Raw genomic sequence first — 57,671 nt, 5'->3', positions numbered from 1 at the left:
TTTTCGGGCATAAAAGCAATGCGGCTATGTTGCAGTTCGACGACCATGCCGTTATCCGCCACGCCCCCAAAATCGATCTGAACCGATAAGCGGCCGGCTCATGCATTTTCGCCGATATCAAAAATATGCCCTGCGCCTCAGCAATGGCCTGCTATGGCTGTATCTATTCGCCGTGGCCGCCGTCGCCGGTATTACCGCTGCCGTTACCGCTTTGCTCACATCGCTGTATTTTGAGATTCATGACGGTGTCGGCATTGCTATGCACCCAACCGTTTTTAAGGTTGTTTTTATCACCGTTTTGGTGATGGTAGCCGTTGCTGCATGGATACGCCTGCGCCAACTGTCACACGGCGGCCATGTCGTGGCAACGGCATTAGGCGGCAAGCAGGTTTCACGCAAACAAGCCCGTTTATCGGAACGCAGGCTGTTAAATGTGGTCGAAGAAATAGCGATTGCTTCCGGTATGCATATTCCCCGCGTCTATATCTTGCCCGATATGTCGCTCAATGCGTTTGCTGCCGGCATGGATCAGCGCGATGCCGTTATCGGGATTACGCGCGGCGCAGTCGACGCTTTCAACCGCAGCGAGTTGCAAGGCGTTATCGCCCATGAATTCAGCCATATCCTCAATGGCGATATGCGCCGCAATATGCAGCTTTGCGGAGGGTTATACGGCCTACAGATGCTGAGCAGTTTGGGGCGTTTCTTTATCAACGTCGATTCCCTGATATTCCGCCGCAACCTGCTTACCATGATACTGGGCGGCGTTTTACTTATCCTCGGCTTTACCGGCTCGCTGGTTGCCGGTTGGATACAGGCCGCCATCAGCCGTCAGCGTGAATTTCTGGCCGATGCGTCGGCGGTTCAATTCACCCGCCACAGCGAAGGATTGGCTTCCGCATTGTGTAAAGTGGCTGTTGCGCCCATCCATAGATTGAATTCGCCGCATGCGTCGGAATACGCTCATTTTATGTTTGCCGGATTGGATAAAGCCGATATTTTCGACCGCCTCGCCGCCACCCATCCCGATATTTACGAACGCATACAACGGCTCAGCCCTTCTCATGCACGCCGTTGGCGCCATAAAATACGCAAAGCCAAAGAAAAACGGGCAGATTTTGTGTATCTTCCCTATTCCACGTCTTCTCTTTCAAACCAACACGGATATTCCGACATGGCCGAACAAACCCACCCCAACGAACACCAAGGCAGGTTATTAGCAGAAAATATCCGTCGGTTTGATGCCCATGCGGAAACCGATAAGGCACAACTGCTACAGTTCAACCCCAAACACTGGCTGCGTGCCGAGGGCGACAGCGAGCGGCTAACCATTGCCCTATCCGCACTACTCACCCCCACCGCATTGGCCGAAACCGAACATATTTGGTCGACAAGGTTTCCATTGCGCACCGCTTTTTATCAGCGCCTCAAACGGCACCCGCTGCCGCAACCGCTATACCGCCCGCTGCTGATGCACCTATTACCCTCCGTCGCCGCCCTGCCGCCGGAAGAACAACAAAGCTTGCAAAATGAATTAAGCCACTTTGCCCGCCTAAACGGCCTAGACGCCCCCGCCGCCTTATTGTGGCTGGAAACCGCCGCATGGCTGAAATGGTTTGCCGAGCCGGAATCCAACCCGCAAGCAACCGATGAACATTACAGCCAAACCGTTCTCGCCGCACTGGCACAATGGACAGGCGAAGCAGGCCGTCTGAATACATTAGGCATCCAAGGCTTGCCGCGAATACTGCACACACTCCAAACCCTCCCGGCACACAAGCGCACCGAGCTTCTCACCAAATGCCGCCTGATACTGGCTGCCGGCGGCAATCCCGACTGGGCAGAAGCTGCTGAAAACGTTGTTGCCTTATATGGCAGAACATAACGGTTTATCGTCGAAACCAACCCGTTAGAAATATGCGTTACCACTAAAAACTTTTAGGCCGTCTGAAAAAACAAAAGGGATAAATAATTATTTACCCCTTTTAAACAAAACAACTTGAGTAAACCATTTCTATTTCCTACCCTATCCGGCATAATTTAATAGTAGTATCATCATCTTGTTTGTTCGATAAATCCAGCTTGAAAAGATTATTCACCTGATAAAAGGAACAACATCATGAAATACCTAAAACCTGCTTTGATTCTAATGGTTGCCGCCACTTTGTCGGCTTGTGCGCGAACACCTCATTGGAGAGGACACCACATGAACGGCCCTCAATCCATGCCTAATCCCCAATATATGCAAGCGATGCGATTCACTCATACAGTAAACAGCAAATACAATTTTGACGATACGGTTTCACGCCTTGAAAATGCCATCCAATCCAAAGGGATGACTGTTTTTGCCGTGATTGATCATCATGCAGCCGCCCGTGCCAACGGTTTAAACATGCAACCTGCCAAAGTGATTATTTTTGGCACTCCCAAAGCAGGTACACCGCTGATGGTGAAAGACCCCGAGTTCGCCATCCGCCTGCCTTTGCGCGTTTTGGTGACTGAAAACAACGGCGCGGTTCAAGTGGTTTTCCATGATACACGCGCCCTAATCCAAGGCACGCGTATTCAGTTTAGTGACGTTGAAAACACGCTGGCTAACGCAGAAAAACTGATTGTTCAAACCGTAACCCAATAAATACGATACACATTGAAAAAGCCATCCCTTTATAATCAGGCCGTCTGAAACAAAGGGATGGCTGATTGATACTATTCATCTTTCTTTAATAGTTTGAAAACTTTTTAAACAAACAGCCGGTCAGCTTAAAATATTCATTTGAATTTATCCGTATCTGTTTCTATACAATGGCCACCGTTGATAATATTGAAAACGCCTTTCAAGCACTGTTCTACCTGAAACGGCATAATATTGTATAATTTCACCATTTTGACGCCGCCGATGTTGTTTAAGTCACTCCATCCAATTACTCTGTAAAAACTTATACCCTATCGGCCAACCCGCTTGTTACCGTCTTATTTTCAGACGGCCTCTTATATGATTGTTTATGGCTACCAAATCTCCGAAAAAAACCACCAAACCTACTGCAAAAACCCAATCCGGCGTAAAAAACAAGCCGTCTGAAACCAAACCGGTACGCAAGCCGAAAGGTGTGGTTCCGAATGCAGTGAAACGCAAACGCCCGCAACACGTTATCAATCTGATCAACGATACCTTGTGGTTGTTCGGCCTGCTGGTAACCGTTTATGCCGCCTTGTGTTTGGCCAGCTTCACAATGGACGACCCCGCATGGTCGCGCAGTGTGCCGCTTTCCGATGAAGTACACAATCTCGGCGGCCTGTTTGGCGCGTATTTCTCCGATGTCGGCTATTATTTATTCGGCCTGTCGTTTTGGTGGTGGATTGTCGCCGCCTGCATTCTGCTTTACCGCAATTTCCGCCCGCTGCAAACGCCTGAAAGCAAACCGTATAACTATAAAATCGCTGCTGCCGCTTTGGCCGTCTTATTATTGTGCAGCCCGGTTTTGGAAGTCTTTTCTTTTCAAACCGAATTGGCAGACGCCCTACCTGTCGGCGCAGGCGGTTTAGTCGGATCATTTACCGCTTCCGGGCTGACTTGGCTATTGGGCACATCCGGCAGCCTGCTGATTATGCTGGTGATTCTCTTACTGGCTTTATCCCTGTTGGCACAAGTCTCATGGCTGGATATTTTAGAAAAAACCGGTGCCAAAATGGAATGGTTGTGGCTCAAGCTTATGCGTAAAGAAGATAAATACGTTCGAGACCTGCCCGACCCCAAAACCACCCGCCGTATGGTGCGTGAAGCGAAAAATATTACTGCCGAGCCTGTCGAACAACTGGCGGGCAGTTCCAGCAACCGCAAAGCCGTAGCCGTATCGGTTGCTCCGCCTTCTCCTGTTCAACCGGCCTTATTCGATGAAAAAGGTGATGCGGCCGAACCAACCCACACCGGTGAATATATCAAGCCTTCGCTTCATCTACTGCGCCTGCCGCAGGGTGAGCCGCCGGTTGTCAATCCGGAAAAACTCCAACAAACCGCCGAGCGTATCGAAGCCAAGTTGGCAGAATTCGGTATCGGGGTGCAAGTGGTTTCCGCCACTTCAGGGCCGGTAATTACCCGCTTTGAAATCGAACCGGCACAAGGTGTTAAAGGCAGCCAAATTGTCAATCTTTCTAAAGACCTTGCCCGCTCGATGTCGTTACAGGCCGTGCGCATTGTCGAAACCATTGCCGGTAAAAACACCATGGGTATCGAGTTGCCCAACGAGCGCCGCCAAGATGTCATGCTGAGTGAAATTCTGTCGTCCTCGGTGTTTACCGATGCAAAATCCAAGCTTACCGTTGCGTTGGGTAAAGATATTGCCGGCATTCCCGTGGTCGGTGATTTGGCGAAAATGCCGCATTTGTTAGTAGGCGGTATGACCGGTTCGGGTAAATCGGTTGGGGTCAACGCGATGATTTTATCGATTCTGTTTAAAGCGACCCCTGAAGAAGTCCGCTTTATTATGATCGATCCCAAAATGCTGGAATTAAGTGTTTACGACGGTATTCCGCACCTACTCTGCCCCGTGGTGACCGATATGCGTGAAGCCGGTCAGGCCTTGAACTGGTGTGTAGCCGAAATGGAAAAACGTTACCGTTTATTGTCTCACGCCGGTGTACGCAATATTGAAGGCTTTAATAAAAAAGTCGTTGCCGCCAAAGAATCGGGCAAACCGCTGCTCAACCCGTTCAGCCTGAATCCGGACGACCCCGAACCGTTGGAAACGCTGCCGATGATTGTGGTGGTGATTGATGAATTGGCCGACCTGATGATGACGGAGCGCAAATCGGTCGAACAACAAATCGCCCGTTTGGCACAAAAAGCACGGGCGGCAGGCATCCACATGATTGTGGCGACCCAACGCCCGAGTGTTGACGTGATTACCGGCCTGATTAAAGCCAATATCCCCACACGCATGGCCTTTACCGTGCAAAGCAAAATCGACAGCCGCACCATTCTCGACCAAATGGGCGCGGATGAATTGCTGAAATACGGCGATTCGCTATTTTTACAGCCGGGTAATGCCGAACCGACCCGTTTACAGGGTGCGTTTGTGTCTGACGACGAAGTCCATCATGTTGTCTCCCATGTGAAACGGCAGGCTCCGGCTCATTATATTGAAGGGCTGCTCAGTGGCGAAGCGGCATTGGAAACCACCAATATCGTAAACCCCAATGCCAATAGCGACGAACTTTTCGATCAGGCCGTTTCTTTTGTCTTGGAAACCCGCAAAACCTCTATCTCTTCATTGCAACGCCAATTACGCATAGGCTATAACCGTGCCGCCAATCTGATGCAGGCATTGGAAGACGCCGGCGTGGTTTCCCCTGCCGATGTTGGCGGCAGCCGCAAGATACTGGCACAAAAAGATAATTTATAAATCAGCCACTATATAAAACAAGCCGTCTGAAAATATTCAGACGGCTTGTTTTATATATGGATAGATATCAACGCTTTATTCGGTATATTTTTCCTCAACCACTTCTTTAAGCGGTTCCGCTTCCGCGATTTTTTCTTTGGCTTCCTCTTTTTCCTCTTTGTCCGCTTCTTCTTTTTCCTGAACGATTTCGGCAGCCGGCATAAATTGGAATTTACCGTAAACCGGGAAATGGTCGGAGCCAATTGTAGGCAAAACCTTAATTTCACTCATCATAAAATCGCTACTATGGAAAATATGATCAAGCGGCCAACGTAAAAACGGATATTTGGCATGAAAAGTACTATATAAGCCCCTACCTTTACGCGGATCGAGCAAGCCGCTGATTTGTTGGAATAAGCGCGAGGTCCGCGACCAAGCCACATCGTTCATATCACCGAACACCAGCACGGAATGGTTGTTTTTTGCGATTTCCCTACCTACCAGCAACAGTTCGGCATCGCGGCCGGTAGAAGTATCGGCTTCGGTAGGACTCGGCGGCATAGGGTGCAGACAATAAATCCGTATCCATTCGCCCGATTTCAATTGCAACTCTGCCGCGATAGACGGAATGTCTTCTTCCACCCAATACCGAACTTCGACATTCCGTAATTGCAGACGGCTATATAAATGCATGCCGTAAAGATTATCTAAGGGGATTTTCACGGTATATTCATATGCCAGCTCGTGTTCCAACGGTGCAAGCTGCTCTTCCCACCATTTATCGCTTTCCAAAGTCAGCACGATATCAGGCTGATATTTTTTTACCGTTGCCAATAATAAATCGGCACGGCGGTTGGGGGTTAACACGTTGGAGGTAATCAGGGAAAGGGTACGTTCGTTATCTTCGCCGGAATATTGCAATACTTCGGGTTTATTCAAACGCGTATAAGCAGAAATTTCCTTCACCTGATAAACGAAACAGGCAAAATTGATGATCTCAAAAAAGGTGAACAAGGGATGCTCATTCTGTTGCCAGAGATAATTTAACACCACACACAACAAACTAACCGCCGCAATCTGCAAGCGCGGAAAATCGAAAACCCGGAAAACCCAATGATCATGGTTAATCAAAGGTAACAAAGTTGCCAATATCGGCAACCACAACAAAATCATCAATAGCCAATCGGTTGGTGAAAGTCCAAACATAATGAATACCTGATATTTTTTGACAATGGATATTAGCGAATGCCCTATCCTACTGCAACCGTATTTACAACGAATAAAGCCGTCTGAAACATATCTTTTCAGACGGCCTCATATCACTTACAAGCCCAACGACTGCCACATTGCATCAACTTTTGCTGCGGTAGCCGCATCGTGCTTAATCACTCTACCCCATTCGCGCTGGGTTTCACCGGGCCATTTATTGGTGGCATCCAAGCCCATTTTACCGCCTAAACCGCTCACCGGGCTGGCAAAGTCGAGATAGTCAATCGGCGTATTTTCTACCATCACCGCATCGCGTACCGGATCCATACGGGTGGTAATCGCCCAAATCACCTCTTTCCAATCGCGGCAGTCCACATCATCATCGACCACCACAATAAACTTGGTGTACATAAACTGGCGCAGGAACGACCAACATCCCATCATCACCCTTTTCGCATGGCCGGGATATTGTTTTTTAATACTCACCACCGCCATACGGTAAGAACAACCCTCCGGCGGCAAATAAAAATCGACAATCTCGGGAAACTGCTTTTGCAATAATGGCACGAACACTTCGTTTAATGCCACGCCCAAAACCGCAGGCTCATCGGGCGGTTTGCCGGTATAAGTGCTGTGATACACCGGATTTTCGCGCATCGTTATCCTCTCGACGGTAAACACGGGAAAATAATCCTGCTCGTTGTAATAGCCTGTATGGTCGCCATATGGGCCTTCCAAGGCGGTTTCATCAGGATGTATCACCCCTTCCAATACGATTTCCGCCCGCGCGGGCACCTGTAAATCATTGCCGATACATTTCACCAATTCCGTCCTCGAGCCGCGCAATAATCCGGCAAACTGATATTCACTCAGCGTATCCGGCACAGGTGTCACCGCACCGAGAATCGTTGCCGGATCACAACCTAAAACCACCGCCACCGGATACGGTGTATCGGGATAAAGCTTTTTATGTGCCTGAAAATCCAAAGCCCCGCCCCGATGCGCCAGCCAACGCATAATCAGTTTGTTTTTACCGATAAGCTGCTGGCGGTAAATACCGAGATTCTGGCGTTTTTTATGCGGCCCGCGGGTAACGGTCAACCCCCATGTTACCAACGGTGCAATATCTTCCGGCCAGCAATGTTGGATAGGCAGGCGGTTTAAATCCACTTCATCGCCCTCCCAAACAATTTCCTGACACGGCGCTTTTTTCACCACATGCGGCGCCATGCTCCAAATATCTTTCAGCAACGGCAGTTTGGAAAAGGCGTCTTTAATGCCTTTTGGCGGTTCCGGCTCTTTCAAATACGCCAAAGTGCGGCCGATTTCACGCAACTTTTCCACACTGTCCGCCCCCATGCCCATCGCCACCCGCTCAGGCGTGCCAAACAAATTGGCCAACACGGGAAACGCATAGCGCGAACCATCTTGCCGAACCGGATTTTCAAACCACAATGCCGGCCCTTCGTTACGCAAAACACGGTCGGCAATTTCCGTCATTTCCAAATAAGGGGAAACAGGCAGGCTGATACGTTTCAGCTTGTTTTCCTGTTCCAGCTTGTGAACAAAATCCCTCAAATCATTGTATTTCATAGGGTTGCTTTCAAGGCCGTCTGAAAACTTGTTCAGACGAAAATCATAAAGGCTGAATTATAACAAACCCTACCCTCGGCGTACCGTTTGCTTATCTGTTTATAACCACTTGCCCAAGTAATAAATTATGCTACAATAGCAACCTTTCTCGACCCGGGTCTGTAGCTCAGGGGTTAGAGCAGGGGACTCATAATCCCTTGGTCGTGGGTTCGATCCCCACCGGACCCACCAAAAAATTCAGAAAAGCAGGCATAGCAGTGAGCTACGCCTGCTTTTTTTATTCGCCATTATCGAGTTTTCAATAAAAAAGCCCTCGAATCATCACAATTCGAGGGCTTTTTTTACCACGATGAAATCACATCAGAAGCATAAACCGATGCTATGACTTCACCATTAATTACAATGAATAATACATTTCAAATTCCAACGGATGCGGCGCCATACGGATACGTTTCACATCTTCTTCTTTAAAGGCAATGTAACTGTTCACCCAATCTTGGCTGAATACGCCGCCACGAGTTAAGAAGTCGTGATCGGCTTTCAATGCGGCCAATGCTTCTTCTAAAGAGGCGCAAACGGTCGGCACCAAAGCATCTTCTTCCGGCGGCAGGTCATACAGGTTTTTATCGGCAGGATCGCCCGGATGGATTTTGTTTTGAATACCGTCCAAACCGGCCATCAACAAAGCGGCAAAACACAAGTAAGGGTTAGCCATCGGATCAGGGAAGCGTGCTTCGATACGGCGTGCTTTGCTGCTGTTCACAAACGGAATCCGAATAGAAGCCGAACGGTTTTTGGCAGAATAAGCCAATTTGGTCGGTGCTTCGAAATGCGGAACCAAACGTTTGTATGAGTTGGTTGAAGGATTGGTAATGGCATTCAATGCACGGGCGTGTTTGATAATACCGCCGATGTAATAAAGCGCCATATCAGACAATCCGGCATAACCGTCACCGGCAAACAGGTTTTGGCCGTCTTTCCAAATAGATTGGTGAACGTGCATACCGCTACCATTGTCACCCATCAGCGGTTTGGGCATAAAGGTGGCTGTTTTACCAAAGTTATGGGCAACATTTAAAACTACATATTTCAAATCTTGTGTCCAGTCGGCACGTTTCAGCAAAGTATTGAAACGGGTACCGATTTCCATTTGTGAACCGGTAGCAACCTCGCCATGATGTACTTCAACCGGAATACCGATTTCTTCCAATACGCTCGACATAGCGGAACGCAAATCCTGACCGGCATCAACGGGGGCAACCGGTGAATAACCGCCTTTAACCGTAGCACGGTGGCCGGTATTTTGACCGTCCAAATGTTTACCGCTGCTCCATGCGCCGCTTTCGGAAGTAATGGCAAAACGTGCTTTGTGCATATGGGTTTCAAATTCGATGCCGTCAAATACGAAAAACTCAGGTTCGGGGCCGAAAAATGCGGTGTCGCCGATACCTGAAGATTTCAGATAAGCTTCGGCACGACGAGCGATAGAACGCGGGTCTCTGTCGTATCCTTGGCCGTTAGAGGGATCGATCACATCGCAGGTCATCACAACCGTAGCGTCATCATAAAACGGATCGATATAGGCAGTAGATGCATCAGGGCGCAATTGCATATCGGAAGCTTGAATGCCTTTCCAGCCGCCGATAGAAGAGCCGTCAAAAGCCTGGCCGTTTTCAAACCATTCTTCAGGGTCGTCCAACACAACGCGTGCCGGAATGGTGAAGTGATGCTGTTTACCTTTGGTATCGGTAAAGCGCAAATCAACAAAACGGATTTCGTTGTCTTCGATCAGTTTAATTACATTTTTTACAGACATTTTTTTCTCCTATATTCAGAAATGTCAATTGAGAAATCAATAAGATTGGACGAGCCGGAATCATGATAAACCGTTGTAAGTTTTCAGACGGCCTCAGCTAATTACCATGCTATACATCTAGAAAATCCATCATACTTTCTGCCGCTTCCCGCCCTTCGGCGATAGCGGTCACCACCAAATCCGAACCGCGTGTAACGTCACCGCCGGCAAAAACTTTCGGATTGGCTGTTTGTTGTTTTAAGCTACCTTGTGCCGCGATACGGCCTTTACCATCAATATTAACACCAATATCGGCCAACCACGGCATCGCATGAGGGGCAAAACCGAATGCCACGATAACGGCATCACAAGGAATCACCTCTTCACTACCTTCGATAATTTCGGCACGACGGCGGCCATTGGCATCGGCTTCGCCCATACGGGTTTTCACAATTTTAATACCGCAAACCCTGCCCGATTCATTAGTATGCACGGCCAACGGTTCCGCTTCTATTTCAACAGGTTGTGCATTGAATTGGAACTCAACGCCCTCTTCTTTAGAATTAGTGTATTCTTTTTTACTGCCCGGCATATTGGCCGCATCACGACGGTATACGCAAGTGACCTCCGCCGCGCCTTGGCGTACGGACGTGCGTACACAGTCCATCGCCGTATCACCACCGCCCAATACAACCACACGCTTGCCTTCCATGCTGACATAATCGGGCGAATCAAAATGAAGCAGTTTTTGGGTATTGCCGATTAAAAACGGCAATGCAGAATATACACCCTCGGCATTTTCACCATCAATACCGGCCTTCATACCCTGATAAGTGCCGACACCTAAAAATACCGCATCGTACTCATCAACCAAATCATTTAGTTGTACATCTTTGCCGATATCGACACCTAGCTTAAACTCAACACCCATATCGCTAAACATCTCGCGACGGCGGCTCATCACGCTTTTTTCCAACTTAAACGACGGGATACCGAAAGTGAGCAATCCGCCGATTTCCGGTTGGCGTTCAAAAACGGTAACATCCACACCGTTTCTAATCAGCACATCGGCACAACCCAAACCTGCCGGTCCGGAACCGACCACCGCCACTTTTTTACCGGTTTTGGGTACATCGCGAACCTGCGGTTTCCAACCCATTTCAAAGGCTTTTTCGGTAATGTATTTTTCCACATTACCAATGGTTACCGCGCCAAACTCTGCATTCAGCGTGCAATCGCCTTCACATAATCTGTCTTGCGGGCACACACGGCCGCAAACTTCCGGCAGACTGTTGGTCGAGTGCGCCAATTCGGCAGCTTCAATAATCCGGCCTTCATTGGCAAGGCGCAGCCAGTTGGGAATATTGTTATGCAACGGACATTTACTTTGGCAATAGGGATTACCGCACTCTAAGCAGCGATCTGCTTGAGATTGCGCTTGTGTTTCGGTAAATGACTGATAAATTTCTACAAATGTTGTTTTGCGTGTATCAAGGGGAATTTTAGGCGGATCAACGCGCGGCAGATCGATAAATTGATATACATTCTCGCGGGACATGGTTGGTTCCTTTTTATTTTATTGTTTATTTCTGTTTTCAGACGGCCTCTCTCATAGCCGACAGGCCGTCTGAAAAACTTATGCGGTCACTTCTCGAAGCTCCATAACAGTGCGCCGTTTGTGGCCTAAAAGGGCATTTACATCGTTGGCTTTGGGTTTCACCAACACAAATTTGCCGACATGATTTTCCCAATCACCGAGAATGCGTTCACCCAAACGGCTATGGGTCAATTCAACATGACGTTCAATCAAACCGCGCAAATGCTCCTGATGGGTAGGCAAATCAACAATACTCAAGCCTTCCACCAACTCGCCGTTAATACGGCCTTGGAAACGACCATCCACATCCAACACATAAGCGAAGCCGCCGGTCATACCCGCACCGAAATTAATACCGGTTTTACCCAACACGGTTACCACACCGCCGGTCATATATTCGCAACCATTGTCACCAATACCTTCCACAACCGCCAATGCGCCCGAATTTCTCACGGCAAAACGTTCGCCGGCACGGCCCGAAGCAAAGAGTTCGCCGCCGGTTGCACCATAAAGACAGGTATTGCCTGCAATAGCCGCATCTTCGGCTTTAAAGGCCACACCGTTATGCGGTTTGATAACAATACAGCCGCCTGCCATGCCTTTACCGACATAATCGTTGGCATCACCGGTCAGATTCAGGGTTACCCCACCGGCAAGCCATACACCGAGGCTTTGTCCGGCAGTACCATTCAAGTTGATATTGAACTCCTGCCCCGCTTTGCCACGATTGCCATGCTGCTTGGCAATCCATCCAGATAAGGTCGCACCAACCGAACGGTCAAGATTTGAAATATCGAAACTCAAATCGGCACTGCTGCCATTTTCGAGTGCGGTTTCCGCAGCTTCAATAATTTCTTTATTCAGACGGCCTTTATCAAACGGCGCATTATTTTGCATGCAATAACGTGCACTACCATCCGGTACTTTAGGCGAATACAGTAGCTTGCTTAAATCCAAACCACGTTGTTTGCTTGTTTTCCCTTCAATGATTTCCAGAAGTTCGGTTCGGCCAATTAGGTCGGTAAGTTTTTCCACACCGAGTTCGGCCATAATTTCACGCACATCTTGAGCAATAAATTTAAAATAATTCATTGCCTTATCGACATTACCGTGATAATGCTGACTACGCAAAGTATCATCTTGGGTTGCGATACCGGTCGCACAGTTATTCAAATGACAAATACGCAGATAACGGCAACCCAATGCCACCATCGGACCGGTACCGAAACCGAAGCTTTCCGCACCGAGAATCGCAGCTTTAACAATATCCAAGCCGGTTTTCAAACCACCGTCCACTTGCAAACGGACTTTATGGCGTAAATTGTTTTCCACCAATGCCTGTTGCGCTTCGGCCAAACCCAATTCCCACGGCGAACCGCAGTATTTTACGCTAGATAAAGGCGAAGCTCCTGTACCGCCGTCATAGCCGGCAATGGTAATCAGATCGGCATAAGCTTTAGCCACACCGGTAGCAATGGTGCCGACACCGGGCAATGAAACCAATTTAACCGAAATCAAGGCCTTAGGATTGATTTGTTTCAAATCGAAAATCAGCTGCGCCAAATCTTCAATAGAATAAATATCATGATGCGGCGGCGGTGAAATCAAGGTAGAGCCCGGCACCGCATAGCGCAATTGCGCAATATACGGGGTTACTTTATCACCAGGCAGCTGACCGCCCTCACCCGGTTTTGCACCTTGTGCCACTTTAATCTGAATCACATCGGCACTCATCAGATAAGCCGGTGTCACACCAAAACGGCCGGACGCAACCTGTTTAATGCGCGATACTTTATCGGTGCCGTAACGTTTCGGATCTTCCCCGCCCTCGCCAGAGTTGGAATAACCGCCCAAACGGTTCATCGCCATCGCCAAAGACTCATGCGCTTCGGGGCTTAATGCACCAATAGACATGGCAGCACTATCAAAACGTTTATACAGATTTTCAGACGGCTCAACCTGGTCAATCGAAATCGGCGTAGCCGTTTCGGTTTTTAACCGCAACATATCGCGAATAGTTGTTACCGGGCGGTTATTCACAGCATCACGGTAAAGGCGGTATTTACCGTAATCCCCGCTATTCACCGCTGCCTGTAAGGTGTTCACCACATCAGGGTTGTAAGCATGATACTCACCCTGCGGTTTGAATTTAAGCAAACCACCCGCATCAATATCCTGACTACGGCGCCATGCACGTTTGCGGGTAGCAGAGATTTGCTCATGCAAATCGTTAAATGAAGCACCTTCCACACGGCTGGTAATACCCGGGAAACACATATCCACAATTTCGCTGTTCATGCCGACTACTTCAAACAGGCGGGCACACCGATAAGACGATACGCAGGAAATACCCATTTTCGACATGATTTTATACAGGCCTTTATTGATGCCGTTACGGAAATTAGCCATCACCACACGCAAAGGCTTGGTAATCACACCGGTATTGACCATGTGCGCCAAACTCTCATAAGCCAAATAAGGATAAACTGCCGTAGCCCCCAATCCGATTAATACGGCAAAGTGATGAGGGTTTCGTGTCTCAGCAGTTTCCACAATAATATTGGCATCGCAGCGCAAATTAGCATTAACCAACCGGTTCTGTATCGCACCTACTGCAAGCGCAGATGGTATCGGCTGGCGGTCTTTGGCGATATTTCTATCGGAAACCACCAACAATACTGTACCCTCGCGCGCAGCCTGTTCGGCCTGATCACATAATGCCTCTATAGCATCTTTCAAATTGGCTTCAGGCGCATAGGTAGCATCTAATACGGTATGTTTGTAATGCTCTTGCGGCAGTGACATCATTTGCTGCATATCCGAATAAAGCAATATCGGGGATTTGAAATTCACACGGTGTGACATGCCTTCCGCTTCGAAAAATACACTCATTTCCCTACCGATACTGGTCGCAAGACTCATCACATGAGCTTCCCGCAAAGGATCAATCGGGGGGTTGGTAACTTGTGCAAAATACTGGCGGAAATAATCGAAAGTTAGTCTAGAACGCTCGGACAATACAGCAAAAGATGCATCATCCCCCATTGAGCCGACAGCCTCTTGCCCATCTTCACCCAATACACGGACGATATTTTCCAACTCTTCGCGATCATAAAGAAACTGCTTATGGTATACATTTAACGTATCCGCACTCATAGATGCTTCACCGGCTTCGTTATCCGGCAACTGCTCAAAAGGAATCAAACGTTTAACATTTTTTTCCAACCATGCACGATACGGGTGGCGGGCGCGTAATTCATTATTAATCTCGTCGGAATGCAATAACTTTCCGTTTTTGGTATCAATCACCAATAACTGACCGGGCCCGACACGACCTTTTTCCACCACTTCATCCGGCGCGTAATCCCAGATACCGACTTCAGAAGCAATCGTAATCAAACGGTCTTGCGTAATGACATAACGCGCAGGACGTAAACCATTGCGGTCTAAGTTACAGGCGGCATAACGGCCATCTGAAAGTACGATACCGGCCGGACCATCCCAAGGTTCCATATGCATAGAATTAAAATCATAGAATGCGCGTAAATCGTCATCCATATCCGGATTTTGCTGCCATGCAGGCGGAACCAACAGGCGCATAGCCCGGAACAAGTCCATACCGCCGCTTACAAATACCTCCAACATATTATCCAGCGAGCTGGAATCTGAGCCGCTTTCATTCACAAAAGGTGCGGCCGTCTGTAAATCCGGAATCAACGGAGTATGATATTTGTAACCACGGGCACGCGCCCAAGCACGGTTACCGGAAATCGTATTGATTTCACCATTATGCGCCAGATACCGGAAAGGCTGAGCCAGCTTCCAGCGCGGCTGGGTGTTTGTAGAAAAGCGTTGGTGGAAAAGACAAATCGCCGATTGCATACGCAAGTCACCCAAGTCCAGATAAAACTTAGGCAAATCTTTCGGCATGCACAAACCTTTATAAACAATAGTTTGATTAGATAAACTACAAATATAAAAATCCGGATGATCAATACGTTTTTCAATGCGGCGACGTGTTACAAACAAACGGCGTTGTAAATCCTGAGTACGCCAACCGCTCGGCGCATTCACCAATACTTGTTTAATCTGTGGCATATCCGCCAACGCAATCGAACCCAATACCGCAGGATTGGTTGGCACATCACGCCATGCGGCAATACCTAAGGTTTCACGAGTCAGCTCTTCATTGATAATATCAATATACTCTTGTGCTTTTTCATCATCCTGCGGCAAGAAAATCTGCCCTACGGCAAATTTCTGCGCCAATGAAATCCCCGTCTCTTGCGCCACTGTACGAAAAAATGATTCCGGCATTTGCAAAGAAACACCGCAACCGTCACCGGTTTTACCATCGGAAAGAATCGCGCCACGGTGCTGCATGCGCGACAAACCCAAAATAGCATTACGGACAACTTTATGGCTCTGAATACCATCAATATTGGCAATCAGACCGAAGCCACAATTTTCTTTTTCTAATGAACGGTCATAGAGCATATTCATATTTGTGTTCCTGCTGAATGTAATTGTAATAATTAAAGATAGGTAAATAACGGTATGGAATGTGGCAAATAAATAGTTTTGACAAATCGCTTTAAAAATATCATCTCTGCGATTCGTTTAATGGACTCAATCAATAGCCGCACAATAACTTTCATCTGCATTTTAAACAAAATTGTCAACAATCCGCAATAGAATTGTTGACAATTTTGTTTAAATATCACATCTTTTAATACGTTAAAATATTTTTATTTTAAAAAAATATTTATCTACCCCAATGATTTTAATATTTAATTATTTTGAAAAGCAATTCTAGGATAGTATTATTTTCCGCCTATAAAAAATAATAACTGATTATTTTTCAATACGAATCTATCCAACGCATTCATAATATAACCTGTTATTAGACCTAAATGCAAAACTTTAAGATCAAAAGAAGCTACTTTACTTAATCATGAGCACTCTAAATAATATTTATTAATAATCATTATTATTAACACTACTTCATCTTACAAAATACATAAAAATATAGACTATTCCATATTACATATACAGAATATTAGCATCATTGTTTACGAATTAAAGACTCTCCGTAGATACATTCATATATCTCACTTAAATTTATTTTTGCATATAAAACAACCAAAACCATACTATTTTGGTTTTGGTTGTTTAGTGTATATGTGATAAATTCAGTAAAAAACTTAAGATAAAAGATGAGCAACGCCGGCTTTTTCTTCTTCTAACTCTTTCAAAGTCAGATTGATACGTTCTTGGCTAAAGTCATCAATTTCCAAACCTTCTACTAATTTATATTCGCCATTTTCACACGTTACAGGGAAACCAAACATAGTACCTTCAGGGATGCCGTATGAACCATCAGAAGGAATACCCATAGTCACCCATTTACCATTTGTACCCAATACCCAGTCATGGATATGGTCAATAGCTGCATTAGCAGCAGATGCAGCTGAAGATAAACCACGCGCTTCAATAATAGCAGCGCCACGTTTACCAACAGTCGGCAGGAATACTTCCGCATTCCATTTTTGATCATTAATCATATCTTGGACACGTTCGCCGTTAATGGTAGCAAAACGGTAATCGGCATACATGGTTGGCGAGTGATTACCCCATACACATAATTTCTCAATGTCGGCAACAGCCTTACCGGTTTTTTCTGCAATCTGGCTTAATGCACGGTTGTGATCCAGTCGCAACATGGCCGTAAAGTTTTTAGCAGGTAAATCCGGTGCTGATTTCATAGCAATATAGGCATTTGTATTGGCCGGGTTACCCACTACCAATACTTTCACATTGCGATCGGCAACTTTATTAAGTGCGGCACCTTGTTTGGTGAAAATCTCAGCATTGGCAAGCAACAAATCAGCACGTTCCATACCTTTGCTGCGCGGCCGCGAACCAACCAAAATAGCAATTTGTGCATCTTTAAATGCTACTTCAGGATCATCGGTCGTAAACATATCAGCGAGAAGCGGAAATGCACAATCTTGCAGTTCCATCATCACGCCTTTGACGGCATTTTGCGCTTGAGGCAAATCAAGTAATTGCAAAATAACCGGTTGGTCTTTACCTAACATTTCTCCACTGGCAATACGGAATAATAATGCATAACCAATTTGACCGGCAGCACCGGTTACAGCCACACGAATGGGGGATTTCATACCAAAACTCTCCTGAAGAATTATTAATAAGCTGTCAAAACAATTAATACCAATAAAATTTATAAATTAAGTTAAAAACACAATAACTTATAAATAAATTTTATTTAAAACAAATAAAAATATATTTACTCTGACAGCTATTATCATACCAAATTTAAAAGGGCAGGCAATAGGATTTTGTAGACATTTTCATCATAATTTTATTTTATTTTTTAAATAAAATTTGAATATATAAAATACTCAATACGATAGTACCCTTAAATATTTTAGAGTTAAGATTCAAAAATAAGGGCTCTTTAGATTGCTACAAATACTCCCCTATTTCACCTAATGGGCCACACTGTCTGAGTAGTAGCAAACCCTTTCCAACTGGGGATTTATCTTCAAACTATCGGGTCACTTGTTAAATTTCATTAAAAAGCTATAACAAAAGACTGGTCAATCAGTTATAAAACATGTAAATTACGCTCTGATGCGTTTTCATGTAATCGACTGTAGTCAGAAGCGTGAAATTATCTTGTTTTGAGTTTTGAGTTATTTTTTAGTTATTTTTTTAAGAAAAGTATTTGTGTAAAGAGGATATTCAAATGCAGACGAAACAGCGCCCTGTATTCCTTGAAATCCCTAATATCAGACTACCGATACCTGGGATTGTTTCCATTCTCCACCGCATCAGCGGCGTCCTTTTATTTGTGACACTACCACTGTTGCTGTATTTCCTTTCAGGCACTTTGAGTCAAGAAGCTGATTTTGAGACATATCGTACAATCATCTCTAACCCCTTAGTCAAGCTACTTTTAATCGGTTTGCTTTGGGCTTATATGCACCACTTCTGTGCAGGCATACGCTTTCTTTTTTTAGATGCCCATAAAGGATTAGAGTTAAAAACTGCTCGTAAAAGTGCCCAAATTGTATTTGTTACAGCTTTGGTACTAACAGTCGTAATAGGAGTATGGTTATGGTAGATCGCAAATTGGCAGGCGCCCATTATGGCCTGCGGGACTGGGCAATGCAACGAGCAACAGCTGTTATTATGCTTATCTATACCGTTGCTTTTATTATATTTCTACTCTCTTTGCCTGGTGATTATGAATCTTGGCAGGTATTTTTTTCACAAACATGGGTAAAAACCCTTACCCAACTTACTTTTATTGCCCTATTCCTCCATGCTTGGGTAGGCATCCGTGATTTGTGGATGGATTATATCAAGCCCTTCGGTTTAAGGTTATTTCTTCAGGTAGCCACCATTGTTTGGTTAGTAGGCTGCCTAGTGTATTCAGTTAAAGTAATTTGGGGTATTGTATGAGTTTTCCTATTCGTAAATTTGATGCCGTTATTGTAGGCGGCGGTGGCGCAGGTTTGCGCGCAGCGTTACAACTGTCTAAATCCGGTTTGCACACTGCAGTTTTATCTAAAGTTTTCCCAACCCGTTCCCATACTGTTGCAGCACAGGGCGGCATCTCTGCTTCACTGGGTAATGTCCAAGAAGATCGTTGGGACTGGCATATGTATGACACGGTAAAAGGTTCAGACTGGCTTGGCGACCAAGATGCTATTGAGTTTATGTGCCGTCGTGCCCCAGAAGCAGTAATTGAACTAGAACATATGGGCATGCCGTTTGACCGCGTAGAAAGCGGTAAAATTTACCAACGTCCTTTCGGCGGACACACTGCAGAACATGGTAAACGTGCAGTAGAACGTGCTTGTGCCGTTGCCGACCGTACCGGTCATGCCATGTTGCACACCCTATACCAACAAAATGTACGTGCGAACACACAATTCTTTGTGGAATGGACCGCCCTTGACTTGATTCGCGATGATAATGGCGATGTAATCGGCGTAACCGCAATGGAAATGGAAACCGGTGACATTTATATTTTCCATGCAAAAGCCGTATTATTTGCAACAGGCGGCGCCGGTCGTATTTATGCATCATCTACCAATGCATTTATGAACACAGGTGACGGTTTAGGTATTTGCGCCCGTGCAGGTATTCCTTTGGAAGATATGGAATTCTGGCAATTCCACCCAACAGGTGTTGCAGGTGCCGGTGTATTGATTACTGAAGGCGTTCGTGGTGAAGGTGGTATCCTGCTAAATCGCGACGGTGAGCGCTTTATGGAACGTTATGCACCTACCGTAAAAGATTTGGCTTCTCGTGATGTGGTATCACGTGCAATGGCAATGGAAATCTACGAAGGTAGAGGATGCGGTAAAAACAAAGACCATGTACTGCTCAAAATCGATCATATCGGTGCTGAAAAGATTATGGAAAAATTACCGGGCATCCGTGAAATTTCTATTCAATTTGCCGGTATCGACCCGATTAAAGATCCTATCCCAGTCGTGCCGACAACCCACTATATGATGGGTGGTATTCCGACAAATTACCACGGCGAAGTCGTTGTACCCAAAGATGGCAACCCTGAGGCAGTTGTTAACGGCTTATATGCAGCGGGCGAATGTGCTTGTGCATCCGTACACGGTGCGAACCGACTCGGCACAAACTCTCTATTAGACTTGGTCGTATTCGGCAAATCAGCCGGCGACAGCATGATTGAATATATCAAACAGCAAAATGGCTGGAAAGAACTACCTGACAACGCTGGAGAACTTACCAAACAACGTTTGGATCGTTTAAATAATCAAACAAACGGTGAAAACGTAGACGATCTCCGCCGCGAACTACAAAAAACTGTTCAATCACATGCAGGTGTATTCCGTACTGATGCTATCTTAAAAGAAGGTGTTGATAAAGTTCTGAAGCTTGCAGAGCGTATTAAAAATACTGAAATTGCAGATAAAAGCCAAGTCTGGAATACCGCACGCATTGAAGCATTAGAGTTGGATAATTTGATTGAAGTTGCCAAAGCAACCTTGATAGCAGCAGAAGCACGAAAAGAGTCTCGTGGCGCACATGCTTCTGATGATCACCCAGATCGTGATGATGTAAACTGGATGAAACACTCCTTATTCTATACTGCAAACAACAGTTTAGATTACAAACCTGTACATACAAAACCATTGACTGTCGATTACATCGAACCAGCCAAACGCGTTTACTAAAAAATATAAGGAACACAACACATGGAAAAAATACGTTTTCAAGTGTACCGCTACAATCCTGACGTAGATGCGAAGCCGTACATGAAAGATTATGAATTAGAAATCGAACCAACTGATGTCAAGTTACTTGATGCAATTATCAAGCTAAAAGCAATGGATGACAGTATTTCATTCCGACGCTCATGTCGAGAAGGCATTTGCGGTTCGGATGGGATGAATATTAACGGTAAAAACGGCTTAGCCTGTCTCACCGACATACGAAGCCTGAAACAACCCATTAAATTACGCCCATTACCTGGATTACCGGTTATCCGTGACTTAATTGTCGATATGACTCAGTTTTTCAAACAATATCACTCCATCAAACCTTATATGGTTAACGATGTCCCTACACCGGATGGTCGGGAACGCTTGCAAACTCAGGAAGATCGTAAAGAGCTTGACGGCCTATATGAATGTATTCTGTGTGCTTGCTGCTCAACAGCCTGCCCTTCTTTCTGGTGGAATCCCGATAAATTTGTCGGCCCTTCAGGCTTGTTAAATGCCTATCGTTTTATTGCAGACAGCCGCGACACCATTACCAATGAGCGATTGGACGATTTAAACGATCCGTACCGACTATTCCGTTGTCACACCATTATGAACTGTGTTGACGTATGTCCAAAACACTTGAATCCTACCCGTGCGATAGGTAAGATTAAAGAAATTATGTTGAAACGAGCGGTTTAAAATATGCCTGTTTTTGATGATGCTGCCAAGCGCAAAATACATTACCAAACACGCCGAGGGCTGCTTGAGCTTGACATTGTACTCAAAAGATTTATGGCTAAAGAATTTCAAAATCTCAGTGATGATGAATTATCTGTATTTGTAGATATTTTAGAATTACCCGATCAAGAGTTCTTGGCTTTAGTCAACCAAAAGGAAGAAGCTAAAGACAGCCGTTTTCTTCCAATTTTGGAAAAAATAAGACGTGCTTAATGATATTTAAGCCGTCTGAAAACAACAGCGGCAATTTGTGTAGTATTAATGTGCCGGGTTTTATTTAAATCAAAAATAAAGGAGCAAGAGATGTCTAAAACTATAAAATTAAATATTGAAGGCAAAGATGAATTGGAGTTACCGGTACTAGAAGGTACTTTGGGAAATGATGTAGTTGACATCCGTACTTTTACCAAAGGTTCGGGCATGTTCACATTCGACCCTGGCTTTGTATCAACAGCCAGTTGCGAATCTAAAATCACATTTATTGATGGCGAAAAAGGTCAGCTTTACTATCGTGGCTACCCAATCGAACAACTAGCAGAAAACAGTGACTATCTTGAGGTCTGCTATTTGTTAATTTACGGAGAGCTACCCACAAAAGAAGAAAAAGCCAAATTCGAGAAAACTGTATCTCGCCACACAATGGTTCACGAACAACTAACATGGTTCTTTAGAGGCTTCCGTCGCGATGCTCACCCTATGGCCATGATGGTAGGTGTGGTAGGTGCATTAGCTGCCTTCTATCAAGATAGCTTGGATATTTCTAATCCGGAACACCGCAAAGTAGCGATTTATCGTTTGATTTCAAAAATCCCAACTATTGCTGCTATGTGCTACCGTTATTCAAACGGTTTACCGTTCAACTTCCCGCGCAATGATCTTTCTTATACTGCAAACTTCATGCACATGATGTTTGCAACCCCCTGCGAAGATTACGAACCCAATCCTGTATTGGTTAAAGCATTAGACCGTATTTTCATTCTGCATGCAGACCACGAACAAAATGCTTCTACTTCAACAGTACGCTTAGCCGGTTCTTCAGGCGCTAATCCGTTTGCATGTATCGCAGCAGGTATTGCCAGCTTATGGGGACCTGCCCACGGCGGTGCAAACGAAGCTGTATTAAAAATGTTAGCTGAGATAGGTGATGTTTCCAACGTTGCTTCATTCATGGAAGGCGTAAAAGAACGTAAATACCGTCTGATGGGCTTTGGTCACCGCGTATACAGAAACATGGATCCTCGTGCCAGCATTATGCGCGAAACCTGCTATGAAGTGCTGAAAGAATTAGGATTAGAAGATGATCCACGATTCAAATTGGCTATGGAGTTGGAAAAAATTGCATTAAACGATCCTTACTTTGTTGAACGCAAACTCTATCCGAATGTAGACTTCTACTCAGGCATCGTGTTATCAGCACTAGATATTCCGGTATCTATGTTCACTGTCATCTTTGCCTTGGCTAGAACTGTAGGTTGGATTTCACATTGGCATGAAATGATTAGTGATCCGAACCAAAAAATCGGTCGCCCACGTCAACTTTACACTGGTCCGACACGCCGTGATTTTGTAGATGTAAACAAACGCTGATAACTAATATTCTCTGCATATAATATACACTTAACGTTATTTTTGCAGAGCTTGATTAGCTTGCGAAATCAAATTAGGAAACATTAGCGAACTCAAAATGTAAAGAGTAGAATAAACATATTCACAAGGCACTATATTGTGTCTGGAGAATAGTCAAATTCTACTCTTTATTTTATATGCAAAAGGCAAACCCTATGATGGAAGAAAAACTTAATTTCTCGTATTTATTTGGCTCTAATGCGCCATATATCGAAGAATTATACGAAAGTTATTTGAATAATCCTGACTCTGTTGATGACAAATGGAAACAATATTTTACAGAACTCGCCGCCCAACCCGGTGCTGTTGAAAAAGATGTTGCACACCACCCTATCCAGGAATCTTTTGCCAATCTGGCAAAACGCAGAGCAATCTCAGCAGTATCAGGTGGTTTAGATGAAAGCATGCTCAAAAAACAAGTCGGTGTCTTACGCCTTATATCCGCTTATCGGATTCAAGGTGTAGGTGCAGCACAACTTGATCCACTTAAACGTATGCCACCACGCAATATTGATGCTTTAGATCCTCAGTTCCACGGTTTAGATGCTTCTGACATGGCGGTTCAATTCAGTATTGGTGAAGGTGATTTTGCCAACAGTGGCAAATTAACTTTGGCCGACATTATCAGTAGATTGAAACAAACTTATTGCGGACATATCGGTATCGAATATATGCATATTGCCAATACCGAAGAACGCCGTTGGATTCGCGATTATTTCGAGCGCACATTGTCTACGCCGAAATTTAACACCGATGAAAAACGATATATCTTAAAACAACTCACTGCAGCTGAAACTTTAGAACGTTATCTACATACCAAATATGTAGGTCAAAAACGTTTCTCTGTAGAAGGTGGCGAAAGCTCTATTGCCGGTCTAAACTATCTGGTACAAAATGCTGCTAAAGATGGTATTGAAGAAGTGATTATCGGTATGGCGCACCGTGGCCGTCTGAATGTATTGGTGAATACATTAGGCAAACAACCTAGTGATTTATTTGCTGAATTTGAAGGCCGTGCAGCAGCAACTCTGCCCAGTGGCGACGTAAAATACCATATGGGCTTCAGTTCAGATGTTGCCACACCAGATGGTGCTATTCATGTCACTTTAGCATTCAACCCCTCTCACCTTGAAATTGTTAACCCTGTTGTAGAAGGCTCTACACGAGCCAAACAACGCCGCAGAGGTGACAACGGACAACAACAAGTATTGCCTGTTCTAATTCATGGTGACTCCGCATTTATCGGCTTAGGTGTCAACCAAGCAACATTCAACCTTTCTAAAACCCGTGGTTATACAACAGGCGGTACCGTACACATTGTTATCAATAACCAAATCGGCTTTACCACATCCGATAGCCGCGATGTGCGCTCAACCGTTTACTGTACCGACATTGCCAAAATGGTGGATGCTCCTATATTCCACGTTAACGGCGATGATCCCGAAGCTGTCTGCTTCGTGGTAAAAGCTGCTTTAGATTATCGCAAAACATTCCACAAAGATGTTGTCATTGATTTGGTTTGTTACCGTAAACTGGGGCATAACGAGGGCGATGATCCTACCTTAACACAACCAATGATGTATAAATCAGTTGCCAAACATCCGGGAACCCGTGCACTTTATGCCGAACAACTGGTTAATGAAGGTGTAGTCAAAGCAGATGAAGCCGATGGTTTGATTCAAGCTTATCGTGACGCTCTTGATAAAGGTGAACATGTAGAACAAACCCGTTTAACCGATTATGAAAGCAAACACCGTGTTGACTGGTCGAAATACCAAGGCCAAGACTGGCGTGAGCAAGTGGAAAGCGGTTTATCTACTGCCGATATCCAACGGCTGGCCGACAAATTCACATCCGTTCCCGAAGGCTTTACACTACACAATACCGCTAAACGCGTGCTTGAGGCTCGTAAAGCCATGGCAGCCGGCACTCAACCTATTGACTGGGGTATGGCTGAAACACTGGCCTATGCAGCGTTGGTAACTAATGGTACCGGCGTCCGTATTTCCGGTGAAGACTCAGGTCGCGGCACCTTCTCACACCGCCATGCCGTACTGCACGATCAGAAACGTGAACGATCAGATGATGGTGCTTATGTACCTTTGCGCAACATGTCGGAAAACCAAGCTTCTTTCTTGGTGATTGACTCCATTCTGAATGAAGAAGCCGTTATGGCTTATGAATATGGTTACGCCTGCTCTGCTCCCGATAAACTCACCATCTGGGAAGCACAATTCGGCGACTTCGCCAACGGCGCACAAGTCGTTATCGACCAATTCATCTCTTCCGGTGAAACCAAATGGGGTCGTTTATGTGGCTTAACTTCTATTCTGCCGCACGGTTACGATGGACAAGGCCCGGAACACTCATCCGCACGTTTGGAACGTTGGTTACAATTGTGCTCTGAGCAAAACATGCAAATTGTTATGCCGTCTGAAGCATCACAAATCTTCCATATTTTGCGTAGACAAGCCTTAAGGTCTTACCGCAAACCATTGGTTATCTTCCTATCTAAACGACTATTGCGTTTCAAAGACTCTATGAGCGCTTTAGAAGACTTCACCGAAGGTTCTACATTCCGCCCTGTTATTCCGGATACGGTTAAACGAACCAATGGTAAGAGTGTGAAACGGGTTATCTTATGTGCCGGTCAGGTTTATTATGACTTGGCAGCCGGACGAGCCGAACGCAAACTAGAAAAAGAAGTTGCGATTGTTCGTGTTGAACAAATGTATCCGTTCCCATACGATGAAGTGCAAGCAGAATTGGCCAAATACCCGAATGCCCGTGAAGTTATGTGGGCACAGGAAGAGCCTCGTAACCAAGGTGCCTTCTATCAATTGCGCCATCGCATTGAAAAAATATTGGGTGACAAACAAAAACTCAGTTATGCGGGCCGCCCTGCCAGCGCATCACCTGCGGTCGGTTATTTGAGCAAACACGTTGCCCAACTTAAGCAGCTTGTTGAAGATGCAATGTCATTAAACTAAAACTAACTACCTTCAGGCCGTCTGAATGAATTATGTTGCACTTTCAGACGGCCCAACCACTCGGAGAATAAAATGATTATAGAAGTAAAAGTACCCATGCTGTCTGAAAGCGTGTCTGAAGGCACATTAATGTCTTGGCACAAAAAAGTTGGTGAATATGTAGAGCGCGATGAAATTCTGATTGATATCGAAACAGATAAAGTCGTTTTGGAAGTTCCTGCACCTCAAGCCGGTGTTGTTGTAGAAATTATTGCCCAAGATGGTGAAACTGTTGTTGCAGAACAGTTGTTGGCAAAAATCGACACTGAAGCCAAAGCAGAAGCTTCTGCCGCACCCGCTGCCGAAGCTCCGGCCGAAACGCCTAAAGCAGAATCTGCCCCTGCTCCTAGCAGCAATGCCCAAGCCGGTGTTGCTATGCCTGCTGCCGCCAAACTAGCCGCAGAAAAAGGCGTGGATGTAAATAGTGTTCAAGGCTCCGGACGTGATGGCCGTGTATTAAAAGAAGACGTACAAAATGCCGGTAGTGGTGCTAAAGCGGCTGCACCTGCTGCGCCGATTCCTGCCGGTGAACGCCCTGAACAACGTGTACCGATGAGCCGTTTGCGTGCACGTGTTGCCGAACGCCTGTTGGCATCACAACAAGAAAACGCCATTCTGACTACGTTTAACGAAGTCAACATGAAACCGGTTATGGACTTGCGTGCCAAATACAAAGAAAAATTTGAAAAAGAGCATGGTGTCAAACTAGGCTTTATGTCTTTCTTTGTGAAAGCCGCCGTAGCCGCACTAAAAAAATACCCGATTGTGAATGCTTCTGTTGATGGTAGCGACATTGTTTACCACGGTTATTTCGATATCGGTATTGCTATCGGCAGCCCGCGTGGTTTGGTTGTACCTATTTTACGCGATGCTGATCAAATGAGCATTGCCGACATTGAAAAAGCCATTATCGATTACGCATCAAAAGCCAAAGACGGCAAAATCGCTCTGGAAGACCTTACCGGCGGTACATTCAGCATCACCAACGGCGGTACTTTCGGTTCGATGATGTCTACCCCGATTATCAACCCGCCCCAATCTGCCATTCTCGGCATGCATGCCACTAAAGAGCGTGCGGTTGTAGAAAACGGTCAAGTTGTCGTGCGTCCGATGATGTATCTGGCACTGTCTTACGACCACCGTATTATTGACGGCCGTGAGGCAGTATTAACACTGGTTGCTATTAAAGACATGCTTGAAGACCCTGCCCGTCTGTTACTTGATTTGTAATTAAAACGACAGGCACAAAGTTTCAGACGGCCTATTTATTCATTTAATATGAATGCCGTCTGAAACTCATTATCTATATAAAAATACAATATTAATAAGGGAAAACATGAAATACTTTCTGATTTTATCAGCATGTATGCTGAGTGCTTGCGCGGCAACCGCTAGTGAAGAATATTTGGTTTCTGCGTATGATCAAAAGGGGCGTTTATTGAATAAACGTATTGAATTGGGCAGTAACCAAGCCGGTATTCCGCTGGCAAGCGATACTTTGTGCAAAACACATCCGAATGCCATTATTAGGGTGCACAACAAAGCAAACAAACAACTGGCCAAAAATTATCGACCGTATTCATGTCGTAACAAACGGTAAGCGGTGCGGCCGATGCACAAACAAACGGAAATAAATCATTAACCGTCAACAAACTTAGAAAGCCCATGCTTTATGCTTTCATTCATGTTATCCGACGGAAAAACAACACAGAGAAAAGGATTCAAAATGTCACAATTCGACGTAGTCGTTATCGGTGCCGGCCCCGGTGGTTATATTGCCGCCATCCGTGCTGCACAATTGGGTTTCAAAACCGCCTGTATCGATGCAGGTGTTAACAAAGCAGGCGATGCACCCGCACTCGGCGGTACTTGCTTGAATGTAGGTTGTATTCCTTCTAAAGCATTGCTGCAATCTTCAGAACATTTTCACGCCGCCCAACATGAGTTTGCCGAGCATGGTATTACTGTCGGCAGCGTGAAATTCAATGCTGCAAAAATGATCGAACGTAAAGATGGTATTGTTACCAAATTAACCGGCGGTATTAAATTCCTCTTCCAAAAAAACAAAGTGGAAAGCCTGTTTGGTAAAGGTTCTCTCAAAGGCCGCAATGGTGATTTATGGCAGGTTGAAGTAGATGACAAAGGCAATAAATCCGTTGTCGAAGCCAAGCATGTGATTATTGCCACCGGTTCTGTACCGCGTCCGCTGCCTTTGGTTGACATCGACAATGTTAACGTTCTAGACAACGAAGGTGCTTTGAACTTAACCGCCGTACCGAAAAAACTCGGCGTTATCGGTTCTGGTGTGATTGGTTTGGAAATGGGTTCCGTATGGAACCGCGTCGGCTCGGAAGTCACCATTCTTGAAGCGCTGCCTACTTTCTTGGGTGCAACCGACCAACAAATCGCTAAAGAGGCGTTTAAAATCTTCACTAAAGAGCAAGGTTTAACGATTGAATTGGGTGTGAAACTCAACGAAATCAAAAACAATAAAAAAAGTGTATCCGTATCCTATGAAGTAGGTGGCGAAACCAAAACCGAAACATTCGATAAATTAATTGTTTCCATCGGCCGTATCCCCAATACCGAAGGTTTGAATGCCGAAGCGGTCGGTTTGGAAAAAGACGAACGCGGCTTTATTAAAGTGGATGACGAATGCCGCACCAATCTGCCGAACGTATGGGCCATTGGTGACGTGGTACGCGGCCCGATGTTGGCACACAAAGCCAGCGATGAAGGCGTTGCTGTCGCTGAGCGTATTGCCGGTCAAAAACCCCATTTAGACTTCAACAACATTCCTTTTGTGATTTATACCGATCCCGAAATTGCATGGGTAGGTAAAACCGAAGAGCAATTGAAAGCCGAAGGCGTGGAATACAAAAAAGGTACTTCAGGCTTTGCTGCCAACGGTCGTGCTTTAGGTTTGGGTAAAGCCAAAGGTACGGTGAAAGTATTGGCTTGCGCCAAAACCGACCGTATTTTAGGTATCCACATGATCGGCCCGATCGTTTCCGAATTGGTTGCAGAAGGCGTGATGAGCTTAGAATTCAGTGCAAGCAGCGAAGATATCGCCCGCATTGTTCACGCACATCCGACCTTATCCGAAGTCTTGCATGAAGCTGCTTTAGCTGTTGATAAACGTGCTTTACACGGCTAAGTTATTTGCTGAATGCTGAAATTAAACGCTCCGACTATCATAGCCGGAGCGTTTTTATTTTTATAGATAATCCAAATATCTTCCCCAAGCAGGAAGGTTAAATAGACAAAACAACGCAACACTTCATTCCAATCATGAGGCCGTCTGAAAACACCGATAGCCCATAAAATCTATATTCCACAGCCCTATTTATTTTCCAAAACCTTTTCCGTCGTTTCTTAATTTATTCCAAACCAAAGTAATCGGATAATATTCCCTTTTAATATCCATTTTCAGACGGCCTGAACACACTGATTTTGGTTTACAATAGCACCATTATTATTTTATTCATCAGCTTGAGAAAAAATCTATGTTAGATATCCAACAACTCCGTAACCATACTGCCACTGTTGCCGCCCGTCTGACCGCACGCGGTTATGAATTTGACACTATCCGTTTCGACGCCTTGGAAAACAAGCGTAAACAACTACAAGTCCGCACTGAAGAACTACAGGCAAGCCGTAACAGCGAATCTAAAAAAATCGGTATGCTCAAAGGCCAAGGCAAACATGAAGAAGCCGAACAGGTAATGGCTCAAGTTGCACAAATCAAAACCGAGTTGGAACAAGCCGCAGCAGATTATGAAGCCATACAGGCCGAATTGGATTCATGGCTGGCAACTATCCCCAACCTGCCACACGAAAGCGTTCCTGTTGGTGCCGATGAAACCGAAAATGTAGAAGTCCGCAAAAACGGTACGCCGAAACATTTTGATTTTGACATCAAAGACCATGTTGATTTAGGCGCACCATTGGGTTTGGATTTTGAAACCGGCGCCAAACTTTCCGGCGCACGTTTCACCGTGATGAAAGGCAGTATTGCCCGCCTACACCGCGCATTAGCGCAATTTATGTTGGATACCCACACCACACAACACGGCTATACCGAATACTATACGCCTTATATTGTCAACGACAGCACCTTATTCGGTACCGGCCAGCTGCCGAAATTCGGTGAAGACCTGTTTCACGTTACCCGTGGCGGCGACGAAAGCAAAACCACGCAATATCTGATTCCTACTGCCGAAGTAACCTTAACCAACACCGTTGCCGACAGTATTGTGCCGTCTGAAAACCTACCGCTCAAACTCACGGCGCATTCCCCCTGCTTCCGTTCCGAAGCCGGTGCTTACGGTAAAGACGTACGCGGTTTAATCCGCCAGCATCAGTTTGATAAAGTGGAAATGGTGCAAATCGTTCACCCCGATCAATCTTATGCCGCTTTGGAAGAAATGGTCGGCCATGCCGAAAAAATCCTACAACTTTTAGAACTGCCCTACCGTGTGATTACCCTCTGTACCGGCGATATGGGCTTTGGCGCGGCCAAAACCTACGACTTGGAAGTTTGGGTGCCCGCACAAAATACCTACCGCGAAATTTCCAGCTGTTCCAATTGTGAAGATTTCCAAGCCCGTCGTATGAAAGCACGTTTTAAAGATGAAAACGGCAAAAACCGCTTGGTACACACCCTCAACGGCTCCGGCTTGGCCGTAGGGCGCACCTTAGTCGCAGTTTTAGAAAACCATCAAAATGCCGACGGCAGCATTAATATTCCTGCCGCATTGCAACCGTATATGGGCGGCATCAGCGTATTAAAACCATAACCCTGTTTCAGACGGCCTCTTACGCTATCGCATAAGGCCGTCTGAAAACTATGATGCTATTTCACGGCTTTTGTTTATCGTAATAATCGCCAATCATAGCGCCCTACCCAACAAACACACTAAACCCATATGCCCCAAGCCACGTTTTATACCCATGTTGCCGATCCCGCTGCTTTCGTCTGCCGTTTGGCCGCCCGCGCCATACGAGGTCGTGCACCGGTTTTATTGTGGGTAGAATCTGCCGAAGCTGTATCACAATTCGATACCGTTTTGTGGCAATTTGAAGCAGAAAGTTTTTTAGCGCACGAAATATGGCTATCCGGCGAAAGTTTTCCGCAGCATGTACCTTTGGTGTTGGCAGGCGGAAATGAGATACCGACAGTGCCCGAACAAACCGTTGTACTGAACTACTCGCCCGATTTTTGGTGTGATGCTGCCGTTTTGCCTACCAGAGTATTGGAAATTGTCGGCAACGGTTTGGAAGAGTTGGCCGAAGCGCGTGAACGCTTTAAAGCCTATCGACAAAAAGGTTTTCACATCGAACATCACAATATGCAGGGAAAAGCCTGAAACAGGCAGCTCAATTTTTTTCAGACGGCCTTAATGCTTTCTAAACATTGAAAAACCAAGCATTTTTTTGTACAATCCGCCCTCTTTCTTATTCAGACGGCCTATGAAAAAATAAGCTGTAAATCCTCATGACAACAGCGCAGCGAGCCAAGCGAAGTAAAAACGATGGCATACTGCTTAGGCCGTCTGAAAACCATTATTCCAACGAAGAGTCATTATGTCCCATATTCCAGAAGAAGTACGCCGCCGCCGTACATTTGCCATTATTTCCCACCCCGATGCCGGTAAAACCACGCTCACCGAAAAACTATTGTTATTCTCCGGCGCCATTCAAAGTGCCGGTACCGTCAAGGGGAAAAAAACCGGGAAGTTCGCCACATCAGACTGGATGGAAATCGAAAAACAACGCGGCATTTCCGTCGCCTCATCCGTGATGCAGTTCGACTATAAAGACCATATCGTCAACCTGCTCGACACCCCCGGCCACCAAGACTTCTCCGAAGATACCTACCGCGTGCTTACCGCCGTGGATAGCGCGTTAATGGTGATTGATGCCGCCAAAGGTGTGGAAGCACAAACCATCAAGCTGTTAAACGTCTGCCGTTTGCGCAATACGCCGATTGTGACGTTTATGAATAAATACGACCGTGAAGTACGCGACTCGCTCGAACTGCTCGACGAAGTGGAAAACATCCTCAATATCCGTTGCGCACCGGTTACCTGGCCGATCGGCATGGGCAAAAACTTCAAAGGCGTTTACCATATATTGAATGACGAAGTGTATTTGTTTGATGCCGGCGGCGAAAAATTACCGCACGAATTTGAAGTGATTCAAGGCCTTGACAACCCGCGCTTAGACGAACTGTTTCCGCTTGACATGGAAAACCTGCGTGCGGAAATCGAATTGGTTCAGGCGGCCTCTAATGAATTTTCACTCGAAGAATTTTTATCCGGCGAGTTAACCCCTGTATTCTTCGGTTCGGCCATTAATAATTTCGGTATTCAAGAAATCCTTAATTCCCTTATCGACTGGGCACCGGCTCCGCAAAACCGCGATGCAACCGTACGCATGGTATCCCCCGATGAAGATAAATTCAGCGGCTTCGTGTTTAAAATTCAAGCCAATATGGATCCGAAACACCGCGACCGTATCGCATTTTTACGCGTTTGTTCAGGCAAATTCGAACGCGGTATGAAAATCAAACATTTGCGTATCAATCGTGAAATTGCCGCTTCCAGCGTGGTGACTTTTATGTCGCATGATCGCGAATTGGTTGAAGAAGCCTATGCCGGCGATATTATCGGTATTCCGAATCACGGCAACATCCAAATCGGCGATAGTTTCTCAGAAGGCGAAACACTGGCCTTTACCGGCATTCCGTTCTTTGCTCCCGAATTATTCCGCAGCGTGCGCATTAAAAACCCACTGAAAATGAAACAACTCCAAAAAGGCTTGCAGCAACTGGGCGAAGAAGGTGCCGTACAGGTTTTCAAACCGCATAACGGTTCCGACTTGATTTTAGGTGCGGTCGGCGTTTTGCAATTTGAAGTGGTTACGTCCCGATTGGCAGCAGAATATGGCGTAGAAGCCGTATTCGACAATGCCGCCATTTGGTCGGCACGTTGGGTTTCTTGCAACGATAAGAAAAAACTGGCCGAATTTGAAAAAACCAATGCCAACAATCTATCCGTAGATGCCGGCGGCAATCTGGCTTATCTGGCACCTAATCGGGTCAACCTAAACCTAACGCAAGAACGCTGGCCCGATATTGTTTTCCATGAAACACGCGAGCATTCCGTTAATTTAAATGCCTAACTTCAGCTTTGAATTGAAAATATCGGGCGGTTACAGAAAGCTATCTGTAACCGCCCGATATTTATCTATAAACACCTATACAGTCTTGTAAACGGTCATACCAATAATATATTGATTGCCGACAAACAGTTATCCCCTATTGGATTATCTGACAACCCAAATAAAATCAATACTATTTCTAGCCATAAAATAAATGACGGTTATCTAAAACAGATATTATCGCAACCAACAATCTAAAGAACCTTTGACAGTATGGTGTTTGGTATGGTTTCGCTTTTTCTTAAGCTCGGCGATATTGCTATATACAGCCCATACGGCTAACCCTGCGTAACAAAATGTAGAAAGCACCCCGATTAAGGCAAAAATCGGCATCAGACGGTCAATCATATTTACTCCAAGTGAAACAAACGTTTTTAAATGTGTTTTATTTGTAAAATTTTTTTAATTAAAAAATCATATTGTGGAAAATATTATATGGCAATAAGATTTTTTTTAAAACAACTTTCTTTAAAAATTTGATGTTAAAAATATTTTTAATAAAATTGTGTTGTAAATTTAGGTAATGAAATGTATGTGCTATTTACTTGTTTTTTAACTCTTTATATGGATGCCTCCCTGCTTTCTAATACTGCGTTTCTTTTCCATTGCCCCTTAAAAGTCGTGCGCGTACAATCGCTGCCATGAAAAAAACATGTTTCCATTGCGGACTTGATGTGCCCGACAATCTTTCTTTTCCGGTGATTTATGAAAATGAATCACATGATACTTGTTGTGCCGGCTGCCAAGCAGTGGCACAAAGCATTATTGATGCGGGATTGGGAAACTACTATAAACAGCGTACCGCCGATGCTGAAAAAGCCGCACTGCCCCCGCAAGAAATTTTAGACCGTTTAAAACTTTATGATTTACCCGAAGTACAGGCTGAGTTTGTCGAACAAGGTGCAGATGGCGAACGTGAAGCGGTATTGATGCTCGGCGGCATTACTTGTGCCGCCTGCGTTTGGCTGATTGAACAACGTCTGTTGCGCACCGAAGGCATAGTACGGGCCGATTTAAATTACAGTACCCGCCGCGTACGCATTGCTTGGGACACGGTAAAACTATCGCTTTCCTCTATTTTGATGCTGATTCAGCAAATCGGCTATACGGCTGTTCCTTACGATGCACAAAAAATGGAAGAGCAGATACAGGCAGAACGTAAGCAGTCATTAATCCGTTTGGCCGTGGCCGGGCTGTCGATGATGCAAACCATGATGTTTGCCATACCGACTTATCTTTACAGCGATCAAATCGAGCCATTGTTTTTAAGCCTGTTGCATTGGGGTGCATTCCTGATGGTCTTACCCGCTATGTTTTATTCGGCGGTTCCGTTTTACAAAGGCATGCGGCGCGACATTAAAAACCGCCGCACAGGTATGGATACACCGGTTGCACTGGCCATTACCCTTACTTTTATTGCCGGCATGTATAGCTTAATCAGCGACTCTGGGCAGGGCATGTATTTCGAATCGGTCGCAATGTTTATCTTCTTTCTGCTGGCCGGCCGCTATATGGAACAGGTGGCACGACATAAGGCAGGCGATGCGGCGGAAAGATTGGTAAAACTGATACCGGCATTCTGCCACCGCTTGCCCGATTATCCGGAAAGTGAACAGGTTCGGGAAGCTGCGGTTGTACAGTTAGCGATTGGCGATACCGTAGCCGTTTATCCGGGCGAAGTGATTCCCATAGATGGGGAAGTATTATCAGGGGAAAGCGAAGTCAATGAAGCCATGCTAACAGGGGAAAGTCTGCCCGTATCGAAAAAACAGGGTGATAAAGTGGTGGCCGGCACCTTAAACTCATTAAGCCCGTTGATTATCCGCACCGAACAAATCGGCAACAATACTCGTTTATCACATATCGTCAAATTACTGGATCGCGCGCTGGCACAAAAACCCAAATTAGCGGAACTGGCCGACCGCTATGCCGCTTCTTTTATTTCAGGCTTATTAATACTCGCTATTCCGGTTTTTATCGGCTGGACGATTTATGCGGATCCGGTAACGGCATTATGGATAACCGTTTCCTTATTGGTTATCACCTGCCCATGCGCGCTTTCTCTAGCCACGCCCGCCGCCTTAGCCGCTTCCACCGGCAGCTTGGCTTCAGACGGCATATTGGTATCCGGTAGCGGCAGTTTGGAGGCCCTAGCGCAAATTAATGATGTTGTATTCGATAAAACCGGCACACTAACCAAAGGTACCTTATCCGTTATCCGAACCGTGTCTTTAGGCCGTCTGAATGAAAGAGACGCCGCTATGGCCGCGCAAATGTTGGAAAACCAATCGGAACATCCGATAGCTAAAGCCATTCTGGCCTATGCACAACATATTTTGCCGGAAAACGAAATAGCCTATCCGATAGCGGAACAGCGGATAAACCATGTCGGCAGCGGTGTACGCGCACAACTCAATATTCACGGCGAAACCGATATCTGGGCATTGGGTAAAGCCGATTTTGTTGCCGAGATTGCCGGAAATCCGCCCGAACAGGCTGATATCCAACACAATGGCAGTATTGTCTATCTTGGCAACAGCAAAGGTTTTCAGACGGCCTTTTTATTAGAAGACGAAGTGAAAGACGGTATTGGCGAAATGCTGTCGGCTTTAAAAGCCCAAGGCATACGCCTGCATCTGCTCAGTGGCGACCGCACCGAAACCGTACAAAATTTAGCTGAAGAATTGGCATTGGACACTTATCGCGCCGAAGCTTCCCCCGAAGACAAACTCGCTTATGTAGACGCACTCCAGCACCAACAACGTACGGTTCTGATGGTTGGCGACGGTATTAACGATGCCCCAGTTTTAGCACAAGCCGATGTATCGGTGGCGGTATCCGGCGGTGCGGATGTAGCCCGTGACGGTGCTGACGTTATTTTATTAAACGAAGATATGCGCGTGCTGCCTAAAATGATCGAGCAGGCACGCCGTACCCGCATGATTATCCGCCAAAATCTGGTTTGGGCGGGGGTCTATAATATTATCGTTGTGCCTCTGGCGGTTTTTGGCTATGTCACACCATGGATAGCAGCGGCCGGCATGAGTTTCAGCTCGATTGTCGTCGTTGCCAATGCCTTAAGATTATTAAAAAGAAAGTAAACAAAAAGGCCGTCTGAAATATATATTCAGACGGCCTCGTTAAGCTGTAAACGCGTATTTTATTTCACATGCGGCGCAATAATTTGCAACATCTGCCCCAATACTTTCGGATTACCGGCAACAGTATCACCACTTTCCAGCCAATGCTCATTGCCCTGCATATCCGTTACAATGCCGCCGGCTTCCTGAACCATCAACGCACCCGCCGCAATATCCCAAGGCTTCAGGTTAAATTCAAAAAAGCCATCTAAGCGACCGCAGGCAACAGCACATAAATCCAAAGCAGCAGCTCCCTCACGGCGACCGCCTGCAGTTTTTGCTAAAAAATCTTTTAAAATAGCCAGATAAGTATCCATCATACTCTGATCAACAACCGGAAAGCCTGTACCAATCAAGCATCGGTTCAACTCAATACGGTTGGAAACCCGAATACGGCGGTCATTCAATAATGCGCCCTGCCCGCGTGAAGCCATATATAAATCATTACGTTCAGGCGCGTAAACCAATGCTTCCTGCAAAACACCTTTATGACGCAGTGCCATAGAAATCGCATATTGCGGATGGCCGTGCAAATAATTGGTGGTACCGTCTAGCGGATCAATAATCCATTCGTATTCGGCTGTTGTTTTACCATGAGCACCGCTTTCCTCCGCCAAAATTCTATGATGCGGATAAGCTTCTTTTAAGGCATCAACCAAAATCGCCTCTGCCGTACGATCAACATCGGAAACAAAATCATTAAACGCTTTGCTGTCGGTTTTCACCGCACTCAAATTGCTGGCGGCGCGAATCATCATATCGCCTGCCTTACGGGCAGCTTTAAAAGCAGTATTTAAAATCGGGTTCATGGCATTCTTTCTAATCAGGTACAATAAGTCTTAACGTAAAAACACAGTGTTTACGCTGTTTCCAATGTTGTTAAAGAGCTTTTCAGACGGCCTTTGGCTTTAATACTGTTTTTTTTCGAACACTATCCGAATATGCCGTCTAAAAAAAATATCAAGCTATTATTATACCCTTGTTACGAAAATAAAACATGATAAACCCTACACCAACTTTACCTACTTATCTTGATAATATCCACATTGTTTTAACCCGAACCAGCCACCCGGCCAATATCGGTTCAGCCGCACGCGCCATGAAAACCATGGGCTTACACCGCTTAACACTAGTCTCCCCACAATTGATTGCCACACCGATGACCGAACAGCCACCGATCTTCAATGCCGAACAACCGGAAAAATTTAAATTACCGGAAGAAAGCTTTGTACTGGCCTCCGGCGCCGCTGACGTTCTTCAAAATGCCCGTATAGTCGGCTCTCTAAAAGAAGCTTTAGCGGAAACCACTTTAAGCTGCGCACTAACCAGCCGTAAACGCGAATTAACCGCGCCCCTACAAACACCGCGCCAATTGGTTCCGGAACTGCTTCAAGCCGCTTCAGACGGCCATCAGGTTGCTTTAGTATTTGGCAATGAAACTTTCGGTTTAAGTATAGAAGAAGTACAAAACTGTAACCGACTGATGACAATTAACGGTAATCCCGAATATTTTTCTCTCAATCTGGCTCAAGCCGTACAAGTGGTATGCTATGAATTATTCAGCCAAACCGATATGCCGATGACACATTTAGAACAAGAAAACAATCCGGCAACACATAATCAAATCCTCGGTATGGTCGTGCATATGGAAAGTGTGATGAATGATGTTGGTTTCTTCAACCGCCGCAACAGTGAGCGATTAATGCGGCGTATGCAAAACCTCTTTTTCAGTGCCAATACACAACAAGAAGATATTGATATTCTTAGGGGATTTTTTAATACGGTTAAACGCCGGTTAAAAGAATAAGGCTTATAGGTTATTCAATATCAAAAATTTAACCATAATCTGATTTCAAATTTCATTATTTTTATTTATTTTGACCAACAAAAAAATGCCGTCTTCAGACGGCATTTTTCATCACATTCACAAAACTACTTATTGAGTTCGGCAAGCATGGCTTGGGTTTTTTCTAAAATTTCCCCACTTGATTCTTCTAAAAGTTCTTGAAGTGTTTCACGTGCTGCATCTGGATCACCAATCTCCATGTACATTTGTGCCAATTCATATTTAGCTTCAAGCGGAGCGGTCATACCTACGGATTCAGAAATAAATCCGCCATCACTTTGATTATCTTCCTCTTCAACGCTGATACTTTCCCATTCAATGGTTTCCGTATCATCGGCAGTAGCTAACTCAATCGGCGCACTTAAGTCTTCGGAATCTTGGAAAGAAATGCCACCTTCTTGTTGATCCTGAGACAATACGAAATCATCTTTAACTTCTTGAACAGTATCTTGTGACGAAGTAACCAAATTGGTCTCTTCAACCGATTCATCCTGTACATCAACTGTTTCAGATGTTGTATCAAACTGTACGCTATCGGATTCGGCAGGTGTTTCAGCAATATCAAAATCTAAAGGTGCAGGTGCAGCTACATCTGCTTCTGATTGCTCTACAGTTTGTACAGGCGCACTTTCAGATTCAGATGTTTGATCACCTACTATTTCGAACTCAAGTGCATTATCGTCTTGCTCTGCTGCTACAGACGTATTGCTTTCAGCCAATGAATCGGTATCTGCTTCAGCAGTTGCAATATCAGATACCTTATTCTCTGAAGGCGTATCTGTCGTTTCACTTATCTCAATAGCAGGCTGCTCATATTCGAGATCAGCCGGTTCTTGAACTTGCTCAACCAACGGTTGTAAGCCATCTTTCGGTGCTTCAACCGAATCAGCTTCCACTATTTCAGTATCAAGCTTGATATCTGTTTGCTCTTCTGCATCCAACGCCGCTTCATCAGTTTTGTTGGCATTCGCATCAAACTCAACAGCAATATGCTGATATTCGCTTTCAGGATCAGGTTCGTATACACTTTCCGTAGACTCAATCTTATCCCAGTCGGCATTCTGACGTTTTTGCGTTTCTTCGTCTTGGGTTAAAGAGCTGGAAACAATTGCTCCCTGTTCTTTATCAATCGCCCCTAGATCCAGATTAAAGTCTTCACCGGATTTTTCTACCGGAACTACTTCGGTTTCGGTGAAGAAGATATCGTCGTCAAAATCATCTTCTACATTCAGCGCATCATCGGGTTTGGAAGCCGCGGCAGTAGTAGCGGCAGTTGTAACCAATGCAGCTTTAACGGCCGGTTCCACATTATCTTTTGATGTTTTGGCATCTCTAGAAGATACGTCCGTTTCATTATTCTTGGCTGCATCTGTAAAAATATTGCTGTCTTGGCTGATATCGCTGTCTAAAACAATATCATCTTCTACTTCCACATCATCTGCAAAAATAGTATCCGGTGTTTGTTTTTTCTTACCTGCGGCTTTCAATAATAACCATAAGGCAATAGCAGCAATTCCGGCAAATAATAGCCAACGCCACCAGCCGCTATCTTCTTCACCAGAAGAGGCGGGCTGTTGTTCTTGTGCTGTATCTGTCGGTGCCATTTGAGATTGTGAGGCAGCCTCTTCTTCTGCAGATACTTCTGCAACGGCTTCACTGGCCATTTCAGGCACTTCCGAAGCGGCATTAACAGGCGCACTGGCAATTGCTGTTGTATCTTGTGTTTCGTTAGGGGTCTCATTCTCAACAGCAACTGACGGCGTTTCCGGTGACTGTTGTTCGGTCGCTTCTGCCGACGCGGATACTGTTTTTTCAACCTGCTCCTGTTTAGATGGTGCGGACTCTTTTACCTCACCGGTCGCTACCGGTTGTTGTGCAAGGCGTACCAACTCTTGTGCGGAAGGGATATTTAAAACTTTACCCGCATTGATCAAATTAGGATTTTGATTGGGAAACAAACTCGGGTTGGCAGCAACTAAAGCGTTAATCGTATCATGAACACTCAATCCACGCGGGCGCACTCTCTCGGCAATAGATGTCAGCGTTTCGCCATGACGAATGGTATAGTTACCGCGTAATATCTGTTGCTGTTTATCCGGTACATTCTCTGTATCTCGTCGAGCATCCTGTTTTTTGTTTGTTCGGGCAATAACCGCCGGTTTCCGACGTACAGTTTTTGCTTGCTCCTGCGCTTTTTTCTCTCTTAAATTTGTTTGCGCAGACGACCTGCGTTGCTCTTGAGCACGACTAGCTGTTTGATCGGCAACAACTTCTTGAGTATTAGCATTATTCGAACTTGTATTTTGTTCTGCTGAATAATCGGGCGGATCAATAATGGCGGTATATTGGCGCGATTGTGCCCCCACACCGATTTGAAAAACCAAAACGGGGTCATTAACCGGTGCATTAGAACGAATACTGATAACGGCATTATCGCCCGATTTTCTAACACTGGTCCGCAAATTATTGTTTGAGAGGGAAGCACTGCCGCCATTCAATAATATTTGAGCTTCCTCACCCGTTACCGTTACCGACCCGGAAAAAGGCTCACCAAGATTAGATTGAACGCTCAAACCACCCAAGCCGCCCATGGCCGACAATGATGTACTGAAAGCTAAGGAAGCCGCGATTAGTTTGATTTTATGATTGTTTTTCAAATTATATCCCCTGTCCAAGTTTTGCAGTCCAACTGCCTTTTAGTGTACAAGCTGCATAATATATGCGAATAGCCTACCCTGCCAAGTAAATCTGCTAATTTATGTAAATAACAAGCCGGAAATTGCAACTTTATAACCACTCTCGATATCCTCTTTGTAAAAAATCCGACAATCGGCTTATTTTTAAGACAGTCTGTTTAATTTTTATGTTGATTGACATAAATGATGCAAAAGAGTTCGTCTCACTGTATTATTGAGCAATTTAGAAAGAATCGGGATAATATACGCAGATGAAAATATTAAGTGATTTCATCGCCGTTATTTTGTTTTTCATTACTTATACGGTTACTAAAAATATCATTTGGGCCACTGCAGTAGCATTGATTGTCGGTATTATTCAAGCTGCTGTTGTTTGGATGAAGCATAAAAAGCTGGATACCATGCAGTGGGTCAGCCTAATATTGATTACGGTTTTGGGCGGCGCAACCATATTACTACATGACAAACGTTTTATCATGTGGAAACCGACATTATTATTTTGGGCAGGCGCCTTGGCTTTAAGCGGCAGCTTACTTTGGAAAAAAAACGGCCTTAAAGCAATGTTGGGTAAAGAAATCGAACTTGAAGACCATATTTGGCGCCGACTTACTATTGCCTGGGTGCTTTTTTTAATTTTTATGGGTTTAGCCAACCTTGCTGCTGCCTATATGCTTTCGGAAGCACAGTGGGTAAACTACAAATTGTTTGGTTCAACCGGTTTGATGATTCTTTTTGCATTGGCGCAAGGTGTTTATTTGAGCCGCCATCTACCTCAAAAGGATTAATTCATTTATGGAATATTTTATGTTATTGGCCACAGATGGCGAAGATGTACACGAAGCCAGAATGAAAGCACGCCCGGATCATCTCCGACGCTTAGAAAATCTGCGTGCTGAAGGCCGTTTGTTAACAGCAGGGCCCAACCCCCTGCCCGATAATCCCGATCGCTTTTCCGGCAGCTTAATTATTGCTCAATTTCAATCACTAGATGACGCAGAAACATGGGCCGGACAAGATCCTTATGTAGATGCCGGTGTTTATAATGAAATTTTGATTAGACCTTTTAAGGCGGTTTTTAAGTAAAATGGACATGCAGAAAACCATTGAGAGTCGGTTGGCAGAACTTAACCCCCTACATTTCGAATATCGTGATGACAGCCATCTGCACGCCGGACATGCCGGGAATAAAGGCGGCGGCCATTATGCCGTACTTATCGTTAGCGAAGCGTTCGACGGGGTGAGCCGCCTCAACCGCCAACGTTTGGTTAAAGATATGTTGCACGATTTATTTTCAGACGGCCTGATACACGCATTAAGCATTAAAGCCGTTACACCTGAAGAATACTTTCATTGATTCACACCCCTTATCAACCTTCACTTAACTAATTGAGAAAACTTATGAAAAAATCTTATTTTGCTTTGGCTCTGTTGACTACTTTAATATCCGGCAGCTTATGGGCGAAAACCTTGGTTACTGTTAACGGTACTAAAATCGACAGCTCCGAAATTGACGGACAAGTTAAAATTTTACAAAGTCAAAACCCCCAAATACCCGACAGCCCCGCGCTTCGCCAAGAGCTCACCCAGCGTCAGGTGATGGCAACCGTGGTTGCCCAAGAAGCGAAACGTTTAAAACTAGACCAATCCGCCGAATACAAAAAAGCCATAGCAGACGCACGCGCTGCGGCTAAAAAAGATGGCGTAGACAAACAATCCACATTCAAACAACAATGGGCAAGCTTTGAAAACGAAATGCTTAACCGTGCATTTATTGCCCACACCCTAAGCACCAATCCGATTAGCGAAAAAGACCTTCAAACCGCTTATAATGATTTCAAAAACTTTTACCAAGGCAGCTATGAAGTACAGTTAGGTGAAATCATTACCCGCAGCCGTGCCGATGCGGAAAAAGCCATTGCCGATTTAAAAGCCAAAAAAAGCTTTAAAACCGTGGCAAACCAATACTCTATCGATCCGGAAAGCAAACAGAACGGTGGTTTAAACCAAGATTATGTTAACCTGAAAGATTTAGAACAGGGTGCGCCTAATATATACTCAGCCGTTGGCCGGTTAAATAAAGGCGGATACACAACCACTCCGCTGGAGGGTGGAAATGGCGTATTCGGCGTATTTTATGTTAACGACAAACGTGCGACAAAAATTCCTTCTTACAATGATGCCAAAAACGGCTTAGCCGGCCAATTGCAAGCGGAACGTATCGACCGTGCCGTTGAAACATTACTCCGCAAAGCCAATATCAAATCAGCCAACTAAGCGAAAATAAAAGAAATATTAGTCATGATGAAAAAAACATATACATTTGCAGCCTTAACCGTTGCTTTAACCACTACCGGATTATTGGCAGCGGGCACTCCTCCCGAAATTGATTCCGCCCGAATTGACAGTATGGTGGCGCAAGAAATACAAAGAACGGAGGCATTACCTGCGGCCGAAAGACCCGACGGAGAAACATTACGCAAAAACATTACTACCCACCTTCAAACCGTTGAATTGCTAAAAAACGAAGCTTTCAAATTGGGCTTGGAAAAACTTCCCGAAGTTCAAAGCCAATTTAAAAACGCGGAAGCCGAGTTTTATGCAGGGCAGTATGTGCGCCACCTTGAAAACAATACCGAAGTCAGCGAAGCCGAGTTACGGACTTTTTACGACCAACAAACCCGTCTTGTAAAACTGCAACAAGTAAGCTTTGCAACCGAAGATGAAGCCCGTCAGGCACAGGGGTTGTTATTAAAAGGCTTATCATTTGAAGACTTAATGAAACGCTATCCGAATCCTGATCAGCAGCAAATGGATCAATTTATCCCACCCCAAATGCTGCCACAAGAATTAGCCGTGATCGTGAATAAAATGACACGGGGTCAAGTGACTTCCGACCCGGTGGCAATGAATGGTCAATTCTATCTATTCAAACTCGCAGCATCAGAACGCAATCCGGATGCGCAGCCGTTTGATCAGGTTCGAGATTTAGTTGCCCAACAACTCAAACAGCAAAGAGTACAGCAACAAATTGAAACCTTACTGAAAGACAATGGTATTGAAGTTCAATAAACTATAGTTTTCACAACAACCCGGCCGTCTGAAAATATTTTCAGACGGCTTTTATATTGTATTAATAACAACCCCAACCATGATTTCGACTATTCCGCCTACCAACATCCCAGCCATAAGTTATATTCAAATAACTGAAAAACCCACAGGATTGATTGACAAAAAAAGCCATGAATAAGATAATCAAAAAATTCATTTTTCGGCAATGCGGCCGAATATATTTTCGCGGAACGTTTTAAAGAAACTTATCCGCCTTTGTCAGGAGGTGATGTTTTCATCACGGCGGGTATCCGGCCAAGCCATCAGAGCAAACAGCGATACAATAAAAACCTATTGAAGCCGTCTGAAATATTGCATATTGCTTTTCGAGACGGCATGAAACCAAATTTATATATTTAATTTATTAAAGGAATATCAATGCCTGCAATTCGTGTTAAAGAAAATGAACCTTTTGAAGTTGCTATGCGTCGTTTCAAACGTGCAGTTGAAAAAACCGGTCTGCTGACTGAATTACGCGCCCGCGAAGCTTATGAAAAACCAACAACCGAGCGTAAACGTAAAAAAGCAGCCGCTGTAAAACGTTTGCAAAAACGCCTGCGCAGCCAACAACTGCCGCCAAAATACTATTAATTTAATATTTTTTATTAAATAAACGCAGTATGCACCGTAAAGCCATTGCTTTACGGTGTTTTGGCATTTTCACCAATAGAATCCGAACCCCTCCATAAATGATGACTCAAACACAATAATATTAAGCAGCCGAAAACTTGTTTTTTACCCAAACAGTACCCATTCACATAATATCTTTCACTTTTAAAGCGATATCACCATGAGTCTGAAAGCACAATTAACCGAAGACATGAAAGCAGCGATGCGCGCCAAAGAGAGTGTCAAACTTTCCACCATCCGCCTGATTAACGCCGCCATCAAACAATTTGAAGTTGACGAACGTACCGAAGCGGATGATACCAAAGTGATTGCCATTATTACCAAAATGGTCAAACAGCGGAATGACAGCGCAAAAATTTATACCGAAGCCGGCAGAACCGATCTGGCAGATAAAGAAAATGCCGAAATCGAAATATTGAAACACTATCTGCCGCAAATGATGTCGGAAGATGAAATCCGTGCTGCCGTTACTTCGGCAGTAGCCGAAACCGGTGCCTCCGGTATGGCGGATATGGGCAAAGTTATGGGCCTACTCAAAACCCGCTTGGCAGGCAAAGCCGATATGGGCCAAGTTAATAAAATCCTCAAAGCTGTTTTAACGGCCTAAGTAACACCTATACCAGTACGGCTATTTGATTTTTCAGACGGCCTCAAATGTAAGACACCATGATACCCAGTGAATTTATAGACGAACTGTTGGCTAAAGTCGATATCGTCGATATTATCGACGAGCATGTTCCGCTGAAAAAAGGCGGCGCAAACTATATGGCTTGCTGCCCTTTTCATAAAGAAAAGTCACCGTCTTTTTCGGTAAGCCCGCAAAAACAGTTTTACCACTGTTTCGGTTGCGGCGCACATGGCTCGGCTATCGGTTTCATTATGGAATATCAGGGCTTGAGTTTTACCGAAGCCGTACAATATCTGGCCGACCGTGTCGGCATGACCGTACCGCGCACAGCCGGCAGGCAGGAAAACCCGCAAGAGCGTGCAGAACGCAAAAAGAAACAGCAAACACTGGAAGAAACCACCGAAGCCGCCGCAGTTTTCTATGCAGGCCGTCTGAAACAAGATGCACGCGCAAACCAATATTTGGCAAAGCGCGGATTAAGTGCGGAAATTATCGAACATTACGGCTTGGGCTACGCGCCCGACAGCTGGCAGCCTTTGGCACAGGTTTTCCAGCCCTATCCCAACACGCCGTTAGTCGAAAGCGGCATGGTGATTGAAAAAGACGGCAAATATTACGACCGTTTCCGCGACCGCATTATGTTCCCCATCCGTAACCAACGCGGACAAGTCATCGGTTTCGGCGGGCGGATTTTGGATAAAGGCGAACCCAAATACCTGAATTCACCCGAAACCCCTTTGTTTGATAAAGGCAAAAACCTCTACGGCCTACACGAAGGCCGTGCCGCCATTAAAGACGCCCAACGCATTTTAGTGGTCGAAGGTTATATGGACGTGGTCGCACTGGCGCAATTCGGCATCGGATACAGCGTTGCCGCACTCGGCACGGCCACCACTGCCGATCACGTTAAAATATTGATGCGCCAAACCGACAGCATTTATTTCTGTTTCGACGGCGACCGTGCCGGGCGCAAAGCCGCATGGCGGGCATTGGAAAACGCCCTACCCCAACTCAAAGACGATAAAGCCCTACATTTTTTATTTTTGCCCGAAGAGCACGACCCGGACAGCTATATACGCGCCTATGGCAAAACACAATTTGAAGATGCCCTGTTAAACCAAAGCAAGCCTTTATCAGCCTATTTTTGGGATGCCCTTTCAGACGGCCTCAACCTAAACACACAAGAAGGCAAAGCGGAACTCATCAAAACCAGTTCCCCCTTATTGGTACAAATCAAAGCCCCCGCTTTGGCTTTTCTGCTCAAACAACAATTAAGCGAACTGGTCGGCATTGATTCTGATAACTTGGCACGTTTATTAGGTGAAGAAATACCGAAACGCCAAGCCAAACAAAAAAGTTACAAACTGCCGAAAGAAACCTTTAAGCAACCGAAAATGTCTACATTGGCAGAAAGACAGATACGCAGCCTCTTGATAAATCCGTCATGGGCAGCATATATAGAAATACCCGAATATCTAACCCTAACCGGCGATTTTGCCTGTTTGGCCAATCTGTCCGAAATGATTAAAAATCAGCCGCAGATACCGGGTAGCGCACAAATTTTAGAACACATGCGCGGTACGCCCTATGAAAGCACCGTGAACCGCATCTTCCAAAATGCCATGAAAGAGCCGGAAGCATTAGAGAGCGATAGCGCGGAAGATTGTGAAAATTTCAGAATCGGCATGAAAAAGTTGTTAAATGAGTTAAAATACGCCCAAATTGAAATTTTGAAAGAAAAAAACCGGCAGAGCGGTTTGAGCGAAAGTGAAAAAAAACTGCTGCTGGCTTTACTGATACCGGCCAAACCCTAAATATTGAATTGATAAAGATGTGCCGTCTGAAAACCTAACCCTGCTGCGAAGAATCACATACTGTTCCGCAGAATACCCTTTTATTGTTTCAGACGACCGCTCCCCATTAAACCGTTTTCAAACGAGATCCATTTTTATGTCTAACCAAAATACCGATAACCGTGATAACGAACATGAAGAGCAAGACGATTCCCGCCCGCTGACCCTCGAAGAGCAGCGGGCCCGTTTACGCCAGCTCATTATTATGGGCAAAGAGCGCGGCTATATTACCTATTCGGAAATCAACGATGCGCTGCCGGACGATATGTCGGATGCCGAACAAATCGACAATATCGTCAGCATGATTGCCGGCTTGGGTATCCAAGTGACCGAACAGGCGCCCGATGCCGAAGAAATGCTGATGAGCGACAATACCGCCGCGATTACCGACGACGATGCCGTAGCCGAAGCCGAAGCCGCCTTATCCAGCGTAGACAGCGAATTCGGCCGCACCACCGACCCCGTGCGCATGTATATGCGTGAAATGGGACAGGTTGACCTGCTCACGCGCGAAGATGAAATCATTATCGCCAAAAAAATCGAAAATGCCCTGAAAAACATGGTTCAGGCTATTTCCGCCTGCCCGGGTTCGATTGCCGAAATCCTCGAACTCATCCAACGTATCCGCGAAGATGAAATCAAGGTCGACGAAGTGGTCGAAGCCATTATCGACCCCAATGAGGTTTTGCTGAACGAATTGGGCTTGGGGCATTTGGAAACTACCCCTGCTGCTGCAACCAGTGACAACAATGAAACCAATGACGACGATGATGACGACAGCGACGATGATAGCGACGATGAAGAGGAAGAAGAAGAAAGTGCCGAAGCCATTGCCGCTACCAACCTTGCCGAGTTGCGTCAAAAAGTATTGGATCACTTCGACCTTATCCAAGCAGACTACGACAAGATGATTGCCGCGCTATCCGAACATGATAGCCGCCATGAGGAATACCTCAAATATCGCGATGCCATTGCATCCAAGCTATTGGAAGTACGCTTCGGTACCCGTCAAATCGAAAGCCTGAGCAACAGCCTGCGCGAAAAAGTCGACAATATCCGCAAACTGGAACGTGAAATACGCGATATCTGTTTAGACCGTGTTCACATGGATAGAGACTATTTCATTCACTACTTCTTACCGCAAATCACCAATTTGAATTGGGTTGAAGAAGAAGTTGCCAAAGGCAAAGTATGGAGCGACGCACTCGACCGCTTCCGCCATGCCATTGTTGAAAAACAAACCGAACTGGCTGCAATGGAAACCGAAACCCGCATTTCCATTGAAGAGCTGAAAGAAATCAATAAAAACATGGTCATCAGCGAAAAAGAAACCGCTGCGGCCAAACAAGAAATGATTCAGGCCAACTTGCGTTTGGTGATTTCCATTGCCAAGAAATACACCAACCGCGGCCTGCAATTCCTAGACTTGATTCAAGAAGGCAATATCGGCCTGATGAAAGCGGTAGACAAATTCGAATACCGCCGCGGCTATAAATTCTCAACCTATGCCACTTGGTGGATACGCCAAGCCATTACCCGTTCGATTGCCGACCAAGCGCGTACCATCCGCATTCCGGTTCACATGATTGAAACCATCAATAAAATGAACCGCATTTCGCGCCAATATCTGCAAGAAAACGGTGAAGACCCCGATTCTGCCAAATTGGCCGAATTGATGGAAATGCCCGAAGATAAAATCCGCAAAATCATGAAAATCGCCAAAGAGCCGATTTCGATGGAAACCCCTATCGGTGACGACGATGATTCACATTTGGGCGACTTTATCGAAGACCTCAACAATATCGCACCGGCCGATGCCGCGATGTATTCCAGCCTACACGAAGTAACCAAAGAAGTGCTGGAAAGCCTAACACCGCGTGAAGCCAAAGTATTGCGTATGCGCTTCGGTATCGACATGAATACCGACCACACGCTTGAGGAAGTGGGCAAACAGTTCGACGTAACCCGCGAACGCATCCGCCAAATCGAAGCCAAAGCCTTGCGTAAACTTCGTCATCCGACCCGAAGCGACCGCCTGAAAAGCTTCTTGGACAGTGAAGAAAACAAACAGCCTTAATAGGTTGGCATGCTGAAGCGATATTAAGAGGCCGTCTGAAAATATTTTCAGACGGCCTCTTTTGATAATCCGAACCATGCAAAAATATAACCGCTATCCCGTTATAATTCATCCTCAAACTCAAATTTACGCAACAGTCGTGCCTGACATTCCGCCAAATGTTTACGCATCATATTCCGCGCTTTCGTGCCTTTGCCCGCCACCAAATAATCCAAAATCTCGCGGTGCTCGCAATAAGTATGGCGCAGACGGTCTTTCGGTGCGTCGAATACGGCGATAATCAAAGACGAACGTGCGCATAAACGGTTAACAATGCCCAGCAATACATCGTTATCCAATAACCGTGCCAATTCAACATGGAATGCATTGGACAAACGGTTCCAACTCACACGGTCGGAACGGTTAAAAGCGGCTTCTTCCCGCTCTATCAACTCATAAAGCGGGCGGGTACGCTCTGCCAAGTCGGGTTCGTCCAACAACATATTGATAATGGTTTCTTCCAACGCCACCCGCATTTTAAATACATCTTGTGTTTCTTTGGCATCGGGCACATGCACAAAAGCCCCTCTGTTTGGCTGCAAATCCACAATTTTATCGTGTGCCAATAAAGACAGCGCACTGCGTACCGTGCTGCGGGAACACATCATCCGGCGGCATAAATCGGACTCGGTCAGTTTGTGGCCCGGCCGTAATTTATGGTCGGTAATGCCGTCGAGAATTTCCGCATACACACGGAAAAGCTCTGAATCATGGCGCTCTTCAAGTATCGACGAAATGGTAGGCGCTTCAGTCAAATAATCTAGGGTTTCACTCATACGATTTTTTTCTGCCTGTTGGTAGGCGGTTACAGCAGATAGGCAGTAGCGAATACCGCCTTATCCGGTTGCATACGACATCATAAAAATTTCTTTAATATTCCGTTAGGCTTTAAGCCAAAGAACATGCGGTAAAATCAATAACAGGGAACTGCTTAACGGCTTCCCTTGCCATTTTCCGCATGGCGTTATCCGATAGGTGCCGAATTATAAACCATCATCCGGTTTACGGCATTAAGGCCGTCTGAAAGACTCTATCACAATAATTGCTTCAAAAATCAAAGCCATCATACCCGAATCATGCCAATCATGCTGCAAAAGCTTTCAGACGGCCTGCTTGATTATGTTGATGATTTGAAATGCAGAAAATCAAACGGCGGCAATTTCAAAACTATGCGATATTTTAGCAGCCTTGCCCAACATAATCGAAGCCGAACAATATTTCTCGGCCGACATCTGTACGGCTTTTTCAATCGCACTTTCTTTTAAATCGCGACCAATCACTTTAAAGTGGATATGAATTTCGGTGAACACACGCGGCGTCGTGTCGGCACGCTTTGCCGTTACCGTAGCCTGACAATCGACAATATCCTGCCGCTGTTTCTCGGCAATCATCACTACGTCGATACTCGAACAGCCGGCGACACCGAGTAACAGCATTTCCATCGGGCTGGGCCCTCGTTTGGTATGCCCTTCGGCTGCCATGCCTTCCATCACCACACTATGGCCACTTTCGGTTGTCGCCACAAAACAACTGCCGTCCAACCATTTTGATGTTATCTGCATGATTTATTATTCCTTATGAAGCGGTTGTTCCGATACCAAAATACCGTCCGAATCGCTGTATAGATAATGGCCCGGTGTAAAGGTAATGCCGCCAAAGCTTACCGGCACATCCACCTCGCCCGCACCGTCTTTAGCACTTTTACGCGGATTGCTGCCCAATGCTTTCACACCGAATTCCATATCGTTAATGGCTTCATTGTCGCGAATCGGGCCGAAAATCACCGCCCCCGCCCAACCATTGGCCGCACCGGCGCCGGCAATCATATCGCCCATTAGCGCGCTATACAAATCACCCCCGCCATCAACCACCAATACCTCGCCATCGGAATGGCTGTTCATTAATTTTTTCACCAAGCCGTTATCACGATGGCAACGAATGGTGCGGATTTTACCGCAGAAGCGATGGCGGCGGCCGAAGTGGCGGAATTGGGTTTCGCAAGACGGGGTATCCGGCGCGATATCAATCAAATCCGCAGTCACAAAATCATATTTCTCACTCATTTTTTACTCCTTTTTTATCGTTTCTTATATTATTTCAGACGGCCTATTCATACTACTCAAGCCGTCTGAAACCATAATGATAAGGAAACGGCCTATACCGTTTCTCTGTAAAAAACAGCTTATTCAATATTATTCATCATGGTTTTGCAGCAGCCAGTGCACATAACGGCTGACCCCTTCGTCTACATCAAAAAATGCATCCTGATAACCGGCTTCGCGCAAACGGGAAATATCCGCTTGGGTAAAACTTTGATACTTGCCTTTAAGTGCATCGGGGAACGGAATATAACGAATCAATTCCTCTTTTACCAACTCTTGCAAACTCATTGCCGCTTCGCCCTCGGCCACACGGCAGGCATTTACCGTTGCCGCTGCCAAATCGTTAAACGGCTGGCTACGCCCCGTACCCAAGTTAAAGATGCCGGATTTATCAGGGTTGTCTAAGAAAAACAGATTCACTTTCACCACATCTTCCACGCTCACAAAGTCGCGCATTTGCTCGCCTTTGCCATAGCCGTCGTTTTCACCGAACAGGTTCACATAGCCTTGCGTGCGGTATTGGTTGAAATGATGGAATGCCACCGAAGCCATGCGGTCTTTGTGTTGTTCGTGCGGGCCGTAAACATTGAAATAACGGAAACCGGCCACTTGCGCGGTCAACCCTGCCGCCATACGGCGGCGCACCACTTGGTCGAACAGGAATTTGGAATAGCCATACACATTCAGCGGTTTTTCCAATTCGCGCTCTTCGCGGAAAATCTCGCCCTTACCATACACCGCCGCACTGGAAGCGTATAAAAACGGAATCCGCTCGTCCTGACACCAGTCCAATAAATCCAAGCTGTATTGGTAGTTGTTTTCCATCATATACAGGCCGTTATGTTCCATCGTATCGGAACAGGCACCATCATGGAAAACAGCCTCGATTTCATCAAACGGCAGTACATGCTCACGCACCTGACGGATAAATTCATGCTTATCCAGATAATGGGCGATTTCGCATTCGGCCAGATTTTTGAATTTTTCACCACGGGTCAGATTATCGACGGCAACGATATCGGTAATCCCGCGTTCGTTTAACGCTTTAACAATATTGCTGCCGATAAAACCGGCGGCACCGGTGACAATAATGGTCATTATCTTTTCCTTTTATTGATTGGCGGTCGTCTGAAAATGATTCAGACGGCCTTTTCATCTATTTATTCAAGCAATCCTATGCTTTCTACTTATCTGTACAATAGATTAGCTACCTATAATGGTTTTCAATAAATTGACAACAGAAGCAGCGGAAACACTATTAATAAGATTTTCTGTTAGTGTACTTAAAGCAGCGCCTTTAACAGTTCCTACCACTTCCTTTAGTGCATTTTTCTCTTCTTTGGTTATATCCGCTTCTTCTATTTTAGCGGCCAATAGTTCTTGAATAGTATCGTTATGCAGCTTAACAGTCACAACGCCAATGATAGCGGAAAGCCCGCCATCATCTGCTAAAAAATCAAATGCTTTTTCAGTAGGCTTTGTTAAAGACCATATAACATCTGGTATGGTACTATGAATATAAGTATTTTCTTTACACTCTAACATTCCATGCATTTGTAGATATAAAATAGTACCTACAACTTCTTTTTGACCATAGTCTTCTATTAATTCATTATAAAAATCCTCGTTAGGAAAGCATGGAAAACATTCAGTCAAATGTCTCAATATCTTTTCTTGAAGTTCTCTATTAATTTGCATAAATACTTTCTTAAGGCCGTCTGAAAATGATTCAAATAGTTTTCAGACGGCCTGTTCTTGTTCTTTTAACGCCGCAGTCAGCTCTTCAAACGAACACACGGCCGTACCGAGTTTGGCCACCACCACGCCGGCGGCGGTATTGGCAAGGTGCATGGCTTCGGTTAAATCGTATCCTGCCGCCAAGCCCAAGCCCATACTGGCGATAACGGTATCCCCTGCGCCGGAAACGTCGTACACTTCCTGAGCGCGGGTGGGCTGATTGTCGATCTGGCTGCTGCGGAACAGCGTCATGCCCTCCTCGCTGCGGGTCAGCAACAATGCTTCCAATTCGAGATGGCGGCGCAGGCTTTGGGTTTTTTCCACCAATTCTTCTTCATTGCGCCAACTGCCCACCACTTCTTTTAATTCGGCACGGTTGGGCGTGAGCAGGGTCGCGCCGGCGTATTTTTCGTAATCATCGCCTTTCGGGTCGATCAACACGGGTTTGCCGGCCAAGCGGGCGCTTTCTATCATGGCGGCAACGTGCAACAATCCGCCTTTGCCATAATCCGACAGCACCACCACATCATATTGCGGCAATAATTGTTGGTATTGTTCTTTCACCGAGTCGAGAATTTCCCGATGCGGTATTTCTTCAAAATCAAGGCGGATAAGCTGTTGGTTGCGGGCGACCACACGCAGCTTAACGGTGGTGGCGATTTCAGGGTCGCGCATCATATAAGAGGCTACCCCGTCCTGCCGCATCAATTCTTCAAGCGCCGACGCGGCTTCATCATCGCCGGTAACCGACAATAAAGCGGCCTGCCCGCCGAGCGAAGCAATATTACGCGCCACATTGGCAGCACCGCCCGCCCGTTGTTCGACGGTGGCGATTTTGGCAACGGGTACGGGGGCTTCCGGTGAAATACGGGAAACATCGCCGAACCAGTAGCGGTCGAGCATCACATCGCCCACCACCAAAACACGGGCTTGAGCCAAGCGGGATTGTAATTGTTGGGTATCGGCATTAAGAACCATGCGCTTATCCGTTATGTATGATTGAAAAATATGAAACCGATGGTTTTCAGACGGCATCACGTTATCAGGCCGTCTGAAAACCAATTATAAGCCGTTCACCGCTGCATTCACTTCACGCAATACGGCGACGGGGTCGGTCGCCAAAGTCACCGGACGCCCCATCACCAAATAAGTGGAGCCGGCAGCCAATGCTTCGGCAGGGGTCATAATACGGCGTTGGTCGTCGTTATTGTCGGCAACATTCAAACGGATGCCGGGCGTTACCAATACAAAATCTTCGCCCAAAGTACGGCGTAGCGGTGCCGCTTCATGCGCCGAACAAACCACGCCGTCCAAACCGGAATGTTTGGCCAACTCCGCCCAACGCACAACCAAATCTTCCACCGGTATATCGATACCGATTTCTCTCAAATCGCTTTGTTCCATACTGGTGAGCACCGTCACACCAATCAGCAGCGGCTTTTGGGCATGGTTGGCCACGGCTTCTGCGGCCGCTTCCATCATCCGCCGACCGCCGGAAACATGCATATCCACCATCCAAACGCCGATATCCGCCGCCGCTTTACAAGCTTGGGCAACGGTGTTGGGAATATCGTGGTATTTCAAATCAAGAAAAATCTGAAAGCCCTGATGAATCAGCTTTTCAACCAAGCTGCGGCCGGTTGCGGTAAACAATTCCTTGCCGATTTTCAGACGGCATAAGCTGGGGTCGAGGCGGCGCACAAAGGCTAAGGTGTCTTGTTCGTTGGCAAAATCCAAAGCCACGATAACCGGCGTGCGGGTGGTTTCGGTGTTGAAGTCGGTGATAAATGGGTTCATAACAGTTTCCGTATCGGTTTCTTCAGACGGCCTGCCGCAAAATAAAACAGGCCGTCTGAAACAATCAAATGTCTTCCGATTCTATCAGCTTTTACGCCGTTTCCGCATGATAAAATCACGCTTTCTTTGTTTTCAGACGGCCTTTATTATGAATTGTCTTGCTTGGAGTCATGTGCCCGACACCGCCGCACTGGCACGCGCCATCGCCACACAAGCCACACCGCTGTATCTCATTGTCTGCCTGCCAGACGATAGCGTACCCGAATTCCGGCTTTCCGCCACACCCGATGCTTTAGAGCAAACCTTATACCGCAACCTGACGGCACAACTCGGCTGCATACAGTTCAACGGCGCCAATGTTTTAGAAAATATCCTACCCAACGTACACCTATGGCTGATGCCGTCTGAAACCGCCACCCGACTCGGCGAACATTTCCCCATGCCTTTGTTATGGCAAACCGAAGCCGTGCCGCAAAAGGAAACCGCATCGCCGAAACCATGGTTCAGGCCGTCTGAAAACCGTGCCGCCCCTACCCGCGCGCTGATTATCGGTGCGGGCATTGCCGGCGCCGCCACCGCCCACGCACTGGCACAACACGGCCTGCCGGTAACCGTATTAGAGGCCACCGAACCCGCCACCGCCGCTTCCGGCAACCGCCAAGGTTTGCTGTATGCCAAAATTTCACCGCACAATACCGAACAAACCGAATTGCTGTTGTGCGGATACGGCCACACCCGCCGCCTATTGCAAAACCTACTGCCCGAACAAAACGACTGGGGCGGCAACGGCATCCTCCACCTCAATTACGATAATGAAGAAACCCGCCGCAACCGTTTACTCAGCGAACAAAGCCGACACAGCCATCTTTACCGTGCTGTATCCGCCGATGAATCCACGCAGATTGCCGGTATCCCCATCGCGCAAAGCGGCCTTTATTGGCCGCAGGGCGTTTGGCTGCATCCGCCCGCCCTTGTCCGCGCCCTGCTCGATCATCCGCTGATTGAAGTGCACAGCCAAAGCCCCGTATTATCAGCCGAACACAACGGCCACTCTTGGCAGGTACACACCCCGAAGCGCATCTTTAGCGGCAGCCATCTGGTTTACTGCACCGGTGCGCACAGCCCGCATATTGCCGATACCAATATTGCTACCCTGCCCTACCGGCTGATACGCGGCCAAACCGACCTTGCGCCGGCCACACCTTATTCGCAACAACTGCGCTGCGCCCTTTCCGGCACCAGCTACATCAGCCCCGCTTGGCAGGGTTGGCACGGCTACGGGGCGACCTTTGTCCAGCACGATACCGACACCGACTGGCGCGAAGCAGACCGACAAACCAACCTGCTCAACCTGCAAACCTTAAATTCCGAATTAGCCGCCGAACTAGCCCCGCCATCACGTTCAGACGGCCTGAATCATATTCCGCAAGGACACGCCGCCCTCCGTTGCGACAGCCCCGACCATCTGCCTATCGTGGGCGCATTGGGCGATATCCAAGCCATGCAAAACGTTTACGCCAAGCTCGCGCTCGATAAAAACTACCGCATCCGCACCACCTGCCCGTATCTGCCCGATGCCTATATCAACACCGCCCACGGCAGCCGCGGCCTGAGCACCGCGCCGATTTGTGCTGCCGCCGTTGCCGCCGATATACTCGGTTTGCCCAATCCGCTTTCACAACGCATCCGCACCGCCCTCAGCCCCAACCGCCTGATTATCCGCGCCCTGATACGGCAACAGCCTTTAAGCGTATCCACCCATTAACAAGCGGAAAAATACAGTTGTTTCCATCCGAATAAAGCAAAAAGAAACAAGCTAAGACACAGAAAACACAACCCAAATAGGCCGTCTGAAAAAAACCTGGCAATTATTGTAGGATAATCAGACGGATTATCTTACAATACCGTTCATGACCAAACAAAACTACAGAGGCCATACCACTATGCAGTATGCCAAAATTCTCGGCACGGGCAGCTATCTGCCCGCCAACCGTGTCAGCAATGATGACTTAGCCAAAAAAATCGATACCTCCGACGAGTGGATTACCTCGCGCACCGGTATCAAATTCCGCCACATTGCCGACGAAAAAGAACAAACCAGCGATTTGGCCGTTATCGCGGCACGCAATGCTTTAGAAAATGCCGGCATGGCCGCTGATGAAATTGATTTGATTATTGTGGCAACTTCTACGCCCGATATGATTTTCCCGTCCACCGCCACCATTGTGCAGCAAAAACTCGGTATCGGCGCCACCGGCTGCCCCGCATTTGATGTTCAGGCCGTATGCGCCGGCTTTATGTATGCCATCACTACCGCCAATGCCTATATCAAAAGCGGCATGGCCAAAAACGTCTTGGTTATCGGTGCGGAAACCTTCAGCCGCATTTTAAATTGGGAAGACCGAACTACTTGCGTCTTATTCGGCGACGGTGCCGGCGCAGTAATTTTAGGCGCTTCGGACGAAGCGGGTATTATCCACAGCAAACTACAGGCTGACGGCGATTATATCGACCTGCTGAAAACGCCCGGCCAAGTGGTGAACGGACA

General features: G+C 46.1%; 45 protein-coding genes and 1 tRNA gene (2 of these 46 running past the window's edge). 31 read left to right on the top strand and 15 right to left on the bottom strand.

From position 1 onward, the window contains the following. From NXS09_RS00775 to NXS09_RS00760, 4 genes are all read left to right on the top strand, one after another. On the top strand, window positions 1-89 hold the end of the coding sequence (locus NXS09_RS00775) for a LemA family protein (RefSeq protein ID WP_259290660.1). It extends 508 nt beyond the left edge of the window; only the last 89 of its 597 coding nucleotides appear in the window; the start codon falls outside the window, past its left edge; the stop codon is at window positions 87-89. A gap of 11 nt (window positions 90-100) precedes the next feature. Then, complete coding sequence (locus NXS09_RS00770) at window positions 101-1,885, top strand: M48 family metalloprotease (RefSeq protein WP_259290659.1); 1,785 nt, start codon at window positions 101-103, stop codon at window positions 1,883-1,885. Window positions 1,886-2,206: 321 nt separating this feature from the next. Further along, a complete protein-coding gene (locus NXS09_RS00765) occupies window positions 2,207-2,635 on the top strand; it encodes a DUF302 domain-containing protein (protein ID WP_259290942.1) in 429 nt (142 codons plus the stop codon). Window positions 2,636-3,002: 367 nt separating this feature from the next. Next, window positions 3,003-5,399, top strand: coding sequence for a DNA translocase FtsK (locus tag NXS09_RS00760; protein ID WP_259290658.1), 2,397 nt, complete (start codon window positions 3,003-3,005; stop codon window positions 5,397-5,399). 75 nt (window positions 5,400-5,474) lie between these two features. Here the strand turns inward: NXS09_RS00760 and NXS09_RS00755 are convergent, their stop codons facing one another. Continuing rightward, window positions 5,475-6,584, bottom strand: a complete 1,110-nt coding sequence (locus NXS09_RS00755) for an endonuclease/exonuclease/phosphatase family protein (RefSeq protein ID WP_259290657.1) — start codon at window positions 6,582-6,584, stop codon at window positions 5,475-5,477. Between the two features lie 117 nt (window positions 6,585-6,701). Continuing rightward, entirely contained in the window at window positions 6,702-8,180 is a 1,479-nt protein-coding gene (ubiD, locus tag NXS09_RS00750; protein ID WP_259290656.1) for a 4-hydroxy-3-polyprenylbenzoate decarboxylase, read from the bottom strand. 155 nt (window positions 8,181-8,335) lie between these two features. Here ubiD and NXS09_RS00745 point away from each other — a divergent pair. Continuing rightward, window positions 8,336-8,411, top strand: a tRNA-Ile gene (locus NXS09_RS00745). Window positions 8,412-8,577: 166 nt separating this feature from the next. Here NXS09_RS00745 and glnA read toward each other — a convergent pair. The 4 genes from glnA to NXS09_RS00725 form a co-directional block, all read right to left on the bottom strand. Beyond that, the gene (gene glnA, locus NXS09_RS00740) at window positions 8,578-9,996 is read right to left on the bottom strand and encodes a type I glutamate--ammonia ligase (RefSeq protein ID WP_259290655.1); all 1,419 of its coding nucleotides are present in this window, start codon (window positions 9,994-9,996) and stop codon (window positions 8,578-8,580) included. 109 nt (window positions 9,997-10,105) lie between these two features. After that, window positions 10,106-11,533 (bottom strand): FAD-dependent oxidoreductase, encoded by a 1,428-nt coding sequence (locus tag NXS09_RS00735; protein ID WP_259290654.1) that lies wholly within the window; start codon window positions 11,531-11,533, stop codon window positions 10,106-10,108. 78 nt (window positions 11,534-11,611) lie between these two features. Then, complete coding sequence (gltB, locus tag NXS09_RS00730) at window positions 11,612-16,075, bottom strand: glutamate synthase large subunit (RefSeq protein WP_259290653.1); 4,464 nt, start codon at window positions 16,073-16,075, stop codon at window positions 11,612-11,614. 701 nt (window positions 16,076-16,776) lie between these two features. Beyond that, complete coding sequence (locus tag NXS09_RS00725; RefSeq protein ID WP_259290652.1) at window positions 16,777-17,757, bottom strand: malate dehydrogenase; 981 nt, start codon at window positions 17,755-17,757, stop codon at window positions 16,777-16,779. A 587-nt stretch (window positions 17,758-18,344) separates the two neighbouring features. Here NXS09_RS00725 and sdhC point away from each other — a divergent pair. From sdhC to NXS09_RS00655, 14 genes are all read left to right on the top strand, one after another. Further along, window positions 18,345-18,722 (top strand): succinate dehydrogenase, cytochrome b556 subunit, encoded by a 378-nt coding sequence (gene sdhC / locus NXS09_RS00720; RefSeq protein WP_259290651.1) that lies wholly within the window; start codon window positions 18,345-18,347, stop codon window positions 18,720-18,722. Continuing rightward, on the top strand, window positions 18,716-19,063 hold the full coding sequence (sdhD, locus tag NXS09_RS00715; protein WP_259290650.1) for a succinate dehydrogenase, hydrophobic membrane anchor protein: 348 nt from the start codon (window positions 18,716-18,718) through the stop codon (window positions 19,061-19,063). The genes sdhC and sdhD overlap by 7 nt, the downstream gene beginning before the upstream one ends. After that, complete coding sequence (gene sdhA / locus NXS09_RS00710; RefSeq protein WP_259290649.1) at window positions 19,060-20,823, top strand: succinate dehydrogenase flavoprotein subunit; 1,764 nt, start codon at window positions 19,060-19,062, stop codon at window positions 20,821-20,823. The genes sdhD and sdhA overlap by 4 nt, the downstream gene beginning before the upstream one ends. Before the next feature lie 21 nt (window positions 20,824-20,844). Then, window positions 20,845-21,552, top strand: a complete 708-nt coding sequence (locus NXS09_RS00705; protein WP_259290648.1) for a succinate dehydrogenase iron-sulfur subunit — start codon at window positions 20,845-20,847, stop codon at window positions 21,550-21,552. A 3-nt stretch (window positions 21,553-21,555) separates the two neighbouring features. Beyond that, a complete protein-coding gene (locus NXS09_RS00700) occupies window positions 21,556-21,804 on the top strand; it encodes an FAD assembly factor SdhE (protein ID WP_259290647.1) in 249 nt (82 codons plus the stop codon). A 90-nt stretch (window positions 21,805-21,894) separates the two neighbouring features. Further along, window positions 21,895-23,178 (top strand): citrate synthase, encoded by a 1,284-nt coding sequence (gltA, locus tag NXS09_RS00695; RefSeq protein WP_259290646.1) that lies wholly within the window; start codon window positions 21,895-21,897, stop codon window positions 23,176-23,178. Window positions 23,179-23,372: 194 nt separating this feature from the next. Further along, window positions 23,373-26,207 (top strand): 2-oxoglutarate dehydrogenase E1 component, encoded by a 2,835-nt coding sequence (locus tag NXS09_RS00690; protein ID WP_259290645.1) that lies wholly within the window; start codon window positions 23,373-23,375, stop codon window positions 26,205-26,207. Window positions 26,208-26,279: 72 nt separating this feature from the next. Continuing rightward, window positions 26,280-27,476, top strand: coding sequence for a 2-oxoglutarate dehydrogenase complex dihydrolipoyllysine-residue succinyltransferase (gene odhB, locus NXS09_RS00685; RefSeq protein WP_259290644.1), 1,197 nt, complete (start codon window positions 26,280-26,282; stop codon window positions 27,474-27,476). Window positions 27,477-27,582: 106 nt separating this feature from the next. Beyond that, window positions 27,583-27,846: a hypothetical protein gene (locus NXS09_RS00680; protein WP_259290643.1), complete on the top strand. Its 264-nt coding sequence runs from the start codon at window positions 27,583-27,585 to the stop codon at window positions 27,844-27,846. A gap of 126 nt (window positions 27,847-27,972) precedes the next feature. Next, window positions 27,973-29,403, top strand: coding sequence for a dihydrolipoyl dehydrogenase (lpdA, locus tag NXS09_RS00675; RefSeq protein ID WP_259290642.1), 1,431 nt, complete (start codon window positions 27,973-27,975; stop codon window positions 29,401-29,403). Window positions 29,404-29,752: 349 nt separating this feature from the next. Next, window positions 29,753-31,045: a serine--tRNA ligase gene (gene serS / locus NXS09_RS00670; protein ID WP_259290641.1), complete on the top strand. Its 1,293-nt coding sequence runs from the start codon at window positions 29,753-29,755 to the stop codon at window positions 31,043-31,045. A gap of 129 nt (window positions 31,046-31,174) precedes the next feature. Then, complete coding sequence (locus NXS09_RS00665) at window positions 31,175-31,615, top strand: DNA polymerase III subunit chi (protein ID WP_259290640.1); 441 nt, start codon at window positions 31,175-31,177, stop codon at window positions 31,613-31,615. Between the two features lie 217 nt (window positions 31,616-31,832). After that, window positions 31,833-33,431, top strand: a complete 1,599-nt coding sequence (locus NXS09_RS00660; RefSeq protein ID WP_259290639.1) for a peptide chain release factor 3 — start codon at window positions 31,833-31,835, stop codon at window positions 33,429-33,431. 680 nt (window positions 33,432-34,111) lie between these two features. Further along, window positions 34,112-36,571: a heavy metal translocating P-type ATPase gene (locus NXS09_RS00655; RefSeq protein ID WP_259290638.1), complete on the top strand. Its 2,460-nt coding sequence runs from the start codon at window positions 34,112-34,114 to the stop codon at window positions 36,569-36,571. A gap of 59 nt (window positions 36,572-36,630) precedes the next feature. On the opposite strand, the gene NXS09_RS00650 is transcribed toward NXS09_RS00655, so the two are convergent. Beyond that, entirely contained in the window at window positions 36,631-37,419 is a 789-nt protein-coding gene (locus NXS09_RS00650) for an inositol monophosphatase family protein (protein ID WP_259290637.1), read from the bottom strand. Window positions 37,420-37,607: 188 nt separating this feature from the next. On the opposite strand from NXS09_RS00650, the gene NXS09_RS00645 reads away from it, so the two are divergent. After that, window positions 37,608-38,417 (top strand): RNA methyltransferase, encoded by an 810-nt coding sequence (locus NXS09_RS00645; RefSeq protein WP_259290636.1) that lies wholly within the window; start codon window positions 37,608-37,610, stop codon window positions 38,415-38,417. 125 nt (window positions 38,418-38,542) lie between these two features. On the opposite strand, the gene NXS09_RS00640 is transcribed toward NXS09_RS00645, so the two are convergent. Beyond that, complete coding sequence (locus NXS09_RS00640; protein ID WP_259290635.1) at window positions 38,543-41,113, bottom strand: motility hub landmark protein FimV; 2,571 nt, start codon at window positions 41,111-41,113, stop codon at window positions 38,543-38,545. A 290-nt stretch (window positions 41,114-41,403) separates the two neighbouring features. On the opposite strand from NXS09_RS00640, the gene NXS09_RS00635 reads away from it, so the two are divergent. From NXS09_RS00635 to rpoD, 9 genes are all read left to right on the top strand, one after another. Beyond that, entirely contained in the window at window positions 41,404-41,937 is a 534-nt protein-coding gene (locus NXS09_RS00635) for a septation protein A (protein ID WP_259290634.1), read from the top strand. 7 nt (window positions 41,938-41,944) lie between these two features. Then, window positions 41,945-42,235 (top strand): YciI family protein, encoded by a 291-nt coding sequence (locus tag NXS09_RS00630; RefSeq protein WP_259290633.1) that lies wholly within the window; start codon window positions 41,945-41,947, stop codon window positions 42,233-42,235. 1 nt (window position 42,236) lies between these two features. Beyond that, window positions 42,237-42,506 (top strand): BolA family protein, encoded by a 270-nt coding sequence (locus tag NXS09_RS00625; RefSeq protein ID WP_259290632.1) that lies wholly within the window; start codon window positions 42,237-42,239, stop codon window positions 42,504-42,506. Between the two features lie 44 nt (window positions 42,507-42,550). After that, entirely contained in the window at window positions 42,551-43,426 is an 876-nt protein-coding gene (locus NXS09_RS00620; protein ID WP_259290631.1) for a peptidylprolyl isomerase, read from the top strand. Window positions 43,427-43,453: 27 nt separating this feature from the next. Next, window positions 43,454-44,221 carry a peptidylprolyl isomerase gene (locus NXS09_RS00615; RefSeq protein ID WP_259290941.1) on the top strand — a complete coding sequence of 256 codons (768 nt, stop codon included), beginning with the start codon at window positions 43,454-43,456 and terminating at the stop codon, window positions 44,219-44,221. A gap of 417 nt (window positions 44,222-44,638) precedes the next feature. Continuing rightward, window positions 44,639-44,851, top strand: a complete 213-nt coding sequence (gene rpsU, locus NXS09_RS00610) for a 30S ribosomal protein S21 (protein ID WP_151050336.1) — start codon at window positions 44,639-44,641, stop codon at window positions 44,849-44,851. A gap of 199 nt (window positions 44,852-45,050) precedes the next feature. Next, window positions 45,051-45,497 (top strand): GatB/YqeY domain-containing protein, encoded by a 447-nt coding sequence (locus NXS09_RS00605; RefSeq protein WP_259290630.1) that lies wholly within the window; start codon window positions 45,051-45,053, stop codon window positions 45,495-45,497. A gap of 59 nt (window positions 45,498-45,556) precedes the next feature. Continuing rightward, window positions 45,557-47,332, top strand: coding sequence for a DNA primase (dnaG, locus tag NXS09_RS00600; RefSeq protein WP_259290629.1), 1,776 nt, complete (start codon window positions 45,557-45,559; stop codon window positions 47,330-47,332). Window positions 47,333-47,468: 136 nt separating this feature from the next. Continuing rightward, window positions 47,469-49,448 (top strand): RNA polymerase sigma factor RpoD, encoded by a 1,980-nt coding sequence (gene rpoD / locus NXS09_RS00595; RefSeq protein ID WP_259290628.1) that lies wholly within the window; start codon window positions 47,469-47,471, stop codon window positions 49,446-49,448. Window positions 49,449-49,549: 101 nt separating this feature from the next. Here the strand turns inward: rpoD and NXS09_RS00590 are convergent, their stop codons facing one another. The 7 genes from NXS09_RS00590 to pyrF form a co-directional block, all read right to left on the bottom strand. Next, window positions 49,550-50,263 (bottom strand): GntR family transcriptional regulator, encoded by a 714-nt coding sequence (locus NXS09_RS00590; RefSeq protein ID WP_259290627.1) that lies wholly within the window; start codon window positions 50,261-50,263, stop codon window positions 49,550-49,552. A gap of 369 nt (window positions 50,264-50,632) precedes the next feature. After that, the gene (locus tag NXS09_RS00585) at window positions 50,633-51,049 is read right to left on the bottom strand and encodes an OsmC family protein (RefSeq protein WP_259290626.1); all 417 of its coding nucleotides are present in this window, start codon (window positions 51,047-51,049) and stop codon (window positions 50,633-50,635) included. 6 nt (window positions 51,050-51,055) lie between these two features. Further along, window positions 51,056-51,550: a ribonuclease E activity regulator RraA gene (gene rraA, locus NXS09_RS00580; RefSeq protein WP_259290625.1), complete on the bottom strand. Its 495-nt coding sequence runs from the start codon at window positions 51,548-51,550 to the stop codon at window positions 51,056-51,058. A 129-nt stretch (window positions 51,551-51,679) separates the two neighbouring features. Beyond that, window positions 51,680-52,687 (bottom strand): ADP-glyceromanno-heptose 6-epimerase, encoded by a 1,008-nt coding sequence (rfaD, locus tag NXS09_RS00575; RefSeq protein ID WP_259290624.1) that lies wholly within the window; start codon window positions 52,685-52,687, stop codon window positions 51,680-51,682. A 105-nt stretch (window positions 52,688-52,792) separates the two neighbouring features. Continuing rightward, the gene (locus NXS09_RS00570; RefSeq protein ID WP_259290623.1) at window positions 52,793-53,287 is read right to left on the bottom strand and encodes a hypothetical protein; all 495 of its coding nucleotides are present in this window, start codon (window positions 53,285-53,287) and stop codon (window positions 52,793-52,795) included. A gap of 42 nt (window positions 53,288-53,329) precedes the next feature. Then, window positions 53,330-54,304 (bottom strand): D-glycero-beta-D-manno-heptose-7-phosphate kinase, encoded by a 975-nt coding sequence (gene rfaE1, locus NXS09_RS00565; protein ID WP_259290622.1) that lies wholly within the window; start codon window positions 54,302-54,304, stop codon window positions 53,330-53,332. A gap of 84 nt (window positions 54,305-54,388) precedes the next feature. After that, a complete protein-coding gene (gene pyrF, locus NXS09_RS00560) occupies window positions 54,389-55,123 on the bottom strand; it encodes an orotidine-5'-phosphate decarboxylase (protein ID WP_259290621.1) in 735 nt (244 codons plus the stop codon). Between the two features lie 148 nt (window positions 55,124-55,271). On the opposite strand from pyrF, the gene mnmC1 reads away from it, so the two are divergent. Continuing rightward, entirely contained in the window at window positions 55,272-56,888 is a 1,617-nt protein-coding gene (gene mnmC1 / locus NXS09_RS00555) for an FAD-dependent 5-carboxymethylaminomethyl-2-thiouridine(34) oxidoreductase MnmC1 (RefSeq protein ID WP_259290620.1), read from the top strand. Between the two features lie 178 nt (window positions 56,889-57,066). Then, window positions 57,067-57,671: the 5' portion of a beta-ketoacyl-ACP synthase III gene (locus tag NXS09_RS00550; RefSeq protein ID WP_259290940.1), read on the top strand. It continues 361 nt past the right edge of the window; only the first 605 of its 966 coding nucleotides appear in the window; its start codon is at window positions 57,067-57,069; its stop codon lies off the right edge, out of view.

The sequence above is a fragment of the Neisseria montereyensis genome (assembly GCF_024834045.1).
GTDB classification, from domain to species: Bacteria; Pseudomonadota; Gammaproteobacteria; order Burkholderiales; family Neisseriaceae; genus Neisseria; species Neisseria montereyensis.
Note: the sequence above shows the minus strand (reverse complement) of the source record. Positions and strands in the feature narration are given on the sequence as shown.

Excerpts from the sequence above, each read along its gene's own strand:
- NXS09_RS00770 (WP_259290659.1), top strand. The coding sequence starts at position 101 with ATGCATTTTCGCCGATATCAAAAATATGCCCTGCGCCTCAGCAATGGC.
- NXS09_RS00765 (WP_259290942.1), top strand. The coding sequence starts at position 2,207 with ATGAACGGCCCTCAATCCATGCCTAATCCCCAATATATGCAAGCGATG.
- NXS09_RS00760 (WP_259290658.1), top strand. The coding sequence starts at position 3,003 with ATGGCTACCAAATCTCCGAAAAAAACCACCAAACCTACTGCAAAAACC.
- NXS09_RS00755 (WP_259290657.1), bottom strand. The coding sequence starts at position 6,584 with ATGTTTGGACTTTCACCAACCGATTGGCTATTGATGATTTTGTTGTGG.
- ubiD (WP_259290656.1), bottom strand. The coding sequence starts at position 8,180 with ATGAAATACAATGATTTGAGGGATTTTGTTCACAAGCTGGAACAGGAA.
- glnA (WP_259290655.1), bottom strand. The coding sequence starts at position 9,996 with ATGTCTGTAAAAAATGTAATTAAACTGATCGAAGACAACGAAATCCGT.
- NXS09_RS00735 (WP_259290654.1), bottom strand. The coding sequence starts at position 11,533 with ATGTCCCGCGAGAATGTATATCAATTTATCGATCTGCCGCGCGTTGAT.
- gltB (WP_259290653.1), bottom strand. The coding sequence starts at position 16,075 with ATGAATATGCTCTATGACCGTTCATTAGAAAAAGAAAATTGTGGCTTC.
- NXS09_RS00725 (WP_259290652.1), bottom strand. The coding sequence starts at position 17,757 with ATGAAATCCCCCATTCGTGTGGCTGTAACCGGTGCTGCCGGTCAAATT.
- sdhC (WP_259290651.1), top strand. The coding sequence starts at position 18,345 with ATGCAGACGAAACAGCGCCCTGTATTCCTTGAAATCCCTAATATCAGA.
- sdhD (WP_259290650.1), top strand. The coding sequence starts at position 18,716 with ATGGTAGATCGCAAATTGGCAGGCGCCCATTATGGCCTGCGGGACTGG.
- sdhA (WP_259290649.1), top strand. The coding sequence starts at position 19,060 with ATGAGTTTTCCTATTCGTAAATTTGATGCCGTTATTGTAGGCGGCGGT.
- NXS09_RS00705 (WP_259290648.1), top strand. The coding sequence starts at position 20,845 with ATGGAAAAAATACGTTTTCAAGTGTACCGCTACAATCCTGACGTAGAT.
- NXS09_RS00700 (WP_259290647.1), top strand. The coding sequence starts at position 21,556 with ATGCCTGTTTTTGATGATGCTGCCAAGCGCAAAATACATTACCAAACA.
- gltA (WP_259290646.1), top strand. The coding sequence starts at position 21,895 with ATGTCTAAAACTATAAAATTAAATATTGAAGGCAAAGATGAATTGGAG.
- NXS09_RS00690 (WP_259290645.1), top strand. The coding sequence starts at position 23,373 with ATGATGGAAGAAAAACTTAATTTCTCGTATTTATTTGGCTCTAATGCG.
- odhB (WP_259290644.1), top strand. The coding sequence starts at position 26,280 with ATGATTATAGAAGTAAAAGTACCCATGCTGTCTGAAAGCGTGTCTGAA.
- NXS09_RS00680 (WP_259290643.1), top strand. The coding sequence starts at position 27,583 with ATGAAATACTTTCTGATTTTATCAGCATGTATGCTGAGTGCTTGCGCG.
- lpdA (WP_259290642.1), top strand. The coding sequence starts at position 27,973 with ATGTCACAATTCGACGTAGTCGTTATCGGTGCCGGCCCCGGTGGTTAT.
- serS (WP_259290641.1), top strand. The coding sequence starts at position 29,753 with ATGTTAGATATCCAACAACTCCGTAACCATACTGCCACTGTTGCCGCC.
- NXS09_RS00665 (WP_259290640.1), top strand. The coding sequence starts at position 31,175 with ATGCCCCAAGCCACGTTTTATACCCATGTTGCCGATCCCGCTGCTTTC.
- NXS09_RS00660 (WP_259290639.1), top strand. The coding sequence starts at position 31,833 with ATGTCCCATATTCCAGAAGAAGTACGCCGCCGCCGTACATTTGCCATT.
- NXS09_RS00655 (WP_259290638.1), top strand. The coding sequence starts at position 34,112 with ATGAAAAAAACATGTTTCCATTGCGGACTTGATGTGCCCGACAATCTT.
- NXS09_RS00650 (WP_259290637.1), bottom strand. The coding sequence starts at position 37,419 with ATGAACCCGATTTTAAATACTGCTTTTAAAGCTGCCCGTAAGGCAGGC.
- NXS09_RS00645 (WP_259290636.1), top strand. The coding sequence starts at position 37,608 with ATGATAAACCCTACACCAACTTTACCTACTTATCTTGATAATATCCAC.
- NXS09_RS00635 (WP_259290634.1), top strand. The coding sequence starts at position 41,404 with ATGAAAATATTAAGTGATTTCATCGCCGTTATTTTGTTTTTCATTACT.
- NXS09_RS00630 (WP_259290633.1), top strand. The coding sequence starts at position 41,945 with ATGGAATATTTTATGTTATTGGCCACAGATGGCGAAGATGTACACGAA.
- NXS09_RS00625 (WP_259290632.1), top strand. The coding sequence starts at position 42,237 with ATGGACATGCAGAAAACCATTGAGAGTCGGTTGGCAGAACTTAACCCC.
- NXS09_RS00620 (WP_259290631.1), top strand. The coding sequence starts at position 42,551 with ATGAAAAAATCTTATTTTGCTTTGGCTCTGTTGACTACTTTAATATCC.
- NXS09_RS00615 (WP_259290941.1), top strand. The coding sequence starts at position 43,454 with ATGAAAAAAACATATACATTTGCAGCCTTAACCGTTGCTTTAACCACT.
- rpsU (WP_151050336.1), top strand. The coding sequence starts at position 44,639 with ATGCCTGCAATTCGTGTTAAAGAAAATGAACCTTTTGAAGTTGCTATG.
- NXS09_RS00605 (WP_259290630.1), top strand. The coding sequence starts at position 45,051 with ATGAGTCTGAAAGCACAATTAACCGAAGACATGAAAGCAGCGATGCGC.
- dnaG (WP_259290629.1), top strand. The coding sequence starts at position 45,557 with ATGATACCCAGTGAATTTATAGACGAACTGTTGGCTAAAGTCGATATC.
- rpoD (WP_259290628.1), top strand. The coding sequence starts at position 47,469 with ATGTCTAACCAAAATACCGATAACCGTGATAACGAACATGAAGAGCAA.
- NXS09_RS00590 (WP_259290627.1), bottom strand. The coding sequence starts at position 50,263 with ATGAGTGAAACCCTAGATTATTTGACTGAAGCGCCTACCATTTCGTCG.
- NXS09_RS00585 (WP_259290626.1), bottom strand. The coding sequence starts at position 51,049 with ATGCAGATAACATCAAAATGGTTGGACGGCAGTTGTTTTGTGGCGACA.
- rraA (WP_259290625.1), bottom strand. The coding sequence starts at position 51,550 with ATGAGTGAGAAATATGATTTTGTGACTGCGGATTTGATTGATATCGCG.
- rfaD (WP_259290624.1), bottom strand. The coding sequence starts at position 52,687 with ATGACCATTATTGTCACCGGTGCCGCCGGTTTTATCGGCAGCAATATT.
- NXS09_RS00570 (WP_259290623.1), bottom strand. The coding sequence starts at position 53,287 with ATGCAAATTAATAGAGAACTTCAAGAAAAGATATTGAGACATTTGACT.
- rfaE1 (WP_259290622.1), bottom strand. The coding sequence starts at position 54,304 with ATGGTTCTTAATGCCGATACCCAACAATTACAATCCCGCTTGGCTCAA.
- pyrF (WP_259290621.1), bottom strand. The coding sequence starts at position 55,123 with ATGAACCCATTTATCACCGACTTCAACACCGAAACCACCCGCACGCCG.
- mnmC1 (WP_259290620.1), top strand. The coding sequence starts at position 55,272 with ATGAATTGTCTTGCTTGGAGTCATGTGCCCGACACCGCCGCACTGGCA.